The 54558-nt window shown below is 67.6% G+C and carries 68 protein-coding genes and 1 tRNA gene (2 of these 69 only partly in view); 3 read left to right on the top strand and 66 right to left on the bottom strand.

Annotated features, from left to right (window positions below; genetic code table 11):
* The 41 genes from rplQ to HNR30_RS42355 all read right to left on the bottom strand — a co-directional run.
* Window positions 1–337 carry the 5' portion of a 50S ribosomal protein L17 gene (gene rplQ / locus HNR30_RS42555; protein ID WP_181615896.1) on the bottom strand. Its footprint begins 218 nt before the window's first position, so the window shows 337 of its 555 coding nt (coding positions 1–337); the start codon lies at window positions 335–337; the stop codon falls past the left edge of the window.
* Between the two features lie 150 nt (window positions 338–487).
* Entirely contained in the window at window positions 488–1504 is a 1017-nt protein-coding gene (locus HNR30_RS42550) for a DNA-directed RNA polymerase subunit alpha (protein WP_181615895.1), read from the bottom strand.
* A gap of 132 nt (window positions 1505–1636) precedes the next feature.
* Complete coding sequence (gene rpsD / locus HNR30_RS42545; RefSeq protein WP_181615894.1) at window positions 1637–2263, bottom strand: 30S ribosomal protein S4; 627 nt, start codon at window positions 2261–2263, stop codon at window positions 1637–1639.
* Between the two features lie 18 nt (window positions 2264–2281).
* Window positions 2282–2686 (bottom strand): 30S ribosomal protein S11, encoded by a 405-nt coding sequence (rpsK, locus tag HNR30_RS42540; RefSeq protein ID WP_020542285.1) that lies wholly within the window; start codon window positions 2684–2686, stop codon window positions 2282–2284.
* Between the two features lie 45 nt (window positions 2687–2731).
* Window positions 2732–3112 (bottom strand): 30S ribosomal protein S13, encoded by a 381-nt coding sequence (gene rpsM, locus HNR30_RS42535; RefSeq protein ID WP_181615893.1) that lies wholly within the window; start codon window positions 3110–3112, stop codon window positions 2732–2734.
* 191 nt (window positions 3113–3303) lie between these two features.
* Window positions 3304–3417 (bottom strand): 50S ribosomal protein L36, encoded by a 114-nt coding sequence (gene rpmJ, locus HNR30_RS42530; protein ID WP_003956441.1) that lies wholly within the window; start codon window positions 3415–3417, stop codon window positions 3304–3306.
* A gap of 24 nt (window positions 3418–3441) precedes the next feature.
* On the bottom strand, window positions 3442–3663 hold the full coding sequence (gene infA / locus HNR30_RS42525) for a translation initiation factor IF-1 (protein WP_030508344.1): 222 nt from the start codon (window positions 3661–3663) through the stop codon (window positions 3442–3444).
* 198 nt (window positions 3664–3861) lie between these two features.
* On the bottom strand, window positions 3862–4527 hold the full coding sequence (locus tag HNR30_RS42520; protein ID WP_312895038.1) for a class F sortase: 666 nt from the start codon (window positions 4525–4527) through the stop codon (window positions 3862–3864).
* 70 nt (window positions 4528–4597) lie between these two features.
* The gene (locus HNR30_RS42515; RefSeq protein ID WP_220134634.1) at window positions 4598–5137 is read right to left on the bottom strand and encodes a hypothetical protein; all 540 of its coding nucleotides are present in this window, start codon (window positions 5135–5137) and stop codon (window positions 4598–4600) included.
* Window positions 5138–5287: 150 nt separating this feature from the next.
* Entirely contained in the window at window positions 5288–5692 is a 405-nt protein-coding gene (locus HNR30_RS42510) for a hypothetical protein (RefSeq protein ID WP_181615891.1), read from the bottom strand.
* Window positions 5693–5796: 104 nt separating this feature from the next.
* Entirely contained in the window at window positions 5797–6201 is a 405-nt protein-coding gene (locus HNR30_RS42505; RefSeq protein ID WP_246380200.1) for a DUF1707 SHOCT-like domain-containing protein, read from the bottom strand.
* A gap of 38 nt (window positions 6202–6239) precedes the next feature.
* Window positions 6240–7049 carry a type I methionyl aminopeptidase gene (gene map / locus HNR30_RS42500; protein ID WP_181615889.1) on the bottom strand — a complete coding sequence of 270 codons (810 nt, stop codon included), beginning with the start codon at window positions 7047–7049 and terminating at the stop codon, window positions 6240–6242.
* A gap of 101 nt (window positions 7050–7150) precedes the next feature.
* Window positions 7151–7801: an adenylate kinase gene (locus HNR30_RS42495; RefSeq protein WP_181615888.1), complete on the bottom strand. Its 651-nt coding sequence runs from the start codon at window positions 7799–7801 to the stop codon at window positions 7151–7153.
* The gene (secY, locus tag HNR30_RS42490; RefSeq protein ID WP_181615887.1) at window positions 7802–9112 is read right to left on the bottom strand and encodes a preprotein translocase subunit SecY; all 1311 of its coding nucleotides are present in this window, start codon (window positions 9110–9112) and stop codon (window positions 7802–7804) included.
* A gap of 223 nt (window positions 9113–9335) precedes the next feature.
* Window positions 9336–9791, bottom strand: coding sequence for a 50S ribosomal protein L15 (gene rplO, locus HNR30_RS42485; RefSeq protein ID WP_181615886.1), 456 nt, complete (start codon window positions 9789–9791; stop codon window positions 9336–9338).
* Window positions 9792–9793: 2 nt separating this feature from the next.
* Complete coding sequence (gene rpmD, locus HNR30_RS42480) at window positions 9794–9976, bottom strand: 50S ribosomal protein L30 (protein ID WP_181615885.1); 183 nt, start codon at window positions 9974–9976, stop codon at window positions 9794–9796.
* A gap of 2 nt (window positions 9977–9978) precedes the next feature.
* A complete protein-coding gene (rpsE, locus tag HNR30_RS42475; RefSeq protein WP_181615884.1) occupies window positions 9979–10611 on the bottom strand; it encodes a 30S ribosomal protein S5 in 633 nt (210 codons plus the stop codon).
* Between the two features lie 25 nt (window positions 10612–10636).
* Window positions 10637–11020 (bottom strand): 50S ribosomal protein L18, encoded by a 384-nt coding sequence (gene rplR, locus HNR30_RS42470; RefSeq protein WP_181615883.1) that lies wholly within the window; start codon window positions 11018–11020, stop codon window positions 10637–10639.
* 2 nt (window positions 11021–11022) lie between these two features.
* On the bottom strand, window positions 11023–11562 hold the full coding sequence (rplF, locus tag HNR30_RS42465; RefSeq protein ID WP_181615882.1) for a 50S ribosomal protein L6: 540 nt from the start codon (window positions 11560–11562) through the stop codon (window positions 11023–11025).
* 18 nt (window positions 11563–11580) lie between these two features.
* Entirely contained in the window at window positions 11581–11979 is a 399-nt protein-coding gene (gene rpsH, locus HNR30_RS42460; protein WP_181615881.1) for a 30S ribosomal protein S8, read from the bottom strand.
* Between the two features lie 206 nt (window positions 11980–12185).
* Window positions 12186–12371, bottom strand: a complete 186-nt coding sequence (locus HNR30_RS42455) for a type Z 30S ribosomal protein S14 (RefSeq protein ID WP_181615880.1) — start codon at window positions 12369–12371, stop codon at window positions 12186–12188.
* Window positions 12372–12373: 2 nt separating this feature from the next.
* Entirely contained in the window at window positions 12374–12943 is a 570-nt protein-coding gene (gene rplE / locus HNR30_RS42450; RefSeq protein WP_181615879.1) for a 50S ribosomal protein L5, read from the bottom strand.
* Window positions 12943–13248, bottom strand: coding sequence for a 50S ribosomal protein L24 (rplX, locus tag HNR30_RS42445; protein WP_181615878.1), 306 nt, complete (start codon window positions 13246–13248; stop codon window positions 12943–12945). Before rplX ends, rplE begins: the two co-directional genes overlap by 1 nt.
* On the bottom strand, window positions 13248–13619 hold the full coding sequence (gene rplN, locus HNR30_RS42440; protein WP_132617254.1) for a 50S ribosomal protein L14: 372 nt from the start codon (window positions 13617–13619) through the stop codon (window positions 13248–13250). Before rplN ends, rplX begins: the two co-directional genes overlap by 1 nt.
* A gap of 280 nt (window positions 13620–13899) precedes the next feature.
* Entirely contained in the window at window positions 13900–14175 is a 276-nt protein-coding gene (gene rpsQ, locus HNR30_RS42435; protein ID WP_181615877.1) for a 30S ribosomal protein S17, read from the bottom strand.
* The gene (rpmC, locus tag HNR30_RS42430) at window positions 14168–14407 is read right to left on the bottom strand and encodes a 50S ribosomal protein L29 (RefSeq protein WP_181615876.1); all 240 of its coding nucleotides are present in this window, start codon (window positions 14405–14407) and stop codon (window positions 14168–14170) included. The genes rpsQ and rpmC overlap by 8 nt, the downstream gene beginning before the upstream one ends.
* Window positions 14407–14826: a 50S ribosomal protein L16 gene (gene rplP / locus HNR30_RS42425; RefSeq protein WP_181615875.1), complete on the bottom strand. Its 420-nt coding sequence runs from the start codon at window positions 14824–14826 to the stop codon at window positions 14407–14409. Before rplP ends, rpmC begins: the two co-directional genes overlap by 1 nt.
* Before the next feature lie 2 nt (window positions 14827–14828).
* Entirely contained in the window at window positions 14829–15665 is an 837-nt protein-coding gene (rpsC, locus tag HNR30_RS42420) for a 30S ribosomal protein S3 (RefSeq protein WP_181615874.1), read from the bottom strand.
* Entirely contained in the window at window positions 15665–16018 is a 354-nt protein-coding gene (gene rplV / locus HNR30_RS42415; protein ID WP_181615873.1) for a 50S ribosomal protein L22, read from the bottom strand. Before rplV ends, rpsC begins: the two co-directional genes overlap by 1 nt.
* 22 nt (window positions 16019–16040) lie before the next feature.
* Window positions 16041–16319 (bottom strand): 30S ribosomal protein S19, encoded by a 279-nt coding sequence (rpsS, locus tag HNR30_RS42410; RefSeq protein ID WP_181615872.1) that lies wholly within the window; start codon window positions 16317–16319, stop codon window positions 16041–16043.
* Between the two features lie 11 nt (window positions 16320–16330).
* Entirely contained in the window at window positions 16331–17167 is an 837-nt protein-coding gene (gene rplB / locus HNR30_RS42405) for a 50S ribosomal protein L2 (protein WP_181615871.1), read from the bottom strand.
* Between the two features lie 240 nt (window positions 17168–17407).
* Window positions 17408–17710, bottom strand: coding sequence for a 50S ribosomal protein L23 (gene rplW, locus HNR30_RS42400; RefSeq protein WP_181615870.1), 303 nt, complete (start codon window positions 17708–17710; stop codon window positions 17408–17410).
* Entirely contained in the window at window positions 17710–18360 is a 651-nt protein-coding gene (gene rplD / locus HNR30_RS42395; RefSeq protein WP_181615869.1) for a 50S ribosomal protein L4, read from the bottom strand. Before rplD ends, rplW begins: the two co-directional genes overlap by 1 nt.
* A complete protein-coding gene (gene rplC / locus HNR30_RS42390) occupies window positions 18357–19007 on the bottom strand; it encodes a 50S ribosomal protein L3 (protein WP_181615868.1) in 651 nt (216 codons plus the stop codon). Before rplC ends, rplD begins: the two co-directional genes overlap by 4 nt.
* Before the next feature lie 13 nt (window positions 19008–19020).
* Window positions 19021–19329 carry a 30S ribosomal protein S10 gene (gene rpsJ / locus HNR30_RS42385; protein WP_012887830.1) on the bottom strand — a complete coding sequence of 103 codons (309 nt, stop codon included), beginning with the start codon at window positions 19327–19329 and terminating at the stop codon, window positions 19021–19023.
* A gap of 270 nt (window positions 19330–19599) precedes the next feature.
* Window positions 19600–20793 carry an elongation factor Tu gene (tuf, locus tag HNR30_RS42380; protein ID WP_181615867.1) on the bottom strand — a complete coding sequence of 398 codons (1194 nt, stop codon included), beginning with the start codon at window positions 20791–20793 and terminating at the stop codon, window positions 19600–19602.
* Window positions 20794–20927: 134 nt separating this feature from the next.
* Window positions 20928–23027, bottom strand: a complete 2100-nt coding sequence (fusA, locus tag HNR30_RS42375) for an elongation factor G (protein ID WP_181615866.1) — start codon at window positions 23025–23027, stop codon at window positions 20928–20930.
* Window positions 23028–23063: 36 nt separating this feature from the next.
* Entirely contained in the window at window positions 23064–23534 is a 471-nt protein-coding gene (gene rpsG, locus HNR30_RS42370; RefSeq protein WP_181615865.1) for a 30S ribosomal protein S7, read from the bottom strand.
* On the bottom strand, window positions 23534–23911 hold the full coding sequence (gene rpsL, locus HNR30_RS42365; RefSeq protein ID WP_181615864.1) for a 30S ribosomal protein S12: 378 nt from the start codon (window positions 23909–23911) through the stop codon (window positions 23534–23536). Before rpsL ends, rpsG begins: the two co-directional genes overlap by 1 nt.
* A gap of 449 nt (window positions 23912–24360) precedes the next feature.
* On the bottom strand, window positions 24361–25164 hold the full coding sequence (locus tag HNR30_RS42360; protein ID WP_181615863.1) for an endonuclease/exonuclease/phosphatase family protein: 804 nt from the start codon (window positions 25162–25164) through the stop codon (window positions 24361–24363).
* Window positions 25161–26138: a sigma-70 family RNA polymerase sigma factor gene (locus HNR30_RS42355; RefSeq protein ID WP_181615862.1), complete on the bottom strand. Its 978-nt coding sequence runs from the start codon at window positions 26136–26138 to the stop codon at window positions 25161–25163. The genes HNR30_RS42360 and HNR30_RS42355 overlap by 4 nt, the downstream gene beginning before the upstream one ends.
* A gap of 38 nt (window positions 26139–26176) precedes the next feature.
* Between HNR30_RS42355 and HNR30_RS42350 the strand changes: the two genes are divergently transcribed.
* Window positions 26177–26449, top strand: coding sequence for a DUF1905 domain-containing protein (locus HNR30_RS42350; protein WP_181615861.1), 273 nt, complete (start codon window positions 26177–26179; stop codon window positions 26447–26449).
* 12 nt (window positions 26450–26461) lie between these two features.
* Here HNR30_RS42350 and HNR30_RS42345 read toward each other — a convergent pair whose 3' ends face one another.
* The gene (locus HNR30_RS42345; protein ID WP_181615860.1) at window positions 26462–27100 is read right to left on the bottom strand and encodes a TetR/AcrR family transcriptional regulator; all 639 of its coding nucleotides are present in this window, start codon (window positions 27098–27100) and stop codon (window positions 26462–26464) included.
* Window positions 27101–27232: 132 nt separating this feature from the next.
* On the opposite strand from HNR30_RS42345, the gene HNR30_RS42340 reads away from it, so the two are divergent.
* A complete protein-coding gene (locus HNR30_RS42340; protein WP_181615859.1) occupies window positions 27233–28027 on the top strand; it encodes a class I SAM-dependent methyltransferase in 795 nt (264 codons plus the stop codon).
* Window positions 28028–28473: 446 nt separating this feature from the next.
* On the opposite strand, the gene HNR30_RS42335 is transcribed toward HNR30_RS42340, so the two are convergent.
* From HNR30_RS42335 to HNR30_RS42230, 22 genes are all read right to left on the bottom strand, one after another.
* Window positions 28474–29460, bottom strand: coding sequence for an aldo/keto reductase (locus HNR30_RS42335; RefSeq protein ID WP_181615858.1), 987 nt, complete (start codon window positions 29458–29460; stop codon window positions 28474–28476).
* A gap of 433 nt (window positions 29461–29893) precedes the next feature.
* Entirely contained in the window at window positions 29894–33769 is a 3876-nt protein-coding gene (locus tag HNR30_RS42330; RefSeq protein WP_181615857.1) for a DNA-directed RNA polymerase subunit beta', read from the bottom strand.
* 17 nt (window positions 33770–33786) lie between these two features.
* On the bottom strand, window positions 33787–37263 hold the full coding sequence (rpoB, locus tag HNR30_RS42325) for a DNA-directed RNA polymerase subunit beta (protein WP_181615856.1): 3477 nt from the start codon (window positions 37261–37263) through the stop codon (window positions 33787–33789).
* A gap of 422 nt (window positions 37264–37685) precedes the next feature.
* The gene (locus HNR30_RS42320) at window positions 37686–38165 is read right to left on the bottom strand and encodes a hypothetical protein (protein WP_181615855.1); all 480 of its coding nucleotides are present in this window, start codon (window positions 38163–38165) and stop codon (window positions 37686–37688) included.
* Window positions 38162–38644: an Rv1363c family protein gene (locus HNR30_RS42315; protein ID WP_181615854.1), complete on the bottom strand. Its 483-nt coding sequence runs from the start codon at window positions 38642–38644 to the stop codon at window positions 38162–38164. The genes HNR30_RS42320 and HNR30_RS42315 overlap by 4 nt, the downstream gene beginning before the upstream one ends.
* Window positions 38626–39756, bottom strand: coding sequence for an MlaD family protein (locus tag HNR30_RS42310; protein ID WP_181615853.1), 1131 nt, complete (start codon window positions 39754–39756; stop codon window positions 38626–38628). The genes HNR30_RS42315 and HNR30_RS42310 overlap by 19 nt, the downstream gene beginning before the upstream one ends.
* Window positions 39738–40697, bottom strand: a complete 960-nt coding sequence (locus HNR30_RS42305; protein ID WP_181615852.1) for an MCE family protein — start codon at window positions 40695–40697, stop codon at window positions 39738–39740. Before HNR30_RS42305 ends, HNR30_RS42310 begins: the two co-directional genes overlap by 19 nt.
* The gene (locus HNR30_RS42300; RefSeq protein ID WP_181615851.1) at window positions 40694–41653 is read right to left on the bottom strand and encodes an MCE family protein; all 960 of its coding nucleotides are present in this window, start codon (window positions 41651–41653) and stop codon (window positions 40694–40696) included. Before HNR30_RS42300 ends, HNR30_RS42305 begins: the two co-directional genes overlap by 4 nt.
* Window positions 41650–42621: an MCE family protein gene (locus HNR30_RS42295; RefSeq protein ID WP_181615850.1), complete on the bottom strand. Its 972-nt coding sequence runs from the start codon at window positions 42619–42621 to the stop codon at window positions 41650–41652. Before HNR30_RS42295 ends, HNR30_RS42300 begins: the two co-directional genes overlap by 4 nt.
* Complete coding sequence (locus tag HNR30_RS42290) at window positions 42618–43649, bottom strand: MCE family protein (protein WP_181615849.1); 1032 nt, start codon at window positions 43647–43649, stop codon at window positions 42618–42620. Before HNR30_RS42290 ends, HNR30_RS42295 begins: the two co-directional genes overlap by 4 nt.
* Window positions 43646–44422: an ABC transporter permease gene (locus HNR30_RS42285; RefSeq protein WP_181615848.1), complete on the bottom strand. Its 777-nt coding sequence runs from the start codon at window positions 44420–44422 to the stop codon at window positions 43646–43648. The genes HNR30_RS42290 and HNR30_RS42285 overlap by 4 nt, the downstream gene beginning before the upstream one ends.
* The gene (locus HNR30_RS42280) at window positions 44419–45093 is read right to left on the bottom strand and encodes an MlaE family ABC transporter permease (protein WP_246380199.1); all 675 of its coding nucleotides are present in this window, start codon (window positions 45091–45093) and stop codon (window positions 44419–44421) included. Before HNR30_RS42280 ends, HNR30_RS42285 begins: the two co-directional genes overlap by 4 nt.
* A gap of 109 nt (window positions 45094–45202) precedes the next feature.
* Complete coding sequence (locus HNR30_RS42275; protein ID WP_181616015.1) at window positions 45203–46192, bottom strand: ABC transporter ATP-binding protein; 990 nt, start codon at window positions 46190–46192, stop codon at window positions 45203–45205.
* 39 nt (window positions 46193–46231) lie between these two features.
* On the bottom strand, window positions 46232–46879 hold the full coding sequence (locus HNR30_RS42270; protein WP_181615846.1) for a GNAT family N-acetyltransferase: 648 nt from the start codon (window positions 46877–46879) through the stop codon (window positions 46232–46234).
* Between the two features lie 80 nt (window positions 46880–46959).
* Complete coding sequence (rplL, locus tag HNR30_RS42265) at window positions 46960–47352, bottom strand: 50S ribosomal protein L7/L12 (RefSeq protein WP_181615845.1); 393 nt, start codon at window positions 47350–47352, stop codon at window positions 46960–46962.
* 54 nt (window positions 47353–47406) lie between these two features.
* On the bottom strand, window positions 47407–47931 hold the full coding sequence (rplJ, locus tag HNR30_RS42260) for a 50S ribosomal protein L10 (protein WP_181615844.1): 525 nt from the start codon (window positions 47929–47931) through the stop codon (window positions 47407–47409).
* Between the two features lie 230 nt (window positions 47932–48161).
* Window positions 48162–49004, bottom strand: a complete 843-nt coding sequence (locus HNR30_RS42255) for an SCO4651 family lipoprotein (protein WP_246380198.1) — start codon at window positions 49002–49004, stop codon at window positions 48162–48164.
* Window positions 49005–49189: 185 nt separating this feature from the next.
* On the bottom strand, window positions 49190–49909 hold the full coding sequence (gene rplA, locus HNR30_RS42250; RefSeq protein WP_181615843.1) for a 50S ribosomal protein L1: 720 nt from the start codon (window positions 49907–49909) through the stop codon (window positions 49190–49192).
* Between the two features lie 64 nt (window positions 49910–49973).
* Complete coding sequence (gene rplK / locus HNR30_RS42245) at window positions 49974–50405, bottom strand: 50S ribosomal protein L11 (protein ID WP_181615842.1); 432 nt, start codon at window positions 50403–50405, stop codon at window positions 49974–49976.
* Between the two features lie 87 nt (window positions 50406–50492).
* Entirely contained in the window at window positions 50493–51278 is a 786-nt protein-coding gene (nusG, locus tag HNR30_RS42240) for a transcription termination/antitermination protein NusG (RefSeq protein ID WP_312895036.1), read from the bottom strand.
* A 60-nt stretch (window positions 51279–51338) separates the two neighbouring features.
* Entirely contained in the window at window positions 51339–51578 is a 240-nt protein-coding gene (gene secE, locus HNR30_RS42235) for a preprotein translocase subunit SecE (protein WP_312895035.1), read from the bottom strand.
* 77 nt (window positions 51579–51655) lie between these two features.
* A tRNA-Trp gene (locus HNR30_RS42230) sits at window positions 51656–51728 on the bottom strand.
* 159 nt (window positions 51729–51887) lie between these two features.
* Between HNR30_RS42230 and HNR30_RS42225 the strand changes: the two genes are divergently transcribed.
* Window positions 51888–53090, top strand: a complete 1203-nt coding sequence (locus HNR30_RS42225) for a pyridoxal phosphate-dependent aminotransferase (protein ID WP_181615839.1) — start codon at window positions 51888–51890, stop codon at window positions 53088–53090.
* Between the two features lie 40 nt (window positions 53091–53130).
* On the opposite strand, the gene HNR30_RS42220 is transcribed toward HNR30_RS42225, so the two are convergent.
* Together HNR30_RS42220 and HNR30_RS42215 are read right to left on the bottom strand one after the other, a co-directional pair.
* Complete coding sequence (locus HNR30_RS42220; RefSeq protein WP_181615838.1) at window positions 53131–54282, bottom strand: hypothetical protein; 1152 nt, start codon at window positions 54280–54282, stop codon at window positions 53131–53133.
* Window positions 54275–54558: the 3' portion of a sigma-70 family RNA polymerase sigma factor gene (locus HNR30_RS42215; protein ID WP_181615837.1), read on the bottom strand. Its footprint extends 91 nt past the window's final position; the window shows 284 of its 375 coding nt (coding positions 92–375); its start codon lies beyond the right edge, outside the window; it ends in the stop codon at window positions 54275–54277. The genes HNR30_RS42220 and HNR30_RS42215 overlap by 8 nt, the downstream gene beginning before the upstream one ends.

The raw sequence follows: 54558 nt of genomic DNA, 5'->3' as shown, positions 1-54558 counted from the left end.
TGACCGCCATCGGGGCGTTGTCGCCCTTACGCGGACCGATCTTGGTGATGCGGGTGTAGCCACCGGGACGCTCGGCGAACTGCACGGCGATCTCGGTGAAGAGGTGGTGGACGACGCCCTTGTCCCTGACCACGGTCAGCACCTGGCGACGGTTGTGCATGTCGCCCTTGCGGGCCTTGGTGATCAGCTTCTCGGCCAGCGGGCGAAGGCGCTTGGCCTTGGCCTCGGTGGTGCGGATCTTGCCGTGCTTGAACAGCTCGGTGGCGAGGTTCGCCAGGATGAGCCGCTCGTGAGCCGGGCTGCCGCCGAGGCGAGCACCCTTAGTGGGCCTGGGCATTTCGTTCTCCTTGAGAGTCAACCCGCCCCGGCCGTGTCAGGTACCGGGATCGGGCCGCCAGGCTCCCCGCAGGGAGCCCGCGATGTTCAGAGTGCGACCCGGGGCGCGGGGCCCCGGGTTTTCGCGGGCGACCGGAGGCCGCCCGACGTCTTAGTACTGCTCCGTCTCCACGTACGCGGAGTCGTCGTCGTCGTAGCCGCCGCCGGCCACCGCGCTCGGGTCGAACCCGGGCGGGGAGTCCTTGAGCGCCAGCGACATCTCGTGCAGCTTCTGCTTGACCTCTTCGATGGACTTCGCGCCGAAGTTCCTTATGTCGAGAAGGTCCTGCTCGCTGCGGGCCACGAGCTCACCCACGGTGTGGATGCCCTCGCGCTTGAGGCAGTTGTAGGAACGAACCGTGAGGTTCAGCTCCTCGATCGGCAGCGCCAGGTCGGCGGCCAGGGCCGCGTCCGTCGGCGACGGGCCGATGTCGATGCCCTCGGCCTCGACGTTCAGCTCGCGGGCGAGGCCGAACAGCTCGACGAGGGTCTTACCGGCGGAGGCCACCGCGTCGCGGGGCTTCATGGCCGGCTTGGTCTCGACGTCGAGGATGAGGCGGTCGAAGTCGGTGCGCTGCTCGACTCGGGTGGCCTCGACCTTGTAGGTGACCTTGAGCACCGGCGAGTAGATCGAGTCGATCGGGATACGACCGATCTCCTGGCCCGGCTGCTTGTTCTGGGCGGCGGAGACGTAGCCGCGACCGCGCTCGACGGTCAGCTCCATCTCCAGCTTCGCCTTGCCGTTCAGCGTGGCGATCTTGAGGTCGGGGTTGTGCACCTCGACACCGGCCGGAGGCGCGATGTCGGCGGCGGTGACCTCACCGGGGCCCTGCTTGCGCAGGTACATGACCACGGGCTCGTCGTGCTCGGAGGAGACGACCAGCTCCTTGAGGTTCAGGATGATGTCGGTGACATCCTCCTTCACACCGGGAACGGTCGAGAACTCGTGCAGCACGCCTTCGATGCGAATCGACGTCACCGCGGCGCCCGGGATGGACGACAGCAGGGTACGGCGAAGCGAGTTGCCGATGGTGTAACCGAAGCCCGGCTCCAGCGGCTCGATCACGAACCGGGAGCGGAACTCGTCGATCGACTCCTCGAGAAGAGTCGGACGCTGAGCGATCAGCATTGTTGGGATCTCCCCTGATCAGTGTGGCGACCGCTATATGACGCCACCCATGATTTTTGTACGGCGAGCCGTACAGCACCCAAGCCCCCGGCCCTTCCACGAGGAAAGGGCAGGGGGCTCAGGCAGCGAGCGCTACTTGGAGTAGAGCTCGACGATCAGCTGCTCCTGCACCTGCGTGTCGATCTGCTGACGGACCGGCAGCTGGTGGACCAGGATGCGCATCTTGTCCGGCACGACGCCCAGCCACGCGGGGACGGTGCGGTCGCCGGCGGTGGCGCGAGCCACCTCGTACGGAAGCAGGTTGCGCGACTTCTCGCGAACCTCGACGATGTCGTGCTCGCGGACGCGGAAGGACGGGATGTCGACCTTCTTGCCGTTCACCAGGATGTGTCCGTGACGGACCTGCTGGCGAGCGGCGTCACGCGACTGCGCGAAACCGGCGCGGAAGACCACGTTGTCGAGACGCGACTCCAGGATCTGGAGCAGGTTCTCGCCGGTCTTGCCGCCCTTGGTGTTGGCTTCCTCGTAGTAGTTGCGGAACTGCTTCTCGAGGATGCCGTAGATGCGACGCGTCTTCTGCTTCTCGCGGAGCTGAGTGTTGTACTCGGTCTCCTTGGGACGGCCGCGACCGTGCTCACCCGGGGGGTAAGGACGGATCTCGATGGGGCACTTGGCGGACTCGCACTTGCTGCCCTTGAGGAAGAGCTTGGTCTTCTCCCGACGGCAGAGCTTGCAGTCCGCACCCGTGTAACGAGCCATTTCTCAATTTCTCCTGGGTCAGACGCGGCGGCGCTTGGGCGGACGGCAGCCGTTGTGCGGCACGGGGGTGACGTCCTGAATGGAGCCAACCTCGAGGCCGGTCGCCTGCAGCGAACGGATCGCGGTCTCACGGCCGGAGCCGGGGCCCTTGACGAAGACGTCGACCTTGCGCATGCCGTGCTCCATGGCGCGGCGGGCGGCGTTCTCCGCAGCCATCTGCGCGGCGAACGGGGTGGACTTACGGGAGCCCTTGAAACCCACGTGGCCGGCCGAGGCCCAGGAGATCACGTTCCCGTTCGGGTCGGTGATCGAAACGATCGTGTTGTTGAACGTGCTCTTGATGTGGGCGTGCCCGTGAGCGACGTTCTTCTTTTCCTTGCGACGCACCTTCTTCGGTGCGCCCTGACGGCTCTTAGGAGGCATTCTTTGCCTTCACTCCTGAGTTCATCGGTCCCGCGGCTGCGAGGACTACTTCTTACCGGGCTTCTTCTTGCCGGCGACGGTCTTCTTCTTGCCCTTACGGGTACGGGCGTTGGTCTGCGTGCGCTGACCGTGGACCGGAAGACCCTTCCGGTGACGGATGCCCTGGTAGCAACCGATCTCGATCTTGCGACGGATGTCGGCCTGCACCTCGCGGCGGAGGTCACCTTCGATCTTGAAGTTCGCCTCGATGTAGTCACGCATCGGGACGAGCTCGGTGTCGCTCAGCTGGTGGACCCGCAGGTCGCCGCTGATGCCGGTGGCCTGGAGGATCTCCAGAGCGCGGGTACGGCCGATGCCGTAAATGTAGGTGAGAGCGATCTCCAGCCGCTTGTCGCGGGGGAGGTCGACGCCAACCAGGCGAGCCATGGTCGGGCATTCTCCTTCGTTGTGGCGGAGGTCCTGCGCCTTGCTCCCCTCCCCATGCCCGGGGCGAGGGCCTCGGCCTCCGACCGAGGGTGATTCACCTGGCGGTGAATGCTTGGCGCGCTATCAGATTGCAGGCTTTCCATGCGTAGAGCCCGCTACTGGAGCGGACTCTCGGAAAAGCCTTGTGGCGACTAGCCCTGGCGCTGCTTGTGGCGCAGGTTGTCGCAGATCACCATGACGCGACCGTGCCGGCGGATCACCTTGCACTTGTCGCAGATCTTCTTGACGCTCGGCTTGACCTTCATAGTCCTTCGTGTCCTCAGACGCTCTTACTTGTACCGGTAGACGATCCGCCCACGACTGAGGTCGTAGGGGCTCAGTTCCACGACAACCCTGTCGTCAGGCAGGATCCGGATGTAGTGCATCCGCATCCGTCCGCTGATGTGGGCCAGGACCTTATGGCCGTTGTCGAGCTGCACCCTGAACATGGCGTTCGGGAGCGACTCGATAACAGTGCCCTCGATCTCGATGGCGCCGTCTTTCTTGGCCAAAATCCCTCGCGTTTCACTGATCGGTCGTCTGAGGCATCGGTTCACTAGCAGCCGCGACCATGCGCAACGCTTGAGAGAGCGGTAACCAGCTAGGTCACTCACGCACAATGGTCATAGTGAGCCGACTAAGGAGTGTACGACACCTTGGCGGAAAACGCGAAACGCGCGCCAGGTGTCCCGACACAACCATGCTCCAGACTACCTTAGATCGGATGCCAGGTACGCCGCGCTGAACAACGCGTACACGATCACGTTGTGGCTGTAGGAACGTCTGGCCCTGTCGAAGTCGCCGCCGCACGTCACCAGCCGCAGCTCCCGCCCTCGTGCCGGGCCGTACACCCGGTCGGCGGGGAACTCCGCCTTGGGCGTGCGCTCCAGCCGCCGCACCTCGAAGACCGCCACTGTCCCGTCGCCGCGCGCGACGCCGACGACGTCTCCCCTGGCCAGCTCGCCGAGCCGGGCGAAGACCGCGGGCCCCGTCCTGGTGTCGAGATGCCCGGCGATGACCGCCGAGCCCCGTTCCCCCGGCGTCGGCCCCCCACCGAACCATCCGGCGACATTCGCGTGGTCGAGTGGCGGTACGGCCAGCGAGCCGTCCGCCTCGATGCCCAGCACGACGAGCGGCGCGCTCACCTTCAGCCTCGGGATGATCACCCGGTTCGGCTCCGCGCGCCCCAGCTCCCCCGTGTACGGACGCGGCCACTCCCGCTTGGCCCGCGCCGGAGCGGACGCCGGCATGGACACAGGCGCGGACACGGGCGCGGCGGCCCGCTCCTGAGGTACGGCACGCGGAGGAGGGGCGGGCAGGCAGGCGGTCAGCATCACCAGCGCCGGCACCACCCACCCGGCGGCCCTCGCTTTCACGTGCCTGCCCCGCACCGCAAGCCGCCGACATGCGGCGCGGGGCAGGCACGAGTCCTCGTGGCCACCGGTGCTACTGTCCGCGCCGCCTGCGCGCGGCGACGATCGCCAGACCGCTCGCGGCGACCAGCGTGCCGATCGCGGCCATCAGCCAGATCGTGCGCACGGACTCGCTCTCGGCGGCCGACATGGCCAGGCCGCCGCCACCGGTGTTCGGTCCCACGCGCGGATAGGCTCCCCGCCCGTTCACCGTCAGGTAGGCCTTGATGGAACGGTTGGAGCATCGGACGACCACCTCGTGCGCGGTGGAGTCGGCCTCGTCGTCGATCTCGACGCTGCCCATCCAGCCGCCCTGGCCGCCGTTGCGCGCCAGCCGTACGTGACGGCCCTCGAACGCCATCGACGAGGCGTAGATGTCGGTCGTCGTCGTGCTGCACTCGTGCACGTAGATGCTGACCTTGTCGCCGGCCTTGGCGTTGGGCGGATAGATGGTGACCCGCGGATCGCCGACGGACGCACCGGTCGCGAACGTCGCACAAGCCATCACACCCAGCGCGACCCGTACGACTCCGCCCATCGTTTCCCCCATACGACGGTTGACCTCAAAGATCACCTACCCGACCTCACCACCGCCAACTGTGGCGAGCGGTAAAGAGTCCGTCTTTTGCCTGCCGTACCGGGACAGACGCCGAGCGGCCCGCCGGCGCTGTACGCCGGCGGGCCGCTCGTGAAAGTTCAGGACCCCCCTGAAGACCACCGCGTCTTACTTGTAGATCCAGTGCTTGCCGCCGCAGTTGGAGTGGGAGCCGCCCCAGCAGGTGTAGGTGTAGATCTTCTTGATGCCGTGGCCGGACCAGTGCTGCTTGCCGGTCTTGCCGTCCCAGGAGTACAGCTTCTTGAACCAGTGTCCGTTCTTGTAGTACCAGAACCAGACGTAGCCCTTCTTGCCGAACTTCTTGTCGACGCCGTACCAGTAGGTGTGCACGACACCGCTCGACTTGAAGGTGTTGCCGAAGGTGTAGGCCTTGCCGTCGCTGGAGAAGTACTTGCCCCAGCTGCCGGTGCTCGACGCGGGGGCGGCGGTGGCGGCCTGGGCTGCGGGCGCGACGGCCATGCCGGTCAGCGCGATCGAGCCGGTCAGGGCGGCCGCTGCGAGAATCTTGCGCATCTTCTGATCCTTCGGTGTGGGTGCCGGCTTGTTCCGACACCGCACACGTTAGGAAGATTCGCTTTCCGCTTCTGTGGAGGAATGCACAGAACGTATTAGTGCACTCAACGCTTCTGCGGACCGGTGCCGAACAGCGTGCTCACCAGGAGGACCGCGCCCCACGGGCCCATCACCCACAGCGGCCACGGGTAGATGAAGTCGCCGGTCGACAGGCTGATGATCAGCCAGATCACCCAGTTGACCGCGCTGGCCGCGGCCCAGGCCGCCCAGGCCGCGCGCATGCCCTGGTGCGTGCCCTTGTTCGCCAGGGGCGCCGGTGTGCGGGCGGGCCGCGCGCGCATGTCGACGTCGGGCAGATCGGCCGTCACCCTGGCCAGTTCGCCGTAGGTCTTGGCCTTGTAGACGTCTTCGAGCCGCTCGTTGAACTCGTCGACGGTGATGCGGCCCTCGGCGGTGTGCTCGCGCAGCACCGCGGCCACCCGGTCACGATCGACATCGGAGGCACGCATTTCGGGGCTCTGCGCCATTGCCACCACTCCCGGCGGATCTAGTTCAGCAGGGTCGAAAGGCGCCCTTCGCCCCCATCTATGGCGGTGAGCACCCAAGGACCATTATGTGTCACGGCGACGCTGTGTTCGAAGTGTGCGGAGGCCTTGCCGTCGATGGTGACGACGGTCCAGTCGTCGGCCAGCACGCGCGTGCGGTGGGTCCCCAGGTTGACCATCGGCTCGATGGCCAGGCACATGCCGGCTTCGAGCACCGGTCCCCTGCCCGGCCTGCCGTGGTTGGCGACCCACGGGTCCATGTGCATCTCGGTGCCGATGCCGTGCCCGCCGTACTCCTGCGGGATGCCGTACTTGCCCTGCGAGCGGATGTACTTCTCGATCTCGTAGCCGATGTCGGAGAGGTGACGGCCCACGGTCAGCGCCGCGATCCCCCGCCACATCGACTCCTCGGTCACCCGCATGAGCTCCGTCAGAGCCGGGTCGACCTCGCCCACCGGGACCGTGATCGCGGAGTCTCCGTGCCAGCCGTCGAGGATGGCGCCGCAGTCGATCGAGATGACGTCGCCCTCGGCGAGCTTGCGCGAGTTGCCGGGGATGCCGTGGACGACCTCGTCGTTGACCGAGGCGCAGATCGTGGCGGGGAACCCCTGGTAACCCTTGAACGAGGGGATCGCTCCCTCGTCGCGGATCGCCTTCTCGGCGATGGCGTCGAGGTCGAGTGGGGTCATCCCCGGCTGGACCGACCGCCGCAGCAGCTCCAGCGTGCGCCCCACGACCAGGCCGGCGGCACGCATCTTCTCGAGCTGCTCGGCGGACTTGATCTGGATGCCATGCCTGTTCTTCTTGAACACCTTGCGGCCACCCCCCATCGGGCTAATCCCCCAACAATAACGGCATCAACAGAAAGGTCCCTCGCGCATTCCGCGAGGGACCTTTCTCCACACAACGAACGTCAGTCCTGGAAGGGCCTCAGCGCGTCCATGGCGCGGCGGGTGATCTCCTCCACCGGCCCGGTCGCGTCGACCCCGACCAGGATGCCCTCATCGGCGTAGAACTCGATGAGAGGAGCGGTCTGCTCCTGGTAGACCTCCAGGCGGTGCCTGACGGTCTCCTCCTTGTCGTCGTCGCGCTGGAAGAGCTGGCCCCCGCACGCGTCGCACTTGTCGTCCTTCTTGTCGTCGAACTCGACGTGCCAGATGCGACCGCACTGGCTGCAGGTGCGGCGACCGGCGAGCCGGCGCACGACCTCCTCGTCGTCGACGATCAGGTTGAGGACGATGTCGAGCGGACGACCCCATTCCTCGAGCATCTTCTTCAGGACCTCGGCCTGCGGCACGTTCCGTGGGAAGCCGTCGAGCAGGAAACCGTCCTGCGCGTCGTCCTCGGACAGCCGGTCACGGACCATGGCGACGGTGACCTCGTCGGGCACCAGGTCGCCCTTGTCCATGTAGGACTTGGCAAGCTTGCCGAGCTCCGTGCCGCCCGAGACGTTGGCACGGAAGATGTCACCTGTCGAGATTTTCGGGATCGACAGATTCGATGCGATGTACTGGGCCTGCGTCCCCTTACCCGCTCCGGGGGGCCCAACCAGAACCAGACGCATCTACCGCAGGAAACCTTCGTAGTTGCGCTGCTGGAGCTGGCTTTCGATCTGCTTCACGGTGTCAAGTCCAACGCCGACCATGATCAGAATGCTCGTCCCTCCGAACGGGAAGTTCTGGCTCGCGCCTGCGATCGACAGCGCGATGATCGGGACCATGGAGATCAGACCCAGGTAAAGCGACCCGGGAGCGGTCAGGCGGTTGAGCACGAAGCCCAGATATTCGGCTGTCGGCCGGCCCGGACGGATGCCCGGGATGAACCCACCGTACTTCTTCATGTTGTCGGCGACTTCAACGGGGTTGAAGGTGATGGAGACGTAGAAGTAGGTGAAGAAGATGATCAGCGCGAAGAAGATGCCCATGTACCACGGACCCGTGCCGGTGGCCAGGTTGGTCGCGATCCACTGGATGACCGGGTTGGGGTCTTCCGTGTTGGCGAACAGCGAGGTCAGCAGCTGCGGGAGGTAGAGCAGCGACGAGGCGAAGATGACCGGGATGATGCCGGCCTGGTTGACCTTCAGCGGGATGTAGGTGGAGGTGCCTCCGTACATCCGGCGGCCCACCATGCGCTTGGCGTACTGCACCGGGATGCGCCGCTGCGCCTGCTCGACGAAGACGACCGCGGCGATCATGAAGATGCCGACGATCAGAACCGCCGTGAAGGTGAACGGGCTCTGCTGGAAGATGCTGGCCAGCTCGGACGGGAAGACCGCCACGACCTGGGTGAAGATCAGGATGGACATGCCGTTGCCGACGCCGCGGTCCGTGATCAGCTCACCCAGCCACATGATGACCGAGGTGCCGGCCGTCATGATGACGACCATGGTGATGATCTGGAAGACGTCGTCGGGGTTGAGCAGCACGTCGAGGTTGCAGCCCTGGAACAGCTGGCCGCTGCGGGCCAGGGCGATGAAGGCGGTCGACTGCAGCACCGCGAGACCGATGGTGAGGTAACGGGTGTACTGCGTGATCTTCGTCTGACCGGCCTGGCCCTCCTTCTTGAGGGCCTCGAGTCGGGGGATCACGACCACGAGCAGTTGCAGAATGATGCTTGCCGTGATGTACGGCATGATGCCCAGCGCGAACACCGACAGCTTCAGGAGAGCGCCGCCGCTGAAGAGCTGCACCATCCCATAGATGTTGCTAGCGGAGCTTTCACGCGCGATGGCGTAACACTCTCTGATGTTGTTGACGTCAACACCCGGAGTCGGGAGAACCGAGCCGAAGCGGAACAGCGCGATGATGCCCAAAGTGAAGAGCAACTTCTTGCGCAGGTCCGGCGTCCGGAACGCCCGGGTAAACGCGGTCAGCACGGTCCCTCCTGCGCGCCTGGAAGGCGATATGGGTCTGCGATGGTGCGGGGATCTGCCATCTGATTTCTCGGGTCAGACAAGACGGCAGTAATGCCGTCTCGGCGAACTCTAACGCACTACGGGCGCGGGAGCCCATTGCAGAACCCCCGCGCCTCGTAACCAATGGGAAACGTGGGCCGATGCGCGCGCACGCGCCCGGCGCCCACGGTTCCCGTGGCTGCTGTTACAGCTCGGTGGCGGAACCACCGGCAGCAGCGATCTTCTCCTTCGCCGAGGACGAGAAGGCGTGAGCCGTCACGTTCACAGCGACCGAGATCTCGCCGGTGCCAAGGACCTTGACCGGCTGGTTCTTGCGCACGGCACCCTTGGCGATCAGCGTCTCCACGGTGACGTCGCCACCCTGGGGGAACAGCTCGCCGAGCTTGTCGAGGTTGACGACCTGGTAGGTCGTCTTGAACAGCGCGTTGCTGAAGCCCTTGAGCTTCGGCAGGCGGCGCTGCAGCGGCACCTGGCCACCCTCGAAACCGAGGTGGACCGTGTTGCGGGCGTGCGTGCCCTTGGTGCCGCGACCGGCCGTCTTACCCTTGGACGCCTCGCCGCGACCCTTGCGGATCTTGGCCTTGTTGGCGCCCGGGGCGGGACGGAGGTCGTGAATCTTGAGCGGAGCCTTGTCAGTCATGACTAGTCGACCTCTTCCACGTCGACGAGGTGCGTGACCTTGTGGACCATGCCGCGGATCTCCGGGCGGTCCTCCTTGACCACGACGTCGCCGATTCGCTTCAGGCCAAGCGAACGCAGCGAGTCACGCTGGTCCTGCTTGCCACCGATCTTCGAACGAACCTGAGTGATCTTCAGGCGACCCATGACTAGCTCACCGCCTTAGCCGCCGCAGCAGCCTCGGCCAGACCGTCGGCGCGAGCCTTGAGCATGGCCTTGGGGGCGACGTCCTCGATCGCCAGACCACGGCGGGCAGCGATGGCCTCAGGGGTCGACAGACCCTTGAGCGCGGCCACGGTGGCGTGGACGATGTTGATCGGGTTGTCGGAGCCGAGCGACTTCGACAGCACGTCGTGAATGCCGGCGCACTCCAGGACGGCGCGGACCGGACCACCGGCGATGACACCGGTACCGGGCGACGCCGGGCGCAGGAACACCACGCCGGCCGCCTCCTCACCCTGCACGGTGTGCGGGATGGTGCCCTGGATGCGGGGCACGCGGAAGAAGTGCTTCTTGGCCTCTTCGACGCCCTTGGCGATGGCCGCGGGAACTTCCTTGGCCTTGCCGTAGCCGACGCCGACCATGCCGTTGCCGTCACCGACGACGACCAGGGCGGTGAAGCTGAAGCGACGACCACCCTTCACGACCTTGGCCACTCGGTTGATCTTAACTACGCGCTCGATGTACGAGACGCCCTTGTCGGCGGCGCCGCCGCGGCGGTCGTCACGACGGTCCCGCCGCTCGCCACCGGTGCCGCCACCGCGACGCGGAGCTGCAGCCATCAGTGGTTCCTCATCTCAGTAGCCATTAGAACTCGAGCCCACCTTCGCGGGCGCTGTCCGCCAGGGCCGCGATGCGGCCGGCGTACCGGTTTCCGCCACGGTCGAAGACGACCGCGGAGATACCGGCTTCCTTGGCCCGCTGAGCGAGAAGCTCGCCGACCTTCTTGGCCTTCGCCGTCTTGTCACCCTCGACCGTGCGCAGGGAGGCGTCCATGGTGGAGGCGCTCACCAGCGTGTGGCCGGCGTTGTCGTCGACGATCTGGACGAACATGTGACGGGTCGAGCGGTTGACGACGAGACGCGGACGCTCCGCCGTACCGAAGACCTTCTTGCGGATCCGGCTGTGGCGACGGGCCCGCGAGACGGCGCGAGCAGCGGTGTGCCTGCCGTGTGCGATCTTGCCAGCCATCGTTACTTACCAGCCTTTCCGACCTTGCGGCGGATCTGCTCACCCTGGTACCGCACACCCTTGCCCTTGTAGGGGTCGGGCTTGCGGATCTTGCGGATGTTCGCGGCGATCTCGCCGACCTTCTGCTTGTCGATGCCATCGACGTGGAAGAGCGTCGGCTTCTCCACGCGGAAGGTGATCCCCTCAGGGGCATCGACGATCACCGGGTGGCTGAAACCGAGAGCGAACTCCAGCTGCGTCGGGCCCTTGGCCGCGACGCGGTAACCGACACCGACGATCTCGAGCGTCTTGGTGTAACCCTGCGTGACGCCCTGCACCATATTGGCGATCAGCGTGCGAGACAGGCCGTGCAGAGCGCGGACCTTGTTCTCGTCAGTCGGGCGGGAGACGGTCACAGAGCCGTCCTCCAGCGCCACCGTGATCGGGTCGGCCACCGTGTGGTTCAGGGTGCCCTTGGGACCCTTCACCTCGACACTCTGGCCGTCGATCTTCACCTCGACGCCGCCTGGCACGGGGATCGGCAGTCGTCCGATTCGCGACATGCTAAGTACCTCCCCTCGTTACCAGACGTAGGCGAGGACTTCGCCGCCCACGCCACGCTTGCCGGCCTGCTTGTCGGTCATGAGACCGGCGGACGTCGAGATGATCGCGACGCCCAGCCCGCCCAGGACTCGAGGCAGGTTGTCCTTCTTCGCGTAAACACGCAGCCCGGGCTTGGAAACCCGGCGCAGCCCCGCAAGCGAACGCTCACGGCTCGGCCCGAACTTGAGCTCCACGACGAGCTGCCTCGCAGGCTTGGCCTCCTCAACGGTCCAAGACTGGATGTAGCCCTCCTGCTGGAGGATCTCGGCGATGTGCGCCTTGATCTTCGAATACGGCATCGTCACGGAGTCGTGGTATGCCGAATTCGCGTTGCGCAGACGTGTCAACATGTCTGCGATCGGGTCGGTCATCGTCATGGCCAACGGCCTTCCTCGCCGCGGTTTCCAGTCGGCCGAGCAGAGCTCTGCCGGTGGACCTACAGCGTGGTCATGCGGTCCTGGCGGACCGCCATGGATACTTACCTTCGCCCGTCCCCCGCGAGGGAGCGCGACACTCGGCGGGCCGAGTGCCGCGACAGGCATATGGACCCGGCACCTTCGCAGGTGCCGGGACATGCGAGCTGTTACCAGCTGGACTTGGTGATGCCCGGCAGCTCGCCGCGGTGCGCCATCTCACGGAAGCACACGCGGCACAGGCCGAACTTCTTGTAGACGGCGCGCGGACGGCCGCAGCGCGAGCACCGGGTGTAGGCGCGCACGGAGAACTTCGCCTTGCGCGCGGCCTTCACCTTCAGGGACGTCTTAGCCATGATCAGGCCTCCTTGAACGGGAACCCGAGGTGCTTGAGCAGCGCCCGGCCCTGGTCGTCGGTCTTCGCGGTGGTCACCAGAGTGATGTCCATACCGCGGGGCCGGTCGACCTTGTCCTGGTCGACCTCGTGGAACATGACCTGCTCGGTCAGACCGAAGGTGTAGTTCCCGTTGCCGTCGAACTGCTTGGGCGACAGACCACGGAAGTCACGGATACGCGGCAGCGCCAGCGACAGCAGCCGGTCCAGGAACTCCCACATGCGGTCGCCACGCAGGGTGACGTGGGCGCCGATCGGCATGCCCTCACGCAGCTTGAACTGCGCGATGGACTTGCGGGCGCGGACCACGGCGGGCTTCTGGCCGGTGATCACGGTGAGGTCGCGCACGGCGCCCTCGATCAGCTTGGAGTCGCGAGCGGCCTCGCCGACACCCATGTTGACCTTGATCTTGGTCAGGCCGGGCACCAGCATGACGTTCTCGATGCCGAACTCCTCGCGGAGCTTGGCGATGATCTCCTCGCGGTACTTCGTCTTCAGGCGAGGGGTGGGACGCTCGACAGTCGTCTCAGTCATTACTTGTCCTCACCCTCCGACTCCTTGGCCGGCTTGTCGGCCTTCTTGTCGGCAGGCTTGTCGTCCTTGGCCTTCTTCACGTTGCTCACGTGAATCGGAGCCTCCATGCGCTGCACACCGCCGCTCTTGGCGCCGCGCGGGCCCTGGAAGTTCTCCTTCTGGTGCTTGGTCACCATGTTGACGCCCTCGACCACGACGCGCTCGGCGGCGAGGTGAACGGCGATGACACGGCCCTTGGCGCCCTTGTCCTTGCCGGCGATGACCTGAACCAGGTCACCCTTCTTCACGTGCAGAGACTTCGGCATCACAGCACCTCCGGAGCGAGCGAGATGATGCGCATGAACTTCTTGTCGCGCAGCTCGCGGCCGACCGGGCCGAAGATGCGAGTGCCACGGGGGTCGCCGCTGTCCTTGATGATGACGGCGGCGTTCTCGTCGAAGCGAATGTAGGAACCGTCGGGACGACGGCGCTCCTTGGTCGTGCGAACGACGACAGCCTTGACGACGTCGCCCTTCTTCACACCGGTCGAGCCGGGAAGGGCATCCTTGACGGTGGCGACGATGATGTCACCGATGCCGGCGTAGCGACGGCCGGAGCCACCGAGAACACGGATGCAAAGAATCTCCTTGGCACCAGTGTTGTCGGCGACCTTGAGCCGCGACTCCTGCTGGATCACGTCTACTCCTGTTGGTCTCCGCCGGTTCTCACGCGTGCGCGAGCCTTGCGGAACTTCATGGTCTTGGTCCCACGGCGACAACCTGCTCTGCCCTACGGCACAGCGGATCGCCCCGCAGGCGGCGGGCTCGAGAACCCTGCCCTTGGACGCCTCCATGGGAGACAGCCCCACGCAGGCGCGATAACGCGCCTCCCGGGCCGACAGCCCACTGGAGGCGCGAAATCTCAGCTTACCGTCAGAGCCGGTGTGCTCATTACCACAAGCACACCGGCTCCAGGTACTACTTGGCCTTCTCGAGGATCTCCACGACGCGCCACCGCTTGGTGGCCGACATCGGACGGGTCTCCATCAGAAGGACACGGTCGCCGACGCCGCAGGCGTTCTGCTCGTCGTGCGCCTTGTACTTCTTGGTCCGGCGGATGACCTTGCCGTACAGCGGGTGCTTGACGCGGTCCTCGACGGACACGACCACGGTCTTGTCCATCTTGTCGCTGACGACCAGACCCTCACGGGTCTTGCGGTAGCTCCGCTGGGTGGTCTCGGTAGCCTCAGACATCGCTCGACTCCTTCTCGACCGTCTGGATGATGCCGAGCTCGCGCTCACGCATGACGGTGTAGATTCGGGCGATCTCACGGCGGACAGCGCGGAGCCGCCCGTGGCTCTCCAGCTGACCGGTGGCTGCCTGGAAGCGGAGGTTGAAGAGCTCCTCCTTGGCTTCCTTCAGCTTCTGGACCAGGCCCTCCTGGTCCTCTTCACGCAGATCGCCGGCGGTCAGACCCCTAGCCATCACGCCTCCCCAACTTCACGCTTGACGATCTTGCACTTCATCGGGAGCTTGTGGATCGCGCGCTTGAGAGCCTCACGAGCCACGGGCTCCGCGACACCGCTGAGCTCGAACATCACGCGACCGGGCTTGACGTTGGCGATCCACCACTCCGGCGAACCCTTACCGGAACCCATGCGGGTCTCGGCCGGCTTCTTGGTGAGCGGACGGTCCGGGTAGATGTTGATCCAGACCTTTCCGCCACGGCGGATGTGACGGGTCATGGCGATACGAGCGGACTCGATCTGACGGTTCGTCACGTAGCTGTGCTCGACAGCCTGAATGCCGAACTCGCCGAACACGACCCTGGTGCCGCCCTTGGCAGCGCCGCTGCGGTCAGGACGGTGCTGCTTGCGGTGCTTGACCCTGCGAGGGATCAGCATGGTCAGCTCCCTTCAGCGACCGGCTGAGCGGCCTGGGACTCGGAGGCCTGAGCCTCGGAACGGGGGGCGCGGCCCGCGCCGCCACCGCGACGCTCGCCACGACCGGCACCACCGCGACGCGGACGGTCTCCACCGCCACCGCCACGACGGTCGTCGCGCTCGCGACGCTGACCGGCGCGAGCACCGGCGGCAGCCGCCTCGCGCTCGGCGCGGCTGGTCGGAGCCTCGCCCTTGTAGATCCACACCTTCACGCCGATGCGGCCGAAGGTGGTACGGGCCTCGTAGAAGCCGTAGTCGATGTCCGCGCGAAGGGTGTGCAGCGGCACGCGACCCTCGCGGTAAAACTCCGACCGGGACATCTCAGCGCCGCCGAGACGACCGGAGCACTGGACACGGATGCCCTTGGCGCCGGACTTCATGGCGGACTGCATCGCCTTGCGCATGGCGCGGCGGAACGAGACACGGCTGGACAGCTGCTCGGCGACACCCTGCGCGACGAGCTGCGCGTCGATCTCGGGGTTCTTGACCTCGAGGATGTTCAGCTGGACCTGCTTCTTGGTCAGCTTCTCGAGGTCGCCACGGATACGGTCCGCCTCGGCGCCGCGGCGGCCGATGACGATGCCGGGACGCGCGGTGTGGATGTCCACCTGCACGCGGTCCGTCGTGCGCTCGATCTCGACCTTGGAGATGCCGGCCCGCTCCATGCCCTTCTGGAGCATGCGGCGGATGGCAACGTCCTCTGCGACGTACGACTTGTAGAGCTTGTCGGCGTACCACCGGCTCTTGAAGTCGGTCGTGATGCCGAGGCGGAACCCGTGCGGGTTAACCTTCTGGCCCACTATCGGGTCCTTCCCTTCGGCTCGCGGGATTCCACGATCACAGTGATGTGGCTGGTCCGCTTGTTGATCCGGTAGGCACGACCCTGGGCGCGCGGACGGAACCGCTTCAGCGTCGGGCCCTCGTCGACCCACGCGCGGCTCACGACGAGCGTGGCCGGGTCGAGGTCGAAGTTGTGCTCGGCGTTCGCCATGGCGGAGCTGAGCACCTTGTAGATCGACTCGCTCGCGGACTGCGGAGCGAACTGCAGCACGGCCTGCGCCTGCGAAGCGGGCAGTCCGCGAATGAGGTCCACCACACGGCGGGCCTTCTGGGGCGTGACACGGACGAACCGCGCCTGAGCCCTGGCTTCCATCGCTTTCTCCTACTTCTGCTGGCTACCGCCGGCTGCGGCGGTCTTCCTTGACGTGGCTGCGGAACGTGCGCGTCGGCGCGAACTCGCCGAGCTTGTGGCCGATCATCGAGTCGGTGACGAACACCGGCACGTGCTTGCGGCCGTCGTGGACGGCGATCGTGTGCCCGATCATGGACGGCACGATCATGGAGCGCCGCGACCACGTCTTGATGACGTTCTTCGTGCCCTTCTCGTTCTGGACGTCGACCTTCTTCTGAAGGTGGCCGTCCACGAAGGGACCCTTCTTAAGGCTACGAGGCATACTGGCTGCTCCTACCGCTTCTTCCTCTTAGAACGACGGCGGATGATCAGCCTGTCGCTGGCCTTGTTCGCCGCGCGGGTACGGCCCTCGGGCTTACCCTTCGGGTTGACCGGGTGGCGACCACCGGAGGTCTTACCCTCACCACCACCGTGCGGGTGGTCCACAGGGTTCATCGCGACACCACGGACGGTCGGGCGCTTGCCCTTCCACCGCATACGGCCGGCCTTACCCCAGTTGATGTTGCCCTGCTCGGCGTTGCCGACCTGGCCGACCGCAGCGCGGCAGCGGACGTCGACCATGCGCATTTCGCCGGAGGGCATACGCAGCGTGGCGTACTGGCCTTCCTTCGCGAGCAGCTGGATCTGAGCGCCCGCGGACCGGCCCAGCTTCGCGCCACCACCCGGACGGAGCTCCACCGCGTGGATGAAGGTACCGGTCGGGATGTTGCGCAGCGGGAGGCAGTTGCCCGGCTTGATGTCAGCGCCGGGGCCGTTCTCGATGCGGTCACCCTGCTTGAGGCCGGTCGGCGCGATGATGTAGCGCTTCTCGCCGTCGGCGTAGTGCAGCAGAGCGATGTTGGCGGTGCGGTTGGGGTCATACTCGATGTGAGCGACCTTGGCCGGGATGCCGTCCTTGTCATGCCTGCGGAAGTCGATGATCCGGTAGGCGCGCTTGTGGCCGCCGCCCTGGTGGCGAGCGGTCACTCGACCGTGAGCGTTGCGGCCGCCCTTGCTGTGAAGGGGAGCAAGCAGCGACTTCTCGGGCGTGCTGCGGGTGATCTCGGAGAAGTCCGAGACACTCGAGCCGCGGCGACCCGGGGTCGTCGGCTTGTACTTACGGATGCCCATCTTTTTCGTTCATCCTTTGTCGGTGAGACTCAGAGCCATGAGGCTCCTCGCCTCTTCTTTCACTACAGTGCGCATGCCACGACCCCTGCCGGGAGCCACCTGGGCGGCCCCGGAGGGGTTCGCTGGTCAAGCGCGCCTCCTCGTCCGCTGGTCGCGGCCGCGAAGGCCTCTCCCGGTCGGGCCGGGAGGGATGGGCCGGGGATCCGAGGATCCCTGGCCCGATTCAGCCCCGGAAGGGCTTTAGCCGACCGCACCGAAGATGTCGATGCGGTCACCCTCGGCCAGGCTCACAATCGCGCGCTTGGTGTCGGGACGCTTGCCGAAACCGGTGCGGGTGCGCTTGCGCTTGCCCTGCCGGTTGATCGTGTTCACGCTGGTGACCTTGACCTCGAAGATCTGCTCGATCGCGATCTTGATCGCGGTCTTGTTCGCGTTCTTCTTCACCAGGAACGTGTACTTGTTGTGCTCGTCGATCAGACCGTAGCTCTTCTCGGAGACCACGGGCTTGACGATGATGTCGCGCGGGTCCGCGATCTTCTCCATCAGGCGTCTTCCTTCCCAGCGCCCTGGCTCAGGCGAGCCACAACCTGGTCGTAGGCCTCCTGCGTGAAGACCACGTCGTCGCTGCAGAGCACGTCGTAGGTGTTGAGCTGCCCGGCGTCCAGCAGGTGGACCTCGGGAGCGTTGCGCAGGCTCAGCCAGGTCAGCTGGTCGGTCTCGTCGACGACGACGAGAACGCGAGCGCCCTGGGTGATCTTGCGCAGGGCCTCCAGAGTCGCCTTGGTCTTGGGCGTGTCACCCGAGACCAGGCTGCTCACCACGTGCACGCGGTTGCCGGACGCGCGGTCCGACAGCGCGCCACGCAGAGCGGCGGCCTTCATCTTCTTGGGGGTCCGCTGCGAGTAGTCGCGCGGAACCGGACCGTGGACGGTGCCACCGCCGGTGAACTGCGGCGCGCGGGTCGAACCCTGACGGGCGCGACCGGTGCCCTTCTGGCGGTACGGCTTCTTGCCGCCACCGCTGACCTCACCGCGGGTCTTGGCCTTGTGGGTGCCCTGCCGGCGAGCGGCGAGCTGGGCCACGACGACCTGGTGGATCAGCGGGACGTTGACCTTGGCGCCGAAGATGTCCTCGGGAAGGTCGACGGAGCCGGTCTTGGCGCCGCTGGCGTCGAGGACGTCGATGGTGCTCACTTGGCCCCCTTCTTAGCAGCGGTGCGGACGAGAACCAGGCTGCCGTTCGCGCCGGGGATCGCACCCTTGATCAGGATGAGGCCCTTCTCGGCGTCGATGGCGTGAACCTTGAGGCTCTGCACGGTGGTGCGGACGTTACCCATCCGGCCAGCCATGCGCAGACCCTTGAAAACGCGGCCCGGGGTGGCGCAGCCACCGATGGAACCCGGCGAGCGGTGCTTGCGCTGGGTACCGTGCGAGGCACCCAGACCACCGAAACCGTGGCGCTTCATGACACCAGCGAAGCCCTTGCCCTTCGACTTGCCAGTCACGTCGACGTACTGGCCAGCCTCGAAGGTGTCGGCCAGGAGCTCCTGGCCCAGGGTGTAGTCGCCCGCGTCGTCGGTGCGGATCTCCGTGAAGTAACGGCGGGGCGTGATGTCGTGCTTGCGCAGGTAGTCGCCGAGCGGCTTGTTGACCTTGCGGGGGTCGACCTGACCGAAGCCGAGCTGGATGGCGGAGTAGCCGTCCTTCTCGGCGGAGCGGATGCGGGTGACCACACACGGACCGGCCTCGACCACGGTGACCGGAACGAGCCGGTTGTCCGCGTCGAAGACCTGGGTCATGCCGAGCTTCTTGCCCAGGACGCCCTTGATCGTCTTAGCCATGTCAGTGTGTCCCTCAGAGCTTGATCGAGATGTCGACGCCAGCCGGCAGGTCGAGACGCATGAGCGAGTCGACGGTCTTGGGCGTCGGGTCGATGATGTCAATCAGCCGCTTGTGCGTGCGCATCTCAAAGTGCTCGCGGCTGTCCTTGTACTTGTGCGGCGAGCGGATGACGCAGTACACGTTCTTCTCGGTCGGCAGCGGCACCGGGCCAGCGACCTTCGCTCCAGTCCGCGTCACAGTCTCGACGATCTTCTTGGCCGAGCTGTCGATGACCTCGTGGTCATAGGCCTTGAGCCGAATGCGGATCTTCTGTCCCGCCATAGTGGCCTCGGTGTCCTTCACTGTCGTCTGAAAAAGTAACGAGCGGCAGGTTGCCGCGTGGGAGAGGTTACCGCCTGTGAGCAGATGCTCGGGCCAAGTACTTTCTCTCCCGGGTGACCCCACATGACAGACGTTGTCGATCTGCCGTTTCATTCCGTGATCCGGCAGTTACTTCGGAATCTGTGACCGAACTAACTGCTGGATCACGGCGCTCAGTGGAGCCTTCTACAGAGAGGCGGCCGGCTCCCGGAGGAACCGGCCGCTTCCCACCTACTTGAGGATCTTGACGACGTTGCCGGCGCCGACGGTCCGGCCACCCTCGCGGATGGCGAACTTGAGGCCTTCCTCCATGGCGATGGGCTGGATCAGCTCAACGCGCATCTCGGTGTTGTCGCCGGGCATGACCATCTCGGTGCCCTCGGGCAGGTTCACAACGCCGGTCACGTCAGTCGTACGGAAGTAGAACTGAGGACGGTAGTTGTTGAAGAACGGCGTGTGACGGCCGCCCTCGTCCTTGCTCAGGATGTAGACCTGGGCGTCGAACTCGGTGTGCGGGGTCGTGGTGCCCGGCTTGATGATGCACTGGCCGCGCTCGACGTCCTCGCGCTTGATGCCACGGAGGAGCAGACCGACGTTGTCGCCCGCCTGGCCCTCGTCGAGCAGCTTGCGGAACATCTCCACACCGGTGACGGTGGTGGTGGTCTTCGACTCCTTGATACCGATGATGTCAACGGTCTCGTTGACCTTCACGATACCGCGCTCGATACGGCCGGTGACGACGGTGCCACGACCGGTGATCGAGAAGACGTCCTCGATCGGCATCAGGAACGGCTTGTCAACGGCGCGGGCCGGCTCCGGCACGCTCTCGTCGACAGCGGTCATGAGCTCGATGATGCTGTCTTCCCACTTGGTGTCGCCCTCGAGCGCCTTGAGCGCGGAGACGCGAACCACGGGCAGGTCGTCGCCGGGGAACTCCTGAGCCGAGAGCAGCTCACGGACCTCGAGCTCGACGAGCTCCAGGATCTCCTCGTCGTCCACCATGTCGGACTTGTTCAGAGCCACGACGATGTAGGGAACGCCGACCTGGCGGGCCAGGAGCACGTGCTCCTTGGTCTGCGGCATCGGGCCGTCGGTGGCGGCGACCACCAGGATGGCGCCGTCCATCTGCGCCGCACCGGTGATCATGTTCTTCACGTAGTCGGCGTGACCGGGGCAGTCCACGTGAGCGTAGTGGCGCTTCTCGGTCTGGTACTCGACGTGCGCGATGGAGATCGTGATGCCACGAGCCTTCTCCTCGGGCGCCTTGTCGATCTTGTCGAACGGAGTCGCCTCGTTGATGTCGGGGAAGCGCTTGTGCAGCACCTGGGTGATCGCCGCGGTCAGAGTGGTCTTGCCGTGGTCGATGTGCCCAATGGTGCCGATGTTCACGTGCGGCTTAGTCCGCTCGAACTTGGCCTTGCCCACTGGTTCTCTCCTTAGAGAATCTGACTGACTTACTTCAGACTCGGGCCCGGGAAGCCCCGAACCCCTATAGCGGTACGGCTTGCGCCGTACCAGGTGGCCGGGGGTTTGACGCCCGGCCACCTAGGGACCGGCAGCTATTCGCCCCGGGCCTTCGCGACGATCTCCTTGCCGATGCCCGGGGGCACTTCCGCGTAGGAGTCGAACTGCATCGAGTAGCTCGCGCGCCCCTGCGTCTTGCTACGCAGGTCGCCCACGTAGCCGAACATCTCAGACAGCGGCACGAGCGCCGTGATGACACGGGCGCCTGCGCGCTCGTCCATCGCCTGGATCTGCCCGCGGCGACCGTTGAGGTCACCGATGACGTCACCCATGTAGTCCTCGGGCGTGGTGACCTCGACGGCCATCATCGGCTCCAGCAGGACGGCGTCCGCCTTACGAGCGGCCTCCTTGAAGGCCATCGATCCGGCGATCTTGAAGGCCATTTCCGAGGAGTCGACGTCGTGCGCGGCACCGTCGGTCAGCGTCACCTTCACGCCCACCATCGGGTAACCGGCCAGCACGCCGAACTCGGCAGCCTCCTGGGCGCCCGCGTCGACCGAGGGGATGTACTCCCTCGGGACACGGCCACCCGAGACCTTGTTCTCGAACTCGTAGCCGTCGTTGCCGTCGCCCAGAGGTTCGAGGTTGATGATGACCCGCGCGAACTGACCGGAACCACCGGTCTGCTTCTTGTGGGTGTAGTCGACCTTCTCCACCTTGCGGCGGATGGTCTCGCGGTAGGCGACCTGCGGACGACCGACGTTGGCCTCGACCTTGAACTCGCGGCGCATGCGGTCGACGAGGATCTCCAGGTGGAGCTCGCCCATACCGTGGATGACGGTCTGGCCGGTCTCCTCGTCACGACGGACCTGGAAGGACGGGTCCTCCTCGGCCAGCCGCTGGATCGCGGTCGACAGCTTCTCCTGGTCGCTCTTCGTCTTCGGCTCGATCGCGACGCTGATGACCGGCGCCGGGAACGTCATCGACTCGAGGACGACCTGGTTGGACGGGTCGCACAGGGTGTCACCGGTGGTGGTGTCCTTCAGACCCATGACGGCGACGATCTGACCGGCGTGCGCGGACGGGCGCTCTTCGCGCTTGTTCGCGTGCATCTGGTAGATCTTGCCGATCCGCTCCTTCTTGCCCTTCACCGAGTTGACGACCCCGGTGCCGGTCTCGAGCGTGCCCGAGTAGATGCGGATGTAGGTCAGACGGCCCAGGTGCGGGTCGCTCATGATCTTGAAGGCGAGCGCGGAGAAGGGCTCCGTGGTGTCCGCGTGGCGCTCGATGACCTCGTTCTCGTCGCCGACAGCGTGTCCCTTGAAGGCGGGGATGTCGCTGGGCGCGGGCAGGTAGGCCACGATCGCGTCGAGCAGGGGCTGCACGCCCTTGTTCTTGAACGCGGTGCCGGTGAGGACCGGGTTGATGGCGCTGGACAGCGTCGCGCGGCGGATGGCCGCGACCAGCTGCTCCTCGGTGGGCTCGTTGCCCTCGAGGAAGAGCTCCATCAGCTCGTCGTCGTTCTCCGCGACGGTCTCGACCAGCTTGTCGCGCCACTCGCGAGCGGCGTCGGCGTGGTCGGCCGGGATGTCGACGGTCTCGTACATCTCGCCCTTGGCGGCCTCTTCCGGCCAGAGCAGACCCTTCATCTTCACCAGGTCGATGACGCCCTTGAAGCCGGCCTCAACACCCCAGGGAAGCTGGATGACAGCCGGGGTCGCACCCAGGCGGCTGATCATCATGTCGACGCAGCGGTGGAACTCCGCGCCGACCCGGTCCATCTTGTTCACGAAGCAGATGCGCGGCACGCCGTAGCGGTCGGCCTGACGCCACACCGTCTCGGACTGCGGCTCAACACCCGCGACACCGTCGAACACCGCGACCGCGCCGTCGAGGACGCGGAGCGAACGCTCCACCTCGATGGTGAAGTCGACGTGGCCCGGGGTGTCGATGATGTTGATGGTGTGGCCGAGCCACTCACAGGTCGTCGCGGCAGACGTGATCGTGATGCCGCGCTCCTGCTCCTGCTCCATCCAGTCCATCGTGGCAGCGCCGTCGTGGACCTCACCGATCTTGTAGTTGATACCGGTGTAGAACAGGATGCGCTCGGTCGTGGTGGTCTTGCCCGCGTCGATGTGGGCCATGATCCCGATGTTGCGGACCTTGGCCAGGTCAAGGGCAGCTGTGCTGGCCACTTCTCTCGCGTCCTCGTCGTCTCGTCGTAACCGCTGTTACCAGCGGTAGTGGGCGAAGGCCTTGTTGGACTCGGCCATCTTGTGGGTGTCCTCGCGCTTCTTGACGCTCGCCCCGAGGCCGTTGCTGGCGTCGAGGAGCTCGTTCATGAGGCGCTCGGTCATGGTCTTCTCGCGGCGGGCCCGGGAGTACTGCACCAGCCAGCGCAGCGCCAGAGTGGTGCTGCGGGAGGCGCGAACCTCGACCGGGACCTGGTAGGTCGCGCCACCGACACGGCGGCTGCGGACCTCGAGGGTCGGCTTGACGTTGTCGAGCGCACGCTTGAGCGTGACGACCGGGTCGTTGCCGGTCTTGTCACGGCAGCCCTCGAGGGCGCCGTAGACGATCGACTGCGCGATGGAGCGCTTGCCGTCGAGGAGGACCTTGTTGATCAGCGCGGTGACCAGCGGCGAGCTGTAGACCGGGTCGGCCATGAGCTGGCGGCGGCCAGGAGAACCCTTACGAGGCATTACTTCTTCTTCTCCAACTTCGCGCCGTAACGGGAACGAGCCTGCTTGCGGTTCTTGACACCCTGGGTGTCGAGCGTGCCGCGGATGATCTTGTAACGAACACCCGGCAGGTCCTTCACACGACCGCCACGGACGAGCACGATCGAGTGCTCCTGCAGGTTGTGACCCACACCGGGGATGTAAGCCGTGACCTCGATGCCGTTGGTGAGGCGAACACGGGCCACCTTGCGCAGAGCCGAGTTCGGCTTCTTGGGCGTGGTGGTGTAGACGCGCTGGCAGACGCCGCGGCGCTGCGGACTCCCCTTCAGGGCAGGAGTCTTGGTCTTGGAGACCTTGTCCTGCCGGCCCTTTCGGACCAACTGCTGGATAGTGGGCACTGCCACTCCATTTCGTGCTTGGCCGGTACTACGTCAAAGGTCGTGCATTTCGCAGGTACTGCCGGTGTCATGACCTGCTGTTTTCTCCCCCGCTTCGACCCACGCGGTCGGGCGTGTCGCTCCTTGTCGGAGCCACGCCCCGCGCGGTCTTTCGCCGGGGGACGTCACGCGGCACCAACCACTTGATCGATTGCACGCGTGAGAGCCCATGAGTCCACGGGCACGAAGAGCAAGGCTACCCAGCCCAGCACGGCACGTCAAAACGGCCGTGTTTGCTCGGCCGCCGCCGGGACGGCCGCACCTCCGTGTCGTGGTCCGCGGTCGGTTGACGCCTAACCGCTATCAGACCCTGGACCAGTTTACCCGCTCTCCCGGCATCTTCCGACCCTTTCCGCAGCACGGATGAGACGCGGCGACGCGCACACCGGGCGCTCCCCGGCCACGTCGCTCTAGTACCTGAGCTCGGCCAGCACCCCGAAGTGGTCCGACGGGTACGGCGGCCGCGCGCCGATCACCTCGCACCGCACGGGGTGACCCGCCCCACCCGCCCTGGGCCAGGCGCTGAAGACGTAGTCGAAGCGCCGGTCGGGCAGCAGGCCGGGAGCCGCCCACGGGTTGGCGTTGCTCCACGTGTGCCCGGGGCCGCCGTCGCCGGCCACCTCCCATGCGTCGTAGAAGGCGACCCGCTCGACCGCCGGAGCCGCCCGGCCGGTGAGCATCCGGATCTCGTCGCTGTCGGGCGGCGCGTTGAAGTCGCCGCACACGATCGTCGGATGCTGCCTGGACGTCGCCGCCGTGACCTGCTCGACGAGCTGCCTGACCTGCTGCTGCCGTACCGCGCTCTCGGCCAGGTGGAACGAGCCGATGATCGTGCTCGCCACCTGGAGCGTGCCGCGAGGCCCGTCGATCTCCGTCAGCAGCGCCGTACCCGGCGTCCTGCCGCCCGCCAGGCCGTACGTCTCTCGTGCGACCACCGGCCAGCGCGACAGGACCGCGCACGCGAGCGCCTCCTCGTCGCCGCCCTTGGCCAGCGCGACGTGTCCCAGCCCCAGCCGCGAGGCCAGCTCACCCGCCTGCCCGCCGTCCGTCCACTCCTGCAGGGCGATCACGTCGGGCTCGCACCGCGCCAGCTCCCGCTTGAGCGCCTCGAACCGTTCCGGCCACGCCGTGAACCCGCCCCACACGTTCCACGTGACGAGCCTGACCGTGGTGTGGACGAGGGGCCCGTACGGCTGGGCGGGATCGATGGTCACTCCTCGATCATCACCGGCAGGCCGAGCATGCGGAAGTGCTCGATCCCGATGAACGACGTCAGCGCCGCGATCCGGTCGCCGCGCAGGGTCAGCACCGTGACCGACCAGGGCAGGTGCCGCTCCTCCCGCTCGCTCCGGAGGTAGGCGGCCATGGCGGGCTGCCCGTTCGCGCTCGCCTCCACGATCCGCCACGACCCGCACGAGGTCAGCGGCACCTGGACCGCGAAGTCCATGACCGCCCCGACGCCGGTGTACCAGCTCGGCAGCGGCGGCATCGACCAGGTCACGTCCTCGGTCAGCAACGCGACCAGCTTGCCGGCGTCGCCCTCCTCCATCGCGGCGGTGTACTGCTCGACGATCCGGCGCAGCCGCCCGTCGCCCAGCTTGCGCAACGTGCGCTGCTGGCTCGGCTCCGGCACCCTGTCGGCGACCAGCCGCCGCGCTCTCGACAACGCCGAGTTCACCGAGGTGACCGAGGTCTCCATCATCGCGGCGATCTCGGCCGCGGAGAATCCGAGCACCTCGAACAGCAGCAGCGCCGCCCGCTGGTTGCCCGGCAGGTGCTGCAGGGCCGCCACGAAGGCCAGCTCGACCGTCTCCCGCCGCTCGTACCCCGCGTCTGGGTACGGCTCCAGCCAGCGCACCTCCTGCAGCGGCTCCGCGTCGGCGACCACCTGCTCGCTCGCCGGGCCCAGATCCACCGGCAGCGCCCGCCTGCCCCTGGCGTTGACGGCGTCGATGCACGTCCTGGTCGCCACGGAGTACATCCACGCCCGCAACGAACCGCGTTCCTCGAAGCCGCGCAGGCCCTTCCAGGCTCTGACCATCGCCTCCTGGAGCGCGTCGTCGGCGTCGTGCGGCGAGCCGAGCATGCGGTAGCAGTGCGCGTGCAGCTCCCCCCGCAGCGGCCCCACCAGGCGCGCGAAGGCGTCGTCGTCGCCCTCTCGCGCCTTCTTCAGAAGAACTTCGCTCACAAGCGACGATTCTCGCTCAGCTCGCCGGTCATGGGGGTATGACTGCTCTCGACTACACCTTTACCGCGCCGCTCGAGAAGGACGGCGCCTTCGCTACCTTCGTGACCGTGCCCGGCTCCGCCGAGCTCCTGGGGACCCGCCGCGCCGTCAAGGTCAGCGGCACCATCGACGGGCACCCGTTCGCGGCCACGCTCATGCCGTCCGGGGAGGGGCCGCACTGGCTTCCCGTGAAGAAGGCGCTGTGCAAGCTCATCGGCAAGGAGTCCGCGGGTGAGGAGGTGCTCTTCCACCTGCAGGAGCGGCTGAGCTGAGCGGTGTGCCGTTCAGAGAAGGCGGCGCTGCACGACGTCGGCGATGACCGCGTCGACGACCCTGCGCAGCTCTCCTGGCCGGGCGGCCTCCCTGCTCGTCTCCCTGCCCGCCTCCCTCTCGGCGTAGGGCATGTGAGCGGCGTACAGCATGTGTGCGGCCCCGATGAGCGCGGGCGCGAGCGCGTCGACGTCGGCGTCGGCGGCGATGCGTCCCATCTCGCACTCGTCCCTCAAATAGCCGCTGACCATGCCCGCCGCCTGCGTCAGCACAGGGATGCCGTGCGCGGTCCCGGCCCTGCGCAGCCGGGCCCGCAGCCCGTCGCGGAAGATGACGAGGCCGACGACGGACACGGTGACCGGGTCGAACAGCCGGTCCAGCGCCTCGGTGAGGCGCCCGGCGACCGACCCGCTCCCGGCCGACGCCCGCAGCTCGGCGCCCTGGGCGTCGAGCCGGGCGATGCGCTCGAGCACCAGCTCGGCCAGGAAGTCGTCGAAGTCGGCGAAGTGCCGGTGCAGCACGCCCTTGGCGACACCCGCCTCGTCGGTGACGGCCCTGCTGGTCAGCCCGTTCGCCCCGTCGCGGCGCAGCACCCGCTCGGCGGCCTCGAACAACTGCTGCCGCACATCCCGCAGAGCCACTCCCGTCGGCACCGCACGTCCCTTCCCATGAATATTCGCGCTGGCTTCCCGTGAACCCTTCGCGCTGGCTTTCCGGTGAACCCTTCGCGCTAGGCGAAACGTTATCCCGTTGGCGAGTGGGCAGACGCCCACTAAAGTGGGCACATGCCCACTCCTCCTCCTCCTCCCGCCCACACGGCCAGGCAGATCGCCGAATCCTTCGGCACCGACGCGGAACGCTACGACCGTGCCAGGCCCGCCTACCCCGAGGCGCTGATCCAGCGGATCGTCGCCGCCAGCCCAGGCCCCGACATCGTCGACGTCGGCTGCGGCACCGGCATCGAAGCCCGCCAGTTCCTCGCCGCCGGATGCACAGTGCTCGGAGTCGAGCCCGACACCAGAATGGCCGCCTTCGCCCGCCGTACCGGAGTCGACGTCGAAGTCGCGACGTTCGAGTCGTGGCAGGCCGGCGGACGCACCTTCGACGCGGTGATCGCCGGGCAGTCGTGGCACTGGGTGGACCCCGTCGCGGGCCCCGCGAAAGCCGCCGCGGTGTTGCGCCCGGGAGGGCTGCTGGCCCTGTTCGCCCACGTGTACGGCCCCCCGGAGCCGATCGTGCGAGCCCTCACCGACGCGCTGCGCCGAGTCGTCCCGGACGCACCCTTCGCCGACGTCCGCGCCCCGGCGCAGCAGCTGTACCAGCAGATGTTCGCCGGATTCGCGGACGGCGTGCGCACCACGGGCGCGTTCGCCGAACCGGAGGTGTGGGGGGTGGAGTGGGAGCGCTGGTACACCCGGGACGAGTGGCTCGACCTCCTGCCGACCACGGGCGGGCTGACGCGGCTGACATCCGGGCAACTGGCCGAGGTCCTGACGGCCGTCGGCACCGCGATCGACGCGGCCGGGGGCGGGTTCACGCTGCCGTTCACCACACAGGCACTCACGGCCCGGCTCTCGTGAACTGCTGGTCAGGCGTGACCCAGGGCCTGCACTAGATCAGCGGAGAGCTCGGATGTAGCCAGGGCGACTATCTCAAGCTCACCCATCCCCTCTGCCGCCCGCCCGTCCGTCATCGCGAGTTGACTGGTGTCGGTGTCAATCAACGCTCGCTGGGTGCGCGTCGCGCGATGCCAGAGCTTTCACCTCCATGACCGAGGGTCAACGGCGGCAGCCTCGAATCCCCGAGCACGCCGGACAGCACGACGATCGCGTGGCGGGATCCGAGCCCTTCGAGTCGTCTTGCTTCCATCCCCTGCCAAGGCCTCAGGCACCACAGGAGCCAGGTTGTCCGGCAAGCCGCACCTGCCCATCGCCCTGGGCGCGGAGGCCGCGATGGCCGAGTATGGGTCCGGTATGTGCTGGCCGACGAGCTGATCCTGAACAAGACCATGCCGATCCGCCCCAGGTCAACGTCCGACGAGACCCATGTGCGCCTCGCCATACCGATCACCGGCCACCCCCACCCTGGCGGCCAGGGCATCCAGATCGGCCTGCTCGTCAGCAGACAGCCCGACCGTGGTCGCGGCGGCATTCTCCCGTAGACGGGAGACGCGGCGGGTTCCCGGGATCGGGACGATCCACGGCTGCCGGGCCAGCAGCCAGGCCAGGGCGAGCTGTCCCGGCGTGGCCCCCTTGGCTTCGGCAAGTCGGCGGACGTGATCCACCAGGGCCTGGTTGGCGGTCAGATTCTCAGCATCGAAGCGCGGGATGGTGGCCCGGATATCGCCGTCGGCGAAGGATGCTTCCGCATTCACCGAGCCGGTCAAGAATCCCTTGCCCAGCGGGCTGAACGGCACGAACCCGACCCCCAGCTCCGCGCATGCGGGCAGCACCTCAGGCTCGGGATCACGCGTCCACAGGGAATACTCCGACTGCACCGCGGTGACCGGATGCACAGCATGAGCCTTGCGCAGAGTGGCGGCACCGACTTCCGACAGCCCGAAGTAGCGCACTTTGCCTGCCTGCACCAACTCGCCGACCACGCCGGCGACCTCCTCGATCGGCACGTCCGGATCCACCCGGTGCTGATAGAACAGGTCGATCACCTCCACGCCCAGGCGCCGCAAGCTGGCCTCGGCCACCTTGACGATCTGCTCGGGCCGGGAGTTCAAGCCGACGGGCTTACCGCCCGCGATGTCCCAGCCGAACTTGGTGGCCACCTGCACCTGGTCGCGGATCGGACCGATGGCCTCACCGAGGAGTTCCTCGTTGACGTAGGGCCCGTAAACCTCTGCGGTGTCGAAGAAGGTCACCCCTGCCTCCACCGCAGACCGGATCACCCCGATCATGTCCGCGCGGCTGCCTGGATTGGGGCCGTAACTCTGCGACATTCCCATGCAGCCCAGACCCACGGCCGACACCTGCAAGCCCTTGCCCAACGTCCTGATGTGCACTGCTGCCTCCCAGACAGGGAACCCACCTCCGCAAAGTACCAATCGAGGGCTGCGTAGGGCACTCACGCGATCAAGCCTTGCCACCTTCGCGGGGCCCAGACCAGACGCCTTGTGGACTGGTGCCAGAACTCATTCGAATCGTGGTCCCAAGAATCGTTCGTGAAACCACGCAGCCCAAGCACGCTGCACCGAAGGCGCCCAACTAGCGAGGCCCAAGCCGTGAAAGGGAGAAGCACCGAGCACCCCGGACGGGTTGTCGATGGCCCCCAGGCCATCGACCACGGGGGCGTGGGGGTGGGCCGAAGGACCACCCCCACTAGACGCAGCCCGAGCACGATGCGCCGAAGGCGCACGACCCCGCGAGGCCCAAAGAAAAGGCGCCTCCGAAGAGAGCGCCTTCCCCAGGGGTCAGCCAGAAGCCGACCAATATGTGTTAGCGGTTGTACTGCCCGAAGTCGTACTCCTCCAGCGGAACGGCTTCGCCGCTCCCGGTGCCGAAGGTGTAGTCGGCCGCAGATCCGTCGTAACCGCCGACGGTGTACATGGCGGCCTTGGCTTCCTCGGTAGGCTCCACCCGGACATTGCGGTACTGGGGCATGCCCGTTCCCGCCGGGATGAGCTTACCGATGATGACGTTCTCCTTCAGGCCAAGCAGGGAGTCCGACTTGGCGTGGATGGCCGCGTCGGTGAGGACGCGGGTCGTCTCCTGGAAGGAGGCCGCCGACAGCCACGACTCGGTGGCCAGCGACGCCTTGGTGATGCCCATGAGGACCGGACGGCCGGAGGCGGGCGAGCCACCCTCGGCGACGGTCTCGCGGTTCATCTGCTCGAAGCGCGGACGCTCGACCAGTTCACCGGGCAGCAGGTCGGTGTCGCCGGACTCCAGCACGTTCACGCGCTTGAGCATCTGGCGGACGATGATCTCGATGTGCTTGTCGTGGATCGACACACCCTGCGAGCGGTACACCTGCTGGACCTCGGCGACCAGGTGCAGCTGGACCGCACGCGGGCCGAGGATGCGCAGCACCTCGTTGGGGTTGACCGCACCGGCGATGAGCTGCTGGCCCACGTCGACGCGCTGGCCTTCGCCCACGAGCAGGCGCGACCGCATCGAGACCGGGTAGGCGACCTCGTCGGAGCCGTCGTCGGGAGTGACGACGACCTTGCGGGTCTTGTCGGTCTCGTCGATCCGCACGCGGCCGGAGGCCTCCGAGATGGGCGCGACACCCTTGGGGATACGCGCTTCGAAGAGCTCCTGGACACGGGGCAGACCGTGGGTGATGTCGGCACCGGCCACACCGCCGGTGTGGAAGGTACGCATCGTCAGCTGGGTGCCGGGCTCACCGATCGACTGGGCGGCGATGATGCCGACCGCCTCGCCGACGTCGACGAGCTTGCCGGTGGCCAGCGAGCGGCCGTAGCAGGTCGCGCAGACACCGATCTTGGCCTCGCACACCAGCGCGGAGCGGGTGCGCACGGTCTCGATGCCGGCCTCGACGAGGGCGGTGACGTGGATGTCGTTGATGTCGACGCCGACGGGGGCGATGAGCTTGCCGTCGACTTCGACGTCCTCGGCGAGGATGCGGCCGTGCACGTTGGACTCGGCGTTCTCCGCCTTGACCAGGTTGCCGGACGAGTCGCGCTCACCGACGTGCAGCGGGACGGCGCGGTCGGTGCCGCAGTCGATCTCGCGCACGATGACGTCCTGCGCCACGTCGACCAGACGTCGGGTCAGGTAGCCCGAGTCGGCCGTACGCAGAGCGGTGTCAGCCAGACCCTTTCGCTGGCCGTGGGTGGAGATGAAGTACTCCAGCACCGACAGGCCCTCTCGGAAGGAGGCCTTGATCGGACGCGGGATGGTCTCACCCTTGGTGTTGGACACCAGGCCACGGATACCGGCGATCTGACGCACCTGCATCTTGTTACCGCGCGCACCGGAGTTGACCATCATCCACACGGGGTTGGTGGCCGGGAACGCGTTGACCATGTCGGTCTCGACGTCCGCGGTGGCGTGGGTCCAGATCTCGATGAGCTCCTGACGGCGCTCGTCGTCGGTGATCAGGCCGCGCTCGTACTCGCGCTGGACCTTGTCGGCCCGGCGCTCGTAGTTCTCCATGATCTCCGCCTTGTTCGGCGGGGCCACGACGTCCTCGATCGAGATGGTGACGCCGGAGCGGGTCGCCCAGCGGAACCCGGCGTCCTTCAGCGCGTCGAGCGCCGTGGCCACGTCGATCTTGGGGTAGGTCTCGGCCAGCTCGTTGACGATCGCGGAGAGCTGCTTCTTGCCGATCTGGAAGTTGACGTACGGGTAGCTCGCCGGGAGCGTGTCGTTGAACAGCAGGCGGCCGAACGTCGTCTCCAGGCGGATCGGGTCGCCCTGCTCCCAGCCCTCGGGAGCGACCCACTCGCGCGGCGGCAGGACGTCCTTCATCCGGATCTGGATCTTGGCCTGGATCTCCAGCTCGCGGCGGTCGAAGGCCATCTGGGCCTCGGCCACCGAGCCGAAGACGCGGCCTTCGCCGGCTGCGCCGTCCTTCTGCGTGGTCAGCCAGTACAGGCCGATGACCATGTCCTGGGTGGGCATCGTCACGGGCTTGCCGTCGGCCGGCTTGAGGATGTTGTTGGTCGAGAGCATCAGGATGCGTGCCTCGGCCTGGGCCTCAGCCGACAGGGGCAGGTGCACGGCCATCTGGTCGCCGTCGAAGTCCGCGTTGAAGGCGGTGCAGACGAGCGGGTGGATCTGGATGGCCTTGCCCTCGACCAGCTGCGGCTCGAACGCCTGGATGCCCAGACGGTGGAGCGTGGGCGCGCGGTTGAGCAGCACGGGGTGCTCGGTGATGACCTCTTCGAGGACGTCCCACACGACCGGCTTGGCGCGCTCGACCATGCGCTTGGCCGACTTGATGTTCTGCGCGTGGTTGAGGTCCACGAGCCGCTTCATGACGAAGGGCTTGAAGAGCTCGAGCGCCATCTGCTTGGGCAGGCCGCACTGGTGCAGCTTGAGCTGCGGGCCGACGACGATGACCGAACGGCCGGAGTAGTCGACTCGCTTGCCCAGCAGGTTCTGACGGAATCGGCCCTGCTTGCCCTTGAGCATGTCGCTCAGGGACTTCAGCGGCCGGTTGCCGGGGCCCGTCACCGGGCGGCCACGACGGCCGTTGTCGAACAGGGAGTCGACGGCCTCCTGGAGCATCCGCTTCTCGTTGTTCACGATGATCTCGGGGGCGCCGAGGTCAAGGAGACGCTTGAGGCGGTTGTTCCGGTTGATCACACGACGGTAGAGGTCGTTGAGGTCGGAGGTCGCGAACCGGCCACCGTCGAGCTGCACCATCGGGCGCAGGTCCGGCGGGATGACCGGGATGCAGTCGAGCACCATGCCGTTGGGCGTGTTGGTGGTGTTCAGGAACGCCGACACGACCTTGAGCCGCTTGAGCGCGCGGGCCTTCTTCTGGCCCTTGCCCGAGCGGATGGTCTCGCGCAGGTTCTCGGCCTCGGCGTCGAGGTCGAAGCTGACCAGACGCTCCTGGATCGCCTGAGCGCCCATGCCGCCCTTGAAGTAGCGGCCGAAGCGGTCGCGCATCTCGCGGTAGAGCATCTCGTCGCCCTCGAGGTCCTGGACCTTGAGGTTCTTGAAGCGGCTCCAGACCTCTTCGAGGCGGTCGAGCTCGCGCTGGGCGCGGTCGCGCAGCTGGCGCATCTCGCGCTCGGCGCCCTCACGGACCTTGCGACGCTGGTCGCCCTTGGCGCCGGAGGCCTCGAGCTCGGCCAGGTCGGCCTCGAGCTTCTTCTGGCGCGCCTCGACGTCGGCGTCACGGCGCTGCTCGATGTGCTGCCGCTCGACGGAGACCTTGGCCTCCAGCGACGGCAGGTCACGCTCGCGCATGTCCTTGTCGACGTGCGTGATCATGTAGGCCGCGAAGTAGATGACCTTCTCGAGGTCCTTCGGGGCCAGGTCGAGCAGGTAGCCCAGACGCGAGGGCACACCCTTGAAGTACCAGATGTGGGTGACAGGAGCGGCCAGCTCGATGTGGCCCATCCGCTCACGACGCACCTTGGCGCGAGTGACCTCGACGCCGCAGCGCTCGCAGATGATGCCCTTGAAGCGGACGCGCTTGTACTTACCGCAGTAGCACTCCCAGTCGCGGGTCGGGCCGAAGATCTTCTCGCAGAAGAGCCCGTCCTTTTCCGGCTTGAGAGTCCGGTAGTTGATGGTCTCCGGCTTCTTGACCTCACCGTGCGACCACTGGCGGATGTCGTCGGCAGTGGCGAGGCCAATGCGGAGCTCGTCGAAGAAGTTGACGTCGAGCACTTGTTTCCCCCTGTTCCTCAGACCTCGTCGACGGACATCGCGCCCTCATTGGGACGCCTGGCAAGATCGATGCCGAGCTCTTCCGCGGCGCGGAAGACATCCTCGTCCGTGTCCCGCATCTCGATGGACATGCCGTCGCTGGAGAGCACCTCGACGTTCAGGCACAGCGACTGCATTTCCTTGATGAGGACCTTGAAGGACTCGGGGATGCCGGGCTCGGGGATGTTCTCGCCCTTGACGATCGCCTCGTAGACCTTCACGCGGCCGAGCACGTCGTCGGACTTGATGGTGAGCAGCTCCTGCAGGGCGTAGGCGGCGCCGTACGCCTCCAGGGCCCACACCTCCATCTCACCGAAGCGCTGGCCACCGAACTGCGCCTTACCGCCCAGCGGCTGCTGGGTGATCATGGAGTACGGGCCAGTCGACCGAGCGTGGATCTTGTCGTCGACCAGGTGCAGCAGCTTGAGGATGTAGATGTAGCCGACCGAGATCGGGTACGGGAACGGCTCGCCGGAGCGGCCGTCGAACAGCCTCGCCTTACCGGTCTCCTGGACCATGCGGTCGCCGTCGCGGTTGGGCGTGGTGTTCTTGAGCAGACCGACGATCTCCTCCTCGTGGGCGCCGTCGAAGACGGGCGTGGCCACGTTGGTGAAGGGGTCGATCTGGCCGAAGCCGTTCTCGGTGAGCCTCTCGGCCCACGCCTCCTTGATCCCGGTGACGTCCCAGCCCCTGGCGGCGATCCACCCGAGGTGGGTCTCCAGCACCTGGCCGACGTTCATTCGGCCGGGCACGCCCAGCGGGTTGAGGATGATGTCGACCGGCGTGCCGTCCTCGAGGAACGGCATGTCCTCGACGGGCAGGATCTTGGAGATGACGCCCTTGTTGCCGTGACGGCCGGCGAGCTTGTCACCGTCGGTGATCTTACGCTTCTGGGCCACGTAGACGCGGACCAGCTCGTTGACACCGGGGGGAAGCTCGTCGCCCTCTTCGCGGCTGAACACGCGGACGCCGATGACCTTGCCGGACTCGCCGTGCGGCACCTTCAGCGAGGTGTCGCGGACCTCGCGCGCCTTCTCACCGAAGATCGCGCGGAGCAGGCGCTCCTCCGGGGTCAGCTCGGTCTCGCCCTTCGGGGTGACCTTGCCGACCAGGATGTCGCCGGGGACGACCTCGGCGCCGATCCGGATGATGCCCCGCTCGTCGAGGTCGGCGAGGACCTCTTCCGAGACGTTGGGGATGTCGCGGGTGATCTCCTCGGGGCCCAGCTTGGTGTCGCGGGCGTCGACCTCGTGCTCCTCGATGTGGATCGAGGAAAGGACGTCGTCCTGCACCAGACGCTGGGAGAGGATGATCGCGTCTTCGTAGTTGTGGCCCTCCCACGGCATGAACGCCACGAGAAGGTTCTTGCCCAGCGCCATCTCACCGGTGTCGGTGCAGGGGCCGTCGGCGACGACCTGCCCGACCTCGATGCGGTCGCCCTCGGCGACGATCGGCTTCTGGTTGAAGGAGGTGCCCTGGTTGGACCGCTTGAACTTGGCGACCCGGTAGGTGATCCGGGTGCCGTCGTCGTTCATGACGGTCACGTAGTCGGCGGAGACCTCCTCGACCACACCGGCCTTCTCGGCGGTGATGACGTCGCCGGCGTCGGTCGCGGCGCGGTACTCCATGCCGGTTCCGACCAGCGGCGCCTCGCTCCGCAGCAGCGGCACGGACTGCCTCTGCATGTTGGAGCCCATGAGCGCGCGGTTGGCGTCGTCGTGCTCGAGGAAGGGGATCATCGCGGTGGCGACCGACACCATCTGGCGCGGCGACACGTCGATGTAGTCGACCTCGGAGGCACGCGCGAGCTCGGTCTCGCCGCCCTTGGTGCGGACGAGGACGCGGGCCTCGGCGAAGGTGCCGTCGGCGTTGAGCTCCGTGTTGGCCTGCGCCTTGACGAAGCGGTCCTCCTCGTCGGCGGTGAGGTAGTCGATCTGGTCGGTGACCTTGCCGTCGACGACCTTGCGGTAAGGCGTCTCGACGAAGCCGAAGGCGTTGATCCGGCCGTAGGAGGCCAGCGAGCCGATCAGGCCGATGTTCGGGCCTTCGGGGGTCTCGATCGGGCACATCCGGCCGTAGTGGGACGGGTGCACGTCTCGGACCTCGAAGCCGGCCCGCTCGCGGGACAGACCACCGGGGCCCAGCGCGGACAGACGGCGCTTGTGCGTCAGGCCGGCCAGCGGGTTGGTCTGGTCCATGAACTGCGACAGCTGCGAGGTGCCGAAGAACTCCTTGATCGACGCCACGACCGGGCGGATGTTGATCAGGGTCTGCGGCGTGATGGCCTCGACGTCCTGCGTGGTCATGCGCTCGCGGACGACGCGCTCCATGCGGGCCAGGCCCAGGCGGACCTGGTTCTGGATCAGCTCGCCGACGCTGCGCAGACGGCGGTTGCCGAAGTGGTCGATGTCGTCGGTCTCGACGATGACCTCGCGGCCCTCGGCTCCGGCCATCGACTCCTCGCCGGCGTGCAGCCGGACGATGTACTCGATGGTGGCGACGATGTCTTCCTCGGTCAGCGTGCCCTGCGTGATCTCGCTGTCGACCCCGAGCTTCTTGTTGATCTTGTAACGACCGACCTTGGCCAGGTCGTAACGCTTGGGGTTGAAGTAGAGGTTCTCCAGCAGGGTCTGCGCGGACTCCTTGGTCGGCGGCTCGCCCGGACGCAGCTTGCGGTAGATGTCGAGCAGCGCGTCTTCCTGGCCGGCCGTGTGGTCCTTCTCCAGGGTGGCGCGCATCGACTCGTACTGCCCGAACCGCTCGAGGATCTGCTCGTTGGTCCACCCCAGTGCCTTGAGAAGCACGGTGACGGCCTGCTTGCGCTTGCGGTCGATGCGGACGCCGACGCTGTCGCGCTTGTCGATCTCGAACTCGAGCCAGGCACCACGCGAGGGGATGACCCGGCACCCGAACAGGTCCTTGTCGGAGGTCTTGTCGACGCTGCGGTCGAAGTAGACGCCCGGCGAGCGGACCAGCTGGGAAACGACGACACGCTCGGTGCCGTTGATGATGAAGGTGCCCTTCGGGGTCATGAGCGGGAAGTCGCCCATGAACACCGTCTGGCTCTTGATTTCACCTGTCTCGTTGTTGATGAACTCCGCCGTGACGAACATCGGGGCGGAGTAGGTCATGTCCTTGTCTTTGCACTCCTCAACGGAGTACTTCGGCGGCTCGAACCGGTGGTCGCGGAACGACAAGGACATGGTCCCCGAGAAGTCCTCAATGGGACTGATCTCTTCGAAAATCTCTTCGAGGCCCGACTGAGTCGGGACGTCCTTTCGCCCGGCCTGGCGAGCCGCCTCGACCCGGGCCTTCCACTTCTCGTTGCCGAGCAACCAGTCGAACGATTCGGTTTGCAGGGCAAGAAGGTCAGGAACCCCGAGGGGCTCCTGGATACGCGCGAAAGTGACGCGACGGGGACCGGATACGGCGGAGGCGTTGCGCGAGGCTGCCAACAGATGTCCTTCCGAGGGCTCGCGGCGGACTGACTACACGCACGCCAGACGACCTCGCTCCGTGAGCAGCAAAACGGGTCGTCAAAGGGCAGCGCAAAAGGGCAGTGTAGCCTACCGGCCCACGCCTGTCCACTCCGCTCTCGCTGCATGCTCCACGTTGCTCGCAGCATCGCCCGTCCAGGCTGAAACGTCAAGCCCGTGAGCCGGACTTTCGCCGTATTCGTGGCCCAGACGCTGGGATTTCTTCCCTGAGAGACACTGTGCGAACCGTCGCGCCCAGACGATACCCGCGATCAAGGACGGCTAACGCAGCGTTACAACCAAGGCAGAACCCAGGTGGAACTGTGACGGTGGTACCCGCTGGAGCGGCCAGGCCAAACCTGAATTTTGATAACAATTGAAGGACGCGGCGCGCCCGAGACTCAGGCCTTGCCCACCAGCGTCGAGAGTTCGGCCACCAGCCAGCGCGAATCGGTGCGGACCATCGTGAGCCGGGCGCGATTTTGACTGAACTGTTGTTCGGAGCCGACCGCGACGCCCATGTTCACGAAGACGAGCACGTCGACCCGGTCGGGTGTGGCCCGTTCCACGGCAGCGCCGGCCACCGCCGCCTGCTGCACCTTCTTGTCGGCCCGCGCCTGCCCGACCAGCGTCCTGGCCAGCTCGGCGTAGTGCTTCGACAGCTCGCCCGTGGTGTGCTCGCCCGCGCGGGCCAGGTCCTGCTCGATCGTGCGGTAGTTGTACGACAGCAGGTCGGGCGTGACCGCCCTCGCGGCCGCCACGGCTTCGGCCCCGGCCGCGTCGGCCGCACGCATCCGGCTCAGGTCGGTCGCCATCACCGCGACCGAACCGCCCAGTCCGAGTACGGCCAGGCCGAGCACGGCGATGATCACCCATCTCACAGGACCTGCACCGCCCTGGCCACCAGCCATGATCCGCCGACCTTGATCAACTCCATCGACCACCGGTAGAACCGTTTCTGCGGCGGGGAGTTCGAGCCCTCCCACCGGATGTCCACATCGGCCACCACGAGGATCTTGGCAGAGCCCGGCTTCATGGACTCGAGCCCGGTCGCCCGCAGCACGCCGGTCTGGACGACCTTGTTGGCCAGCGTGGTCTCCTTCAGCTTCGCCGCTCCCGCCGCGTATTCGGAGCGCGCCGGCCCGGTGGAGGTCGCCAGGATGCGCTCGATGTCGGCATCGACCGTCGCGTGGCTGATCGAGATGAGGTTCATCGCGTGGGTGCCCGCCGCGTCGAGGGCGGCCTGCCGCTCGTCGGCCAGGGCATGAGCCTCGCGCACCTGCCCGCCCATCCACAGCGCGGCACCGGCCAGCAGCGCGACCAGCACTGCCAGCGAGGGGATCAGGAGCCGTCGCGCCATGTCACGGGATCATAACCGGCCAGCCAGGCCCGCAAGCCAGGAATCCCGGGCGTGGGGAGCGGATCGGGCACATTGCGCGAGCCTCGGACAGCCGTCTCGCTCGGTCGCGGGGCCTTGCAGTGGGTGTCGAGCCTGGCCGCCCTGACGGAGGTGTCCTGCGGGTAGCGGCGCTCGACCAGGTATCCCTCGCGGCACGGCGGCGGCACGTTGAGGTTCAGGTTGAGCCCGAAGTGCAGGCCGTCCTCCTGGACCACGGTGAACGCCCCGGCGATCCCGGCGGGGTAGCCGATCATCAGCTGGCGCAGGGCGTGGGCGCGGGCCGAGGCGGTCTGCCCGCCGATGACGAGGTTCGTCAGCAGCGGACGCAGGTGGGGCGAGACTCCGTCGACGAGCTTCTCGACCGGCGGCACGACGGCCACCGAGGCGTCGATCGCCCCGTCGAGGTGGCGGGCCTCCAGGTCGTCGGTGAAGGCCGACAGGTCCCTTGCGAACGCCTTCAGCTCCCCTCCGAGCTCGCGCTGGGTGCGCAGGACCGTCTCGCCGTGCCGTACCAGCGAGACCGTCTCGGGCAGCACGCCGGCGGCCGAGTCGACGAGCGTGGAGCCGGCCTCCAGCAGCCGGCGCAGGTGCGGGCCGTCGAGTGCCTGCTGCAGTTCGGTCACCACGGTCTCGACGTCGCGCGGGTCCACGGATCGCAGCAGCCCGTCGGCGCTCTCCAGGAGTCGCGCGGTGGAGACGGGCAGGCGGGTGCGCTCGCGCGGGATCACGTCGCCGTCGGCCAGGTACGGCCCCGCCGTACTCGCCGGGCGCAGGTCGAGGTACTGCTCCCCCACTCCCGAGCGGTTGGCGACCACGGCCAGTGTGCCCGCGGCCGGGACCGGGATCTCCAGCCGCAGCCGCGCGCGCACGCCGTCGGCGGTCAGGCGCAGCGACTCGACCCTGCCCGCAGGGACGCCCCGGTAGGTGACCTCGGCGTTCTCGAACAAGCCTCCCGTCTCGGCCAGGTCGACCGCGACCAGGCGGCCGCCGGGCAGCACCCGGGCGTACTCCACGAGCGTGTAGGCCGTGGCCGTCACCGTGACCACGAGGAAGATCAGCAGTTTGAGCCGCATCCCAGCAGGTTCTCCAGCGTCGTCGAGGGGGTCAGGTCGAGGGTGACGTCCACGTTGCCGTAGTCGCCCTTGACCATGCCGTCGGTCGGGAAGGGGAAGGTGATCGCGGTGCCCAGCCCGCGCGCGATGTCGCGTTTGGCCCGGTCCAGCTGGGCCAGCAGCGTGCGCAGGTGGCGCAGGTTGGCCAGGGTGTCGTCGTGCGAGCGGCGCACCACCCGCTCGGCCGTGCGCCCGAGCTCGCCCAGGCCGCGCACGAGCCCTGTCAGGTCTTCGCGCTGGCGCCTGAGCTGGCGCACCGCCGGTCCGATGCGGGTGGCGACCGCCTCGATCGTCCCGGTCCGTGCGGCGAGCGTGCCGGCCAACCGGTCGAGGTCGCCGATGAGCCGCACGATGTCGTCCTTGGAGCGGTCGAGGCCGGCGGCGAAGGTCTCCAGCCGGTGCAGCAGGCTCCTGAGCCGGCCGGTCCGCCCGCCGAGGACCTGGTCGAGCTCCCTGGTGATGGTGCCGAGCTGTTCGAGACCCCCGCCGTTGACCACCAGGGAGGCGGCGGCGAGTACCTGCTCGACCTCGGCGCCCTGGCCGGTGCGCGCGAGCGGGATGCGCTCGGCCGCCGGGCCCCGTCCGGCGGGTTCGAGCCGGACGTACTTCTCCCCCAGCAGGCTCGTCTGCGCGATCGTGGCGCCGGTCGCGGGTGGGAGCTCCACGTCGCCGCGCACGGTGCACACGACCTCGGCCCGCCACGACACGAGCTCGATCGAGGTCACCTTGCCCACGGTCACGTCGTCCACCTTGCACACCGACTGCGGCACCAGGTCGAGGGCGTCGGCGAACTCGATCGTCACCTCGCGCGGCCGCTCCCCCAGGTCGGCGCCGCCGGGCAGCGGCACGTCCTGGACCGCGCAGCCCGCGGCGGCCAGCAGCACCACCAGGAGCGCCCTCATCGCACCAGCCCTCCCAGGCTCGGATCGAGCTCGGCGCCCGCCGGCAGCGGCACCAGGTTCTGCACGATCGCGTCGAACCACCGGCCGTTGCCCACCGCGTCGGCGAACTGCCTGGTGTACGGCACCAGCAGGCGCAGGGTGCGGTCGAGGTTCTCCTCGTTGCGCCGCAGCAGCGCCACGAACGATCTCAGCTCCCTGAGGGCGGGTCCCAGCCGGGAACGGTTGTCGGCGATCAGTCCGTCGATCTGGCCGGCCAGGGCGACGGTATTGGTCAACAGGCTGTGGATGACCGCCCGCCTGGCCAGGATCTCCCGCAGCAGCAGGTCGCCGTCGACGGCCAGGTCGCCCAGCCGATCCCTGCGCTCACCGAGCAGGCCGGTGACGCGTTCGGCGTGCCGTACGAGCGCGTGGAGGCTCTCGTCGCGCTCGGCGACGGTTCGCGCGAGCCGGCCCAGGCCGTCGAGCGAGGAGCGGATCTCCTCGGACGAGCCGTCGATCGTCCGGGTGAGCACCTGCATGGCTCGCCTGAGCGCCCCGGCGTCGAGCCGTTCCGCGCTGCGGGTGACGTCGCCGACCGCGGGCACGATCTCGTACGGCACGCTGGTCCGCGACAGCGGGATCGGCCCGGCCAGCCGTCCCGCGCCGCCCGGTTCGAGCACGACCGAGTGCGAGCCGAGCAGCGTGGCCAGGCGGATGTGCGCCCGGGTCGCGGAGCCGAGCACGACCGGCTCCTCCACGCGCAGGTCGACGCGTACCTTGGCGCCGTCGAGCCCGACCGCGCTCACCTCGCCGACGCGCACGCCCGCGATCAGCACGGGCTCGCCCGGCCGCAGCCCCGCCGACTCGGCGAAGTGCGCCGAGTAGGCGGCGCCCGACGGCGGGCGCACCCCGAGTGCCACGGCGACCGCCGCCACCACGACGATCACGGCGGCCAGGCCGAGCGGAGCGGGGTTCATCCTCCTGAACATCGTGCGCCCGCATTCTCGATCTTCGCGCCCACCCGCAGCGAGCACAGGTAGAAGTTGAACCAGGAGCCGTAGGAGACCGCGCGGGTGAGCTGGTTGAGCCGCAGCGGCACGGCGTCGAGCGCGGCATCTATGCGCTCGCCGTCGGCGTTGAGCCCGGCCAGGAAGCTCTCGGCGTGGGCCAGGTCGGCCTTGAGGTCGGGACGCGCACGCGTCAGGAACCCGGCGGTGACGCCCGTCAGCCTGTCGAGGGTGACCAGCGACTCGCCGATCGCCCTGCGGTCGCCCGCCAGCCCCTTGACCAGGGCGTGCAGGTCGTCGATCAGCCTGGCGTACTCCTCGTCGCGGGCGGCGACGCCGCCGAGCACGGTGTTCAGGTTGCCGATCACGCGGCCGATCACGGCGTCGCGGTCGGCGAGCGTGGTGGTGAGCGAGGCGATGTGGCCGAGCAGGCTCTCGACCGTGCCGCCCTCGCCCTGCAGCACCTGGACGATCTGCAGGCTGAGCCGGTTGACCTGCGCGGGGTCGACGGCTTCGAGCAGCGGGCGGAAGCCGTTGAACAGCTCGGTCGCGTCGAGCGCCGGCCGGGTGTCGTGGATGGTCGCGCCCGCCGCGAGCGTGCCCGGTCCGCCCTTGCCGGTGGCGAGGGCCAGGTAACGCTCCCCGATGAGGTTGCGCCATCGGATCGCGGCGGTCACGCCCCTGGGCAGGCTGTGGCGTCGCTGGACGCTGAAGCGCACCTCCGCCCTGCCCGCCACCAGCGCCACACTCTCGACGCGGCCGACGCGCACGCCCGCGATGCGCACGTCGTCGCCCTCGCGCAGGCTGCTCGCGTCGGTGAACAACGCCCGGTAGTCGCTGGTCTCCGCGAACTGCACGCCGGAGATGGTGATCGCCAGGACGGCGACGCAGGAACCGGTGAGCAGCATGAAGAGGGCCAGCTTGACCAGCGTCTTCATGGGCGGGTCCCGTCGTCGAAGGCGACACCGGGGAAGGGCACGCGCGGATGGGGCAGCCCATGGCAACCCGGGCCGCGGGTGTCGGCGTATCGGGGTGCGTCGCTGCCCGGCTGGTACGGCCTGGCCGGGCGGACGAGCTCCAGCACCGCCCTGACCCTGCCGCCGGCGAACACCCGCTCCAGGCGGGGCCGCAGCCGCTCAAGTCCTTGGAAGGAGCAGGGGATCGTGGGGGCGTAGCGGGCGGTGACGCCCAGGGCCGGCCTGATGACGTGCTGCAGGCCGACGATGCCGGGCTCGTGCTCCTTCAGCAGCGTGTCGAGCTTGGACACGAGCTTCTGCCCGGTCAGCGTGTCGAGCTCGGCGCCGTTGGCGGTGACGGCCCGGCCGAGCTCGGCGCCGTTGTCGAGGAGCCTCAGCAGGCCGGGGGCGGCTTCGCCGTACAGCCGCAGGACGTCGGCCAGCGCGGTGATGTCGCGTCTGATGGCGGGAAGATGGGGTTCGAGGGCCGCGAGGTAGGCGTCGGCCCTGTCGATGGTCGTGCCGATCGCGGCGCCCCGGCCGTCGAGCGTGGTGGCGAGCTGGGTGAGGGCGGCGTTGAGCCGCTCGGGCCGCACGCCGCGCAGCGCCGGGAGCAGGCGGTCGAGGAGCTGGGTGGTCTCGACCGGGTTGCCTGCCGCGGCGAGCACGTCGCCGCTCCTGGCCGGTGCGGTGGGACGCGCGGGCGGGATCAGGTCGACGTACTTCTCACCGAAGAGCGTCTTGGGCAGCAGCCGCGCGGTGGAGGCGCGGTCGACCGGTTCGTCGAGCGCCAGGAGCAGCTCGGCGCCGCCGGGCACCTGGCGGACGCGCGACACCTCGCCGACGATCACGCCGCGCACCTTCACGTCGGCGCGCGGGCCGAGTTGCAGCCCGGCGCCGGGTGTTCGCAGCGTGACCTCGGTCGCGCCGGAGAGGACCTTGAAGTAGGCGCCGAGCGTGGCCGCCACGAAGGCGGCGATCACGGCGAGGAGGGCGACACCGTATCTCATCCGGCCAGCCTCACCGTCGTCGTGGTCCCCCAGATGGCCAGGCCGAGCAGGACGTTGGCCACGTTCACGGTGACCAGGACGGCCCGTACGGCCCGGCCGACCGCCACGCCCACCCCCGCCGGACCGCCCGTGGCGTGGAAGCCGTAGTAGCAGTGGATGAGGATCACCAGCACCGAGAAGACCATCACCTTGCCGAAGGACCACAACACGTCGTAGGGCACCAGGAAGAGCCCGAAGTAGTGGTCGTAGGTGCCGCTGGACTGGCCGTAGAACAGCGTGGTGACGGCCCGGGTGGCCAGGTAGGAGGCCAGCAGGCCGAGCACGTAGAGCGGGATCACGGCGCAGAACCCGGCGATCAGGCGGGTGCCCACCAGGAAGGGCCGCGACGGGATCGCCATCACCTCCAGGGCGTCGATCTCGTCGCTGATGCGCATCGCGCCGAGTTGCGCGGTGAAGCCCGAGCCGACCGTGGCCGACAGCCCGATCGCGGCGACCAGGGGCGCGATCTCGCGGGTGTTCACGTAGCTCGACAGGAATCCGGTGAAGGCCGAGGTGCCGATCTGGTCGAGCGCGGTGTAACCCTGCAGGCCCACCTCGGTGCCGGTGAAGAAGGTCATGAACGCGACGATCGCCATCGTGCCGCCCACCACGGCCAGGCCGCCGGTGCCCAGGCTCACCTCGGCCAGCAGGCGCAGCACCTCTCTGCGGTATCTCGCCGCACGGGGCAGGGCGGCCAGGGCCCTGGCGTAGAACTCGGCCTGCTCGTTGATCATGTGGTCACCGCGCTGATGAGGAAGTTCTCGGCGAACAGGGCCATCGCGGAGAAGACCACCGCCTGGTTGACCGCGTCGCCGACGCCCTTGGGCCCTCCTGCCGCCGTCAGGCCCTTGAAGGCGGCGATCAGGCCTGCCGTAGCCCCGAAGACCAGGGCCTTGACCTCGGAGACCCACAGGTCGCCCACCTCGGCCAGTGAGTTGAACGACTGCAGGTAGGCGCCGGGTGAACCGCCCTGGGCGACGACGTTGAACAGGTAGCTGGCGATGAGCCCGACGGTGGTGACCAGGCCGTTGAGGAAGGGCGCCACGACGGCGCACGCGACCACCCTGGGCACCACCAGCCTCTGGAGCGGATCCACGCCGAGCACCTCCAGCGCGTCGATCTCCTCCCGGATCTTCCGCGCGCCCAGGTCGGCACAGATCGCGCTGCCCGCGGCGCCCGCGACCATCAGCGCCGTGACCACCGGGCTGGCCTCGCGCACGATGCCGAGCACGGCGGTGGCGCCGGTGAAGGACTGGGCGCCGAACTGGCGGATGAGGTTGCCCGCCTGCAGGGCCAGGACCGCGCCGAACGGGATCGCCACCAGGGCCGTCGGCAGGGCGCTGACGCTGACGATGAACCACGCCTGATGCAGGCATTCGCGCCAGTGGAAGGGGCGCTTCAGCATCGCCCGCGCGGTGTCGAGCGATAAGGCGACAAATCTCCCTATGCGAGCAATTACACGCGGAGAGTGACGATCGATGGCCGCGAGAAAGGAAGAGCCGGACATGATCCGATTACCTGACGCTGCCGAGGAGACGCGGATACTCCCGCAGCCAGTCGCGCCCGCGCTCGTCGACGAACGAGCCGGGCGGCGGGACGACCCCGTTGGCCGCCAGCCACGTGCCGGGGGCCTGCTGGCTGCGCCGCAGGCGGCCCGCGGTCGGCATGAGCTGCGGCGGGATCGGCGGCAGGGCGCCGGGGTCGTGACCCTGCTGGGCCTCGGCCTCCAGCTCGGAGACGTCCTTCTCCTCCGACATGCCGATGGGCCCGTGCCTGCGGGCGTTGAGGAACTGCCGCACGACCGGCTCGCCGCTGGAGAGCATCATCTCGCGCGGGCCGAACATGACCAGCTCGCGGCGGAACAGCAGCCCGATGTCGTCGGGTACGGTGCGGGCGGTGTTGATGTCGTGCGTGACGATCAGGAAGGTCGCCTCGATCTCGGCGTTGAGGTCGACGATCAGCTGGTTCAGGTAGGCGGTGCGCACCGGGTCGAGACCCGAGTCCGGCTCGTCGAACAGGATGATCTCCGGGTCGAGCACCAGCGCGCGGGCCAGCCCCGCGCGCTTGCGCATGCCTCCGGAGATCTCGCCCGGCAGCTTGCCCTCGGCGCCGTTGAGGCCGACCAGCTCGATCTTCTCCATGACGATCTGCCGGATCTGCGACTCGTTCTTCTTGGTGTGCTCGCGCAGCGGGAAGGCGATGTTGTCGTAGATGTTCATCGAGCCGAACAGCGCGCCGTCCTGGAAGAGCACCCCGAACAGCCGGCGCAGCTCGTAGAGCTTGTTCTCGCCGCAGTTGGCCAGGTCGTGACCGTCGATCCAGATGTGGCCGCGGTCGGGGCGCAGCAGGCCCACGAGCGTCTTGAGGAAGACCGACTTGCCGGTGCCCGACGGGCCCAGCAGCACCGAGATGCCCCCTGCGGGCAGGGTGAGCGTGACGTCCTCCCAGATGACCTGCCTGCCGAACGACTTGGTCAGGCCCTCGACGACCACCTCGACGCCCACGGTCACCTTCCCTTCGCTGGGGGTAACTTGGCGTGCACTTTACTCCTCAGTGCCGCGCTGGAAGCGACCTTCCCACAAATTGGACTCGATTCCAATAAGCTGTACCGAGGTCAGCGGGCACTCCGTGCGCCATCCCAGCGACGTGTAGAGCGCCCGTCCCTCGACGGTCCCTCCCAGCACCGCCCGGCGCGCCCCACGCTCGTAGGCCAGGTTCTGCAGGCTCCTCATCACCACACTGCCCAGGCCCTTGCGCCGGTGCGCCTCCTCGGTCATCACCTTGTCGACGACGGCGTCCGCGCCCCAGACGGCCACCTGCCCCCAGGCCGCCCGCTCGCCGTCGACGATCACCCACACCTTCGACGTCGCGTCGTTCAGCGGCTCGACCACGACCTCGTGACCCGTCACCTCGAACGGGCTCAACTCCGTGGACATCATGAACCCGGGCGCCGTGATCTCCCAGCCGGGCGGCAGCGGCGGCAACTCCTCGACGAACAACTTCAGCCAGGAACCGCGCTCCGTGACCGTCGGCACCAGCTTCTCCAGCCACACCGGATCGGTCACGATGTGGCGGCGCGGCATCTCCGGCAACCCGACTTCCATACGCCAGCCGTACGGCTCGGCCACCGGCGTGTCCGTGTCACGCGACAACGCCCAGCCGTGCACCCAGGTCCTCACCAGTTCATCCATGACCGGCAGACTACGGACATGCGAAAGGGGCGGCACACCCGGCACCTGGGTGTGGCCGCCCCTCTCGAGAAGCGTGAAAGTTACTTCACGGTGACGGTCGCGCCGGCGCCCTCGAGGGCAGCCTTGGCCTTCTCCGCCTGCTCCTTGTTGACCTTGCCGTCGAAGACCGGCTTCGGAGCGCCGTCGACCAGGTCCTTGGCCTCCTTCAGGCCGAGGGAGGTCAGCGCGCGGATCTCCTTGATGACCTGGATCTTCTTGTCGCCGGCAGCCTCGAGGATGACGTCGAACTCGTCCTGCTCCGCGGCCTCCTCAGCGGCGCCACCGGCGGCCGGAGCGGCAGCAGCGGCGACGGCGACCGGGGCGGCGGCCTTGACGTCGAAGGTCTCCTCGAAGAGCTTCACGAACTCGGAGAGCTCGAGAAGGGTCATCTCCTTGAACGACTCAAGCAGCTCGTCGGTGCTGAGCTTCGCCATGATTGTTTCCTCCGTATGGATCTAACTAAAAGTGGGTGACAATCCCCGGGCTGGTTACTCGCCCGACTCGTCGCGCTTGGCGCGCAGAGCCTCGGCCAGCTGCGCCATCTGCGTGGGCAGCGCGGCGAACACGGCGGCAGCAGCGGACTGCTTGGCCTTCATCGCACCGGCCAGCTTCGCGAGGAGAACCTCGCGGGACTCGAGGTCAGCGAGCCTGGTGACCTCTGCGGCATCGAGGGTCTTGCCCTCCATGAAGCCGCCCTTGATCACCAGAAGGGGATTGGCCTTGGCGAAGTCACGCAGGCCCTTGGCGGCCTCGACGACGTCACCCTTCACGAAGGCGACGGCGGTCGGGCCGGTCAGGAGCTCGCCCAGACCCGTCACGCCGGCCTGCTCGGCGGCGATCTTGGTCAGAGTGTTCTTCGCCACGGCGAACTGCGCGTTCCCACCGAGCGCGATACGCAGCTGCTTGAGCTGCGCGACGGTGAGACCGCGGTACTCGGTCAGAACGGCGGCGCTGCTGCTCTCGAACTCATTCTTGAGCTCGGCAACGGCCGTCGCCTTATCTGCCCTCGCCATGGGCCTCCTTCCAGATGTGCCGCCAGCCCCCAGACATGAAGAAAGCCCCGTGCGCAGGCGCAACGGGACTTCATGGCAAAGCCGATGAACTCACATCACCTGCGCGGGCCATCCACATGAAGTGGATCCTTAGGTCATGCAAACATGACGACCGGCGGTCTTTGGCATCAGCCAGAGTACGCGTACTTCTGTCAAGATGCCAAATCGGCCCGCGCGATGGTGACGAAGCCCTAGCTGGTCGGGGATGCCGACGGCTGCACGGGCGGGTTGGTGGGCAGCGGACCCGTCTGGTCGGCGGGCGGCGCCTCGATCGACACCTTCTCGTTGAAGCCCTTGAAGAACAGGTTCGCGTTCAGCGTCGCACCCTCGTGGGAGCCGTTGAGCGTCAGCTTGCGGGGCAGGCCGTCGGAGCCGACCCAGATGTCGAACTTGACGTCCTTCAGCTGGGCCAGGTTCTGGCGAGCACGCTCCTGCTGCTCGGCGGGCAACTGCTGGAGGGCCAGCTCGACCGGGAAGGTGCCGCTGTAACGGGTCGTGTCGACCCCGTTCACCGACTCGGTGCCGGCCTGCTTGACGTCCTGCGAGGCGGTCACCATGGCCGTCACGGTCGCCAGGTCGAACTGGCGCACCTGGTCGAGGTACTTCTGCACCTCGGCCGCCGGACCCATCTCGGTCAGCTTCACCTGCACCCACGGCTTGGACGCGCCCAGCATCTGGTTGAGGGCGTCGACCTTGAAGTAGGCGGTGTCACCGCGAAGGATCGCCCGGGCGCCGCCCGGCAGGCTCTGCCCGCCGAAGTCGACGGTGTCGAGCGTCAGGTCCACGGCCAGCTCGGGCTGGCTCTGGTACTTCATCTGGCCCTGCACCTTGCCCGCGCCCTGCTGCGGGTGGGTCACATCGGCCACCAGGTCGACGGAGTAGCTCGTCACCTGCTGCGTCTTCTGCGCGGCCTGGAGGAGCACTTCGTTGGCCGCCAGGTTCGCCTGGATGGGCTGTGCGACCGTGCCACAAGCGGCGACTGTGAACAGCGCGCCCGCGGAGACCGCCGCGGCCGCGATCGTCTTCTTCAGCATGCTTTCGACCTTACGTCGTCGATTCACGCCCACCCGACTTCCCAGCCAGATCTCCGGGAAACGTGCGGGGAATCCGCACATGATCTTGCGTGGAAATCAGGGAAAACTCAGGGGGCACAGGCGATGCACGACGAAGCGCCCGCCCCGAACGAGTCGGAGCGGGCGCTTCGGAGAGCTCAGGAAGCTCAGGCCTCGAGCTCGGCGGTGAGGCCGCGCGTGAGGTTCGGGTCGACCGGCACGCCGGGGCCCATGGTGGTCGAGAAGGTGACCTTCTTCAGGTAACGGCCCTTCGCGGCCGACGGCTTGAGACGCAGCACCTCGTCGAGAGCGGCAGCGTAGTTCTCGATGAGCTGACGGTCGTCGAACGACGTCTTGCCGATGATGAAGTGCAGGTTCGCCTGACGGTCGGTGCGGAACTCGATCTTTCCGCCCTTGATCTCGGTCACGGCCTTGGCGACGTCGGGGGTCACCGTGCCGGTCTTCGGGTTCGGCATGAGACCACGCGGGCCGAGCACGCGGCCCAGGCGGCCGACCTTGCCCATGAGGTCGGGAGTGGCCACGACGGCGTCGAACTCGTTGAGGCGGTTGCCCTTGGCGATCTCGTCGATCAGCTCGTCGGCGCCGACGATGTCGGCGCCCGCCTCGCGGGCGGCCTCGGCACGGTCACCGGTCGCGAAGACCAGGACCCGGGCGGTCTTACCGGTGCCGTGCGGAAGGTTGACCGTGCCACGCACGATCTGGTCCGCCTTGCGAGGGTCGACACCGAGGCGGAAGGCGACTTCCACGGTGGCGTCGAACTTGGTGGTGGTCGTCTCCTTGGCCAGCTTCGCGGCCTCGACCGGAGAGTAGAGCTTCGCGCGGTCGATCTTCGCCGCTGCGTCCTTGTGCGCCTTGCTGCGCTTCACTTCTTGACTCCTTGTGGTTCGGCGGGCCGTGTGAAGGGCCCTCCCACGACGTTCGGAAAGGGTGTTACTCGGCGACCGTGACGCCCATCGACCGGGCGGTGCCGGCGATGATCTTCTCGGCGGCCTCGATGTCGTTGGCGTTGAGGTCGGGCATCTTCTGCTCGGCGATGGCGCGCAGCTGCTCGCGGCTGAGCTTGCCGACCTTGTCCTTGTGCGGGACCGCACTGCCCTTGTCGATGCCGAGAGCCTTGAGGATCAGGCGCGGCGCCGGCGGCGTCTTGGTGACGAAGGTGAAGCTACGGTCTTCGAAGATGGTGATCTCGACGGGGATGATGTTGCCCCGCTGAGCCTCCGTCGCAGCGTTGTACTGCTTGACGAAGTCCATGATGTTGACGCCGTGCGGACCGAGGGCGGTACCGACGGGCGGGGCCGGGGTCGCCTGGCCAGCGGGGAGCTGGACCTTGACGAGCGCGGCGATTTTCTTCTTCGGAGGCATGTCCTACTCCGGGTCCTGATTGGGTGTTAACACGCCGGAACCCCGCCCTATCGCGATGGGACGGGGACCCGAACGACTCAGTGTATGTCAGATCTTGGAGACCTGGTTAAACGAAAGCTCGACCGGGGTCTCCCGACCGAAGATCGAAACCAGCACCTTGAGCTTCTGCGACTCGGGGCTGATCTCGTTGACGGTCGCCGGCAGGGTGGCGAACGGGCCGTCCATGACGGTGACCGACTCGCCGATCTCGAACTCCACGGAAGGTCCCGCGGCGGCCTTGGTCTTGGCCTGCTTGACCTCCTCGCTGGGCTCGGGAGCCAGCAGCTTGGCGACGTCGTCGAGGCTGAGCGGGCTGGGCTTGTTGGACAGGCCGACGAAGCCGGTCACACCGGGCGTGTTACGCACGGCGGCCCAGGACTCGTCGGTCAGCTCCATGCGCACCAGGACGTAGCCGGGCAGCACACGCTCGCGGACCGGGACCTTCTTCCCGCTCTTGAACTCGTCGCGGGTCTGCGTCGGCACCTCGGTCTGGAAGATGTAGTCCTCCATGTTGAGGGAGACGGTGCGGGTCTCGATGTTGGACTTCACACGGTTCTCGTAGCCGGCGTAGGAGTGGATGACGTACCAGTCGCCGAGCTGGCCACGCAGCGACTGCTTGAACTCCTCGACCGGGTCGACGTACGCGGCCTCGGCCTCGTCGTCGTCCTCGGCGTCGTCGTCACCGTCTTCGTCCGCGTCGACTTCCTCGACGTCGGCCTCCTCAGCGGCCTCGTCGTCTTCGAAGTCGTCCTCGGCAGCCTCTTCCGGCTCCGACTCCCACGTGTCCCCGAACTGGTCGCGGGACTCGTCGGCGGGCACTGAAGACTCGGACACGGTGGCTCTTCCTCTTCCGTCGAATTGAACGGGCATCCGAAGAGGATGCCCACTTCACGCCTAGCTGAAGACCCGAAGGACGAGCTCGCCGAGGGCCCAGTCGAGGGCGTACACGATCCCGACCACGATCAGAACGAATATCAGAACGACCGTGGTGTAGGTGATGAGGTCTTTGCGTGTCGGCCAGATGACCTTACGAAGCTCGTTGACGACCTGCCGGTAAAACAGCGCGGGAGTGGTCCTGGACTTCTTCTCACCGCTCGGCTTGTCTGCGCTCTCGGCGCGGGTGTCGATCGCCACAGTCCTCACCTGAATCTGTCGTCGGGTCCAGCACATCGCGGCGCGCTTTCACGCCTTGGTGCGCGGACCGCAACTCGCAGGGCAAGAGGGACTCGAACCCCCAACCGCCGGTTTTGGAGACCGGAGCGCTACCAATTGCGCCATTGCCCTATGTCGTCAACCAGACTACCTGGTTGTCGTCGCTGCCCGTACCTATCCGCACTTCGACATGCGGTAGCTCGGCCAGGCCAGAGTGTATCGGGACATTGACCCGTACGTCGAACCGGAACCCGATCGCCCAGCTCACGGCCCTATGAAAGCATGGGAGACATGTCCACCCGACCTCGTATCTCCGCACGAATCTCCGCCATCGCCGAGTCCGCGACCCTGGCCGTGGACGCCAAGGCGAAGGCCATGAAGGCCGCCGGGCGCCCGGTGATCGGCTTCGGCGCCGGCGAGCCCGACTTCCCCACGCCCGGCTACATCGTCGAGGCCGCCGTCGAGGCGGCGAAGACGCCGAAGTTCCACAAGTACACCCCCGCGGGCGGCCTGCCGGAGCTCAAGCAGGCGGTCGCCGACAAGACGCTGCGCGACTCGGGCGTGCAGGTGTCGGCCGACCAGGTGCTCATCACCAACGGCGGCAAGCAGGCCGTCTACCAGGCCTTCGCGACGCTGCTCGACCCGGGCGACGAGGTCCTGGTGGTCGCGCCGTACTGGACGACCTACCCCGAGGCGATCAAGCTCGCGGGCGGCGTGCAGGTCGACGTGGTCACTGACGAGTCCACCGGCTACCTGGCGAGCGTCGAGCAGCTGGAGGCGGCGCGCACCGAGCGCACCAAGGTCCTGCTGTTCGTCTCCCCCTCGAACCCGACCGGCGCCGTCTACAGCCGCGAGCAGGTCGAGGCCATCGGCCGCTGGGCGGGCGAGCACGGCCTGTGGGTCGTGACCGACGAGATCTACGAGCACCTGGTGTACGGCGGCGCCGAGTTCACCAGCATCGTCCACTACCTGCCCGCCGACCACTGGGTCATCCTCAACGGCGTGGCCAAGACCTACGCCATGACCGGATGGCGGGTGGGCTGGCTCATCGGCCCGAAGGACGTGGTCAAGGCGGCGACCAACCTGCAGTCGCACGCCACCTCCAACGTCTCCAACGTCGCCCAGATGGCCGCCCTGGCCGCCGTGCGGGGCGACCTGTCGGCCGTCGACGAGATGAAGACCGCCTTCGACCGGCGCCGCAAGACGATGGTCCGGATGCTCAACGAGATCCCCGGCGTGCTCTGCCCCGAACCCGAGGGCGCGTTCTACGTCTACCCGTCGGTCAAGGAGCTGCTCGGCAAGGAGATCCGCGGCAAGCGGCCGCAGACCTCCGCCGAGCTGGCCGAGCTGGTCCTGGAGGAGGCGGAGGTCGCGGTCGTCCCCGGCGAGGCCTTCGGCACCCCCGGCTACTTCCGCCTGTCCTACGCCCTGGGCGACGACGACCTGGTCGAGGGCGTCAGCCGCCTGGCCAAGCTGCTGTCAGAGGCCCGCTAGACGACACCGGCGGGACCCCGGACGCCCGGGGTCCCGCCGGTCACTTCCCGCAGGTCTCCACGACGACGGCCAGCCCGAGGCGTTCCAGCGTGCAGCCGTTCCCGGCGTGTTCCGGCAGCCCGCTTCCGCGGTGGACGGTGACGGTGGTGCCGCCGGTCCAAGTCCTGGTGCTGCTGGTGCGCCTGTCGTGCAGCGTGCGCTTCACCGGCCCCTGCGGACGCCCCCGGGGCACGGCGACACCGTCCACGTCCTCGCCGTGCGGGTCGATCCGCTGCACGCCGGCCATGATGCGGTCGAGCTCCTTCTCCGCCCCGCCGCCCGCGGCGAGGACGAACGCCACGCCCGGCTCCTCCAGCCACAGCAGGGCGCGTCCCCGGTAGCCGGATGTCGCGAAGTCGGCGAGATACGCCTGCTTGCCCCGCCACTCGACCCGCTCCAGGCCGGTGTAGACGCCCCCCAGCTGCGCGATCACCGGGTCGAGCGACTCGACCTGAGATCCGCGCGCCGACGACAGCCACAACCAGCGGCCCTGGCCGCCCTCCCACGCGGGGTAGGCCAGCCACGGCGTGTCCTTCTGCGGCTGCTTCGTCGACAGGGTGAGACCTCTGGGCACGTAGCCGAGCCTGATCACGTCGGCCGCCGAGTCGCCCAGGTTGGTGAAGCGCATCCCGGCCGCGATCCTCTCCGCCTGGCCGGCGGGCGCGGTCACCTTGACGAGCCTGGTCGGGTGGGGCTGCCAGAAGACCTGGCTACGGTCCTGGGAGACCACCGCGAGGTGCCCGGAGTGCAGCAGGGGAAGAGGGTCGGGGTCGGACACCTGCTCCAGCTTCCGCAGCCCCGCGTAGTCGAGGGCCTCGGAACGGTTCTCGTAGACGGTGACCGTCACGCTCTCGCCCCAGCGCACCACGTCGCCTTCGCGCACCGGCGCCCCCAGTCCCGCGGGCAGGAAACCGAACTCGACGCCGGGGATCGGGCTGGCCATCGAGGTGGGCGAGGCCGCCTGGGGGGCGGCGGGCGGCTCGATCACGAGGTAGCCGGTCAGGGCCACGAGCGCCGCGGCCACCGCCGCGACCTGGAGCCGGGCACGACGGCGACGCCGCGACAGCCGTACGACACGGTCAGCCAGGTCGTGCGCGGCCTGCAGGTGGGCCGTCCGCTCCGCCATCGCCTCGCGCAGGTGGGTTTCAAGCATCGGCGGTCACTCCCTCGACGAGTTCGTCCCCGATCAGCACACGGAGTCTGGCCAGCGCCTTGGAGCTCTGGCTCTTGACCGTTCCCACGGAGCAGCCCATGACGGCCGCGGTCTGGGTCTCGGTGAGGTCCTCCCAGTAGCGCAGCACCAGGACGGCTCGCTGGCGGGCGGGCAGCCGCCGTAGCCCGTCGACGAGGATCTGCCGCAGTTCCACGCCGGAGGAGGGCGGCGCGGGGTGGTCGGGCAACGTCCCGGTGGGCACGATGCGCAGCACGT

The organism is Nonomuraea soli (genome assembly GCF_013761175.1).
In the GTDB taxonomy this organism is placed as follows: Bacteria; Actinomycetota; Actinomycetes; order Streptosporangiales; family Streptosporangiaceae; genus Nonomuraea; species Nonomuraea soli.
The sequence above is the reverse complement of the archived record's forward strand: the minus strand, read 5'-3'. Positions and strand labels throughout refer to the sequence as shown.

Bases quoted from the DNA above. Each gene is read 5' to 3' on its own strand.
- HNR30_RS42550 (WP_181615895.1), bottom strand. From the start codon at position 1,504: ATGCTGATCGCTCAGCGTCCGACTCTTCTCGAGGAGTCGATCGACGAG.
- rpsD (WP_181615894.1), bottom strand. From the start codon at position 2,263: ATGGCTCGTTACACGGGTGCGGACTGCAAGCTCTGCCGTCGGGAGAAG.
- rpsK (WP_020542285.1), bottom strand. From the start codon at position 2,686: ATGCCTCCTAAGAGCCGTCAGGGCGCACCGAAGAAGGTGCGTCGCAAG.
- rpsM (WP_181615893.1), bottom strand. From the start codon at position 3,112: ATGGCTCGCCTGGTTGGCGTCGACCTCCCCCGCGACAAGCGGCTGGAG.
- rpmJ (WP_003956441.1), bottom strand. From the start codon at position 3,417: ATGAAGGTCAAGCCGAGCGTCAAGAAGATCTGCGACAAGTGCAAGGTG.
- HNR30_RS42510 (WP_181615891.1), bottom strand. From the start codon at position 5,692: ATGCGCAAGATTCTCGCAGCGGCCGCCCTGACCGGCTCGATCGCGCTG.
- HNR30_RS42505 (WP_246380200.1), bottom strand. From the start codon at position 6,201: ATGCGTGCCTCCGATGTCGATCGTGACCGGGTGGCCGCGGTGCTGCGC.
- HNR30_RS42495 (WP_181615888.1), bottom strand. From the start codon at position 7,801: ATGCGTCTGGTTCTGGTTGGGCCCCCCGGAGCGGGTAAGGGGACGCAG.
- rplO (WP_181615886.1), bottom strand. From the start codon at position 9,791: ATGACTGACAAGGCTCCGCTCAAGATTCACGACCTCCGTCCCGCCCCG.
- rpmD (WP_181615885.1), bottom strand. From the start codon at position 9,976: ATGGGTCGCCTGAAGATCACTCAGGTTCGTTCGAAGATCGGTGGCAAG.
- rpsE (WP_181615884.1), bottom strand. From the start codon at position 10,611: ATGGCTGCAGCTCCGCGTCGCGGTGGCGGCACCGGTGGCGAGCGGCGG.
- rplR (WP_181615883.1), bottom strand. From the start codon at position 11,020: ATGGCTGGCAAGATCGCACACGGCAGGCACACCGCTGCTCGCGCCGTC.
- rplF (WP_181615882.1), bottom strand. From the start codon at position 11,562: ATGTCGCGAATCGGACGACTGCCGATCCCCGTGCCAGGCGGCGTCGAG.
- rpsH (WP_181615881.1), bottom strand. From the start codon at position 11,979: ATGACGATGACCGACCCGATCGCAGACATGTTGACACGTCTGCGCAAC.
- HNR30_RS42455 (WP_181615880.1), bottom strand. From the start codon at position 12,371: ATGGCTAAGACGTCCCTGAAGGTGAAGGCCGCGCGCAAGGCGAAGTTC.
- rplE (WP_181615879.1), bottom strand. From the start codon at position 12,943: ATGACTGAGACGACTGTCGAGCGTCCCACCCCTCGCCTGAAGACGAAG.
- rplX (WP_181615878.1), bottom strand. From the start codon at position 13,248: ATGCCGAAGTCTCTGCACGTGAAGAAGGGTGACCTGGTTCAGGTCATC.
- rpsQ (WP_181615877.1), bottom strand. From the start codon at position 14,175: ATGTCTGAGGCTACCGAGACCACCCAGCGGAGCTACCGCAAGACCCGT.
- rpmC (WP_181615876.1), bottom strand. From the start codon at position 14,407: ATGGCTAGGGGTCTGACCGCCGGCGATCTGCGTGAAGAGGACCAGGAG.
- rplP (WP_181615875.1), bottom strand. From the start codon at position 14,826: ATGCTGATCCCTCGCAGGGTCAAGCACCGCAAGCAGCACCGTCCTGAC.
- rplV (WP_181615873.1), bottom strand. From the start codon at position 16,018: ATGGAAGCCAGGGCTCAGGCGCGGTTCGTCCGTGTCACGCCCCAGAAG.
- rpsS (WP_181615872.1), bottom strand. From the start codon at position 16,319: ATGCCTCGTAGCCTTAAGAAGGGTCCCTTCGTGGACGGCCACCTTCAG.
- rplB (WP_181615871.1), bottom strand. From the start codon at position 17,167: ATGGGCATCCGTAAGTACAAGCCGACGACCCCGGGTCGCCGCGGCTCG.
- rplW (WP_181615870.1), bottom strand. From the start codon at position 17,710: ATGGAGAAGATCGCGGACCCGCGCGACATCATCGTCAAGCCCGTGGTC.
- rplC (WP_181615868.1), bottom strand. From the start codon at position 19,007: ATGGCTAAGACGATCAAGGGCGTCCTGGGCAAGAAGCTCGGCATGACC.
- rpsJ (WP_012887830.1), bottom strand. From the start codon at position 19,329: ATGGCGGGACAGAAGATCCGCATTCGGCTCAAGGCCTATGACCACGAG.
- rpsG (WP_181615865.1), bottom strand. From the start codon at position 23,534: ATGCCTCGTAAGGGTTCTCCTGGCCGCCGCCAGCTCATGGCCGACCCG.
- HNR30_RS42350 (WP_181615861.1), top strand. From the start codon at position 26,177: ATGACTGCTCTCGACTACACCTTTACCGCGCCGCTCGAGAAGGACGGC.
- HNR30_RS42340 (WP_181615859.1), top strand. From the start codon at position 27,233: ATGCCCACTCCTCCTCCTCCTCCCGCCCACACGGCCAGGCAGATCGCC.
- HNR30_RS42315 (WP_181615854.1), bottom strand. From the start codon at position 38,644: ATGGCGCGACGGCTCCTGATCCCCTCGCTGGCAGTGCTGGTCGCGCTG.
- HNR30_RS42310 (WP_181615853.1), bottom strand. From the start codon at position 39,756: ATGCGGCTCAAACTGCTGATCTTCCTCGTGGTCACGGTGACGGCCACG.
- HNR30_RS42305 (WP_181615852.1), bottom strand. From the start codon at position 40,697: ATGAGGGCGCTCCTGGTGGTGCTGCTGGCCGCCGCGGGCTGCGCGGTC.
- HNR30_RS42300 (WP_181615851.1), bottom strand. From the start codon at position 41,653: ATGAACCCCGCTCCGCTCGGCCTGGCCGCCGTGATCGTCGTGGTGGCG.
- HNR30_RS42295 (WP_181615850.1), bottom strand. From the start codon at position 42,621: ATGAAGACGCTGGTCAAGCTGGCCCTCTTCATGCTGCTCACCGGTTCC.
- HNR30_RS42290 (WP_181615849.1), bottom strand. From the start codon at position 43,649: ATGAGATACGGTGTCGCCCTCCTCGCCGTGATCGCCGCCTTCGTGGCG.
- HNR30_RS42285 (WP_181615848.1), bottom strand. From the start codon at position 44,422: ATGATCAACGAGCAGGCCGAGTTCTACGCCAGGGCCCTGGCCGCCCTG.
- HNR30_RS42280 (WP_246380199.1), bottom strand. From the start codon at position 45,093: ATGCTGAAGCGCCCCTTCCACTGGCGCGAATGCCTGCATCAGGCGTGG.
- HNR30_RS42270 (WP_181615846.1), bottom strand. From the start codon at position 46,879: ATGGATGAACTGGTGAGGACCTGGGTGCACGGCTGGGCGTTGTCGCGT.
- rplL (WP_181615845.1), bottom strand. From the start codon at position 47,352: ATGGCGAAGCTCAGCACCGACGAGCTGCTTGAGTCGTTCAAGGAGATG.
- rplJ (WP_181615844.1), bottom strand. From the start codon at position 47,931: ATGGCGAGGGCAGATAAGGCGACGGCCGTTGCCGAGCTCAAGAATGAG.
- HNR30_RS42255 (WP_246380198.1), bottom strand. From the start codon at position 49,004: ATGCTGAAGAAGACGATCGCGGCCGCGGCGGTCTCCGCGGGCGCGCTG.
- rplK (WP_181615842.1), bottom strand. From the start codon at position 50,405: ATGCCTCCGAAGAAGAAAATCGCCGCGCTCGTCAAGGTCCAGCTCCCC.
- HNR30_RS42225 (WP_181615839.1), top strand. From the start codon at position 51,888: ATGTCCACCCGACCTCGTATCTCCGCACGAATCTCCGCCATCGCCGAG.
- HNR30_RS42220 (WP_181615838.1), bottom strand. From the start codon at position 54,282: ATGCTTGAAACCCACCTGCGCGAGGCGATGGCGGAGCGGACGGCCCAC.